This window comes from Pseudomonas sp. NPDC087639 (assembly GCF_044743385.1).
Classification (GTDB): Bacteria; Pseudomonadota; Gammaproteobacteria; order Pseudomonadales; family Pseudomonadaceae; genus Aquipseudomonas.
This window is the reverse complement of the sequence record NZ_JBIUWI010000052.1, coordinates 1-41950: the sequence shown is the minus strand read 5'-3', so window position 1 is coordinate 41950 and position 41950 is coordinate 1. Positions and strand designations below refer to the sequence as shown.

The window sequence follows — 41950 nt, the reverse complement described above, 5'->3', positions numbered from 1 at the left end:
TGTTTTTCCGCTTCTGGGATGGGCGGCATATCTACCCGATTCTGCATGGACTGGGGGACAAGGCAGGGGAAGTGATGCCGATGTTTGAGCGGTATCTGATTAATGGCAAGGGCCTTGAGGTTGGGCCGAGGGCGCAGCCGAAGGTGAAGGATTGGCCGTGGTGGGAGGTGCCGAAGCCGTTGCTGGATAGCTTGGCCAAGGAAAATGCTACGACGCTGATCGGCAACCTGATGCAGTGGCTGGAAGAAGAGCGTCCGGACATCTACAACGCCTGGCCCGAAAACAACCTGAAACTGAAAGTCAGCCGTTTCGTGCGCCGCCCGAATGCACCGAAAAACCTTAAAGAAGCACTGTTAAATCACCTGATTCTGGAGCAAGGCTGATGGATCGCGTTGCCTTTGTTGACAACCAACTGAGCACCTTCAAGGACAGTCTGAAGCTGTATCAGGAACAAACCAAAACCTGGTACGCGAGAGCCGCCGACAAGGCTAGTCGAGCCGCTGACCTGCCCTCCCTGCTGGGCATGGAGCGAGTGATCAAGGTTGGCGACACCAGCAAAGCGGTGAGCATGACCGACGGCAACTTCACTTCCAACGTGGCCCAATGCCCGTTGAAAGGCCCGTTGCTGATCGAAAGCAAATTCGAATCGGTTTACGACATTCCAGTAGGCAATATCGAAGTCGAGATTGTTGCTGTGGAAGGTGGTGCAGTCAGCAAGGTCAAACTCGACGCACAGGGCAAGGCTGCCTGGACGGGAGGCATTCCCGGAAAGTTCTACAAGATCCGCGTTCACAATGAAGTGACTCCGACGCAGATCGACGCCCTCTTCAGCTCCTACAGTGGCGTGACCGCAGATTTGGAGGGCTTCCTGCGCAAGGAGTGGGCCGGTTTCAAGCCGCAATGGTCGAACGTTTCCACCTCGGGCACCGCGATGGCGATTGGCACTGGCATTCTTGAAGGTGGCTGGGAGGCCATCAAGGGTGTGTGGGATGGCATCAATCAAGTGCTCGATATCCTGCAAGATCCAAAGAAGTTTGCGAAGGACCTCGGGGCTGGCGCAGATGAACTGATCAAAGTTGCCAAAAGCTCGCCGGACGTCATGAAAAAGGCCATGTTGCTGGCCAGTGACGAAGCCGCGTTGTTTTTGCTGGTACGTAGCGCCGTGATCTGGCTCGCAGGCTTGCCGCCAATGAAGATGGCTGGCGACATCGCGAAAACGACCACGGCCATGGTTGTCGGTATCGCCATCGACATCGTGATTGGCGTGGTACTGACCATCGCGGCTGAAGGCACCGGGGTTATCTACCTCGCCGCCCGCCTGAAGAAGTACGGTGAGCTTGTACTCAACGCCGTCATTGGTTTTGTGAAGTCGCTGTTCAAGATCATCAATGGCTTTATGGAGTACGTCGCGAAGTACACCGCTGTTGCGGCGAGGGGTGTGACGGCGAAGGTCAGGAACGGGATTTCTGAGTTGCGGTTTGACGGAAAGAAAAACGCAAAACTCGCTGACGGCAAAATAGCTGACGATGCTTCAAAGCAGGCGAAGAATCCCGCTGACAAGAGCGCAGAGCCTGCCTCCGATACCTGCACTAACGGATGCCCGGTTTCGATGGTTACCGGTGAAGAGTTGCTGACGCTGACCGATGGTCAACTGGATGGTCTGCTGCCGTTTGAGTGGACCCGCCTATACAGAACCAGCGCCTTGGAAATCGACTGTGGCCTGGGTTATGGCTGGAGCCATGCGCTGGCCCATCGCCTCGAAATCAACGGCGACGAAGTCGTTTGGACCGACCACGAAAACCGCTCCACCCCCTTCCCGCTGCCAAGCGAACAACGTCCGGCAATCACCAACAGTCTTTCAAAGGCAGCCATTTTTCTCGGTGATGATCCCTCCGAACTGGTCCTGGCCCAAGCAGGAAAACGACCCTCGTTCTACCATTTCCGCTTCAACAGCAAAGGCGCAACTCTGATCGCCATCAGCGACAGCTATGGCAATCGACTGCACGTCACACGGGACATTCACGGCCGTATCAAACGTCTCGACAACGGTGCCGGCCGTGCTCTGCTTCTGCGCTACGGCCGCAAACACATCATCGCGGTCGACTATCAGCAGTTTCTGCCTGCGGACAATCTTGAAGACACCTGGAACACTGTGCAGACGCTGGTTACCTACAGCTATGACGCCCAGCATCGTCTGATCGAGGCGAAGAATGCCGCCGGTGAAGCCGAACACTATCGCTACAACGAGCAGCACGTCATTCTCGAGCGGCAACTGGCGGGTGGTGCGGCGTTCTACTGGGAGTGGGAAAACGAAGGAAAGCTGTCTCGCTGCACCCGTCACTGGGCCAACTTCTCGCAGATGGAAGCGCAATACGCCTGGGATGACAAAGGCAGCGTGACTGTCACCAACGCCGATGGCAGCGAAGAGGTCTACACCCACGACGACAAGGCACGACTGGTCAGTAAGATCGATCCGGACGGCGCCGAACACCTCAAAGCCTACAACGACAAAGGCCAATTGATCGCAGAAAAGGATCCGTTGGGCGCCGTCACCGAATACCGCTACGACGACAACGGCTTGATGACCGCCGTCATCCCGCCGGAAGACGAAGCCACCACGTATGAATACATCAACGGTTTCGTCAGCGATGTGCATCGCGGCAAGGCCAGTTGGAAATATCAACGCAACCGTCAGGGTGATATCACCCAGCAAATTGATCCGGACGGCAATGCCACGCTCTACAGCTATGACCGCCAAGGGCGTCTGCTGGAAATTCGACACCCGGACGGCAGCCGCCATCAGCTCGGCTGGAACAACCTCGGCCAGTTGCTGGAAGAACGCCTGCCCGATGGCGGCCAACGCAAGTATCGTTACGATGCTTTGGGTCGGCAGATCACCCGGCAAGAAGAATCCGGCGCCATCACGCAGTACCAATGGGATGCCGCCAATCGCCTTGCGCAAGTCACACTGCCGGGCGGCGCAACCCGTGCGTTTACCTATAACGCTTACGGCAATGTCACTGCCGAGCGCGATGAACTCGGCCGCATCACGCGATATGAGTATGCGGACAACCTGCATCTGGTCAGTCGTCGCATCAACCCCGATGGCAGCCAATTGCGCTATCGCTACGACAACTCGCGTCTGCTGCTCACTGAAATCGAAAACGAGCGCGGCGAACACTACCACCTCGATTACTACGCCAATGGCCTGATTCAGCAGGAAACCGGCTTCGACGGTCGCCGCACTGCTTACGAGTACGATCTCAACGGCCAGTTGCTGAAGAAAACCGAATTTGGTGATGACGGCAGTGAACTCGTTACCGAGTATCAACGCGACGCCGCTGGCCGACTGATGGTGAAAACCCTCGCCGATGGTGAGCAGATCCATTACAGCTACGACGCACTCGGTCGTCTGGTCAACGTCGACGACGGCCACTGGCCGCTCGCCTACAAATACGACCTGCAAGATCGCCTCATCGAAGAACACCAAGGCTGGGGCACCCTGCGCTACGAGTACGACAGCGTCGGCCAGCTAAGCCATTGCCGCCTCCCGGATGGCAGTAAACTCGACTACCGCCATTTGTCCGGCGGACGACTGAGCAGCATCGACCTCAACGGCTCACGCCTGACAAGCCACCAGTTCAGTGCCGGTCACGAACAACAGCGCCAGCAAGGCCTGCTGCTCAGCCAATATCAGTACGACGAACAAGGCCGACTGCAAGCGCACAGCGCAGGCCAGCGAGACAAAAATCTGTTCCAGCGTCGTTACAATTACGACGCCAACGGCAACCTCTCCGGCATAGACGACAGCCGCAAGGGCAACCGCAGCTATCACTACGATCCACTGGATCGCCTGATCAGCGTACGCGGCGCCACCCCGGAAAGCTTCGCCCACGACCCGGCAGGTAACCTGCTTGGCCAAAGCAACGAAGGCACAGCGAACCTCGCAAATGTCAAAGGCAACCGCCTGCTCATGCAGGGCGACCGCCACTACGACTACGACGCCTACGGCAACCTGATCCGCGAACGTCGCGGTTCTGCACAGAAACTCGTCACCGAATACACCTACGACTGCCAACACCGCCTAATCGGTGTCAGTCTGCCCGGCGGCAGCACCGCCAGCTACAAGTACGACGCCTTCGGCCGTCGGATCGAAAAAACCATAGACGGCCATACCACCGAATTTCTGTGGCAAGGCGAACGATTGATCGCGGAAAGCGCCGACAATCGCTATCGCAGCTACATTTACGAGCCCAGCAGCTTCCGCCCGCTTGCGATGCTCGATGGCGAAGGCCCACGCAAGGCCACGCCGTTTTACTACCAACTCGACCACTTGGGCACGCCGCAGGAACTCACCGACTACAGCGGTGAGATCATGTGGTCGGCGAAGTACCGAGCGTACGGTAATCTCGCCGCGTTGGATGTTGCCGAGATCGACAACCCGCTGCGCTTCCAAGGTCAGTATTTCGATGCCGAGACAGGGTTACATTACAACCGGCACCGCTACTACAATCCCGCCACTGGACGATTCTTGACGCCGGATCCGATTAAGCTTGCGGGTGGGTTGAATAACTACCAGTACGTGCCTAATCCTACGGGGTGGGTGGATCCCCTGGGATTGAATAGTGAGTGTCCAAAGAAAAAAACAAAATCCACGGGTAATGTTGGCAACCCTACAGAAAAGGCAAAAGTCAATGAAGGCGCACCTACAGCACCTGCTCCCGCCCCCAGGGGAGAAAGCACAACTCGCGTCCGGCACTACACCAACAGAAAGGGCTCAACTGGCATAGAAAGTGATGGTGTAATTCAAGCTCAGGATAACAATCGTGTCTATGTGGAACCTGCCAATAAAAAACCATTGAGCCAACTCGACGCAGAAGATAGATATCAAATTGGAAGAGGACGCGGCAGAGACTACATTGAAACAGACGTACCAGACTCTCAACTTGAATGGGTGAAAAACCCTAGGTACGGCACAATGGAGCTTACGATCAAAGGAAACGTAACGCTTGAAAACCCAACATTCAACCGGAGGAAATAATGTTAGAAAAAAATCAAAAAATAGTACTTAACGGAGAAGATGCCCTCGACATTCTGGCAGACATCGAGTTCATTCTAATCTCACTTCACAAAATGGGCAGCTATTACTCGGACAAACCCGTGGAAGAGTATCAAAAAGCAACTACCGATTTCATTGATAATGAAAAGGTTACTCAACGTCTTGCCAAGGTAAGAAAAATCATCAGCAAGAATTTTGATTCAACACTTGGCGATGATGACATGGATGATATAGAGCGCCACATGGAGGGAATTGAATTCTGGAAACCCTGAAATATCTCCCACTCTAAGAACAACAGGAAACAGAACACCTTTTGGCATTGCAGATATAATCACACATGAAGAATGATCAAAAAGGGGACAGATTTATTTTCTACAAACTGAAAATAAATCTGCCACCTTTTCTTTCTCATATTGGTTACCAAACGCCTGGTAAACGGGTTGTAGGAGGGGCTGTTAGAGGACATATTTTGTTAGAATCCGTGCCCGTATCACGCGCGAGAATTGGAGACCCTCAATGAACTACCTAGAAAAAGAAATCGATTCAACATTAGCAGAGCAGTCCTTAGCGCATGAAAAACTACGCGACGATGAACTATCTAAATTGATCACCAAGCTAACAACATTATTTTTTTCTCCTGAAACAAAGGGTCTCGACCCTTACCATTTGAGGAAAACTCAAAAAAAACACGATCCAGAATTTTGGAAAAAAGTCGACACGCTCGAAAACTTTGAAAACCCGTTCCTAATAGTTCAAGACAGTAAGATTCACGCTTGGAAACTAGAAGCCTCTGCGGATCTTAAAACGCTATTTTCCGAAACAACGGGGTTCCCATTCTGGATAGCCGACGAAAATTTCAACGTCCTAATCTATATGGATGATCATGACTGCGTTCATACCAGTGATATCACCCAATAAACACAACGAAATTTAGGTAACCGGCAGACACCGGGAGGGGACCACGTTTTCAGCGCTTCAAACGTGGTTTGCAGCCTAAATAATGCTCAGATGACGGACTGCCCTACATCACTAGCGATCACCACGAAACTGTTACCCCTATTGGAAAGTGGAAGTAAATTAAAAAGATAATTGAAATTGATGGATTAACCATCTCATCCGAGCAAGCATTCCATAGGCGAATAGCATCTGCTTTTTCCGTCACCCAATACTACGGTCACAATCTCAATGCTCTTTGGGACCTGCTCAGCACCGACGTAGAACGCCCAATCGAATTAATTTGGACAAACTCAAAACATTCAGAAGAACGAATGGGCGATTCATATAGAAAAATATTAATCATTCTTGACCGAGTAAAAAATCAAGATGAAAGCTTTGGATTGGATGAGAAATTCAGCTACCAACTGAAATAGCAAAAAACCAACCATAAGAAATTGGCAGATTTTCTCTATTTAGATGGACAAAAGTAATATTTCGGAGGAGTTCAGTACCTTCTTGACTCGATATGTGGTGTAAGGCGGATTCCGTAGAAAAAGTAGCTTCCGCAAACATCGTGGCAAGGCGCGCTGGAAAAATATGAGCGCAACCGTCAGGGCGACATCACCCAACAAACCGACCCGGACGGCACCGAAACCTACTACAGCTATGACCGTCAGGGCCGACTGCTGGAAATCCGTCACCCCGACGGCAGCCGCCACCAACTGGGTTGGAACAACCTTGGTCAATTGCTCGAAGAACGTCTGCCGGACGGTGGTCAGCGCAAATACCGCTACGATGCACTCGGCCGGCAAATCACCCGGCAGGACGAATTCGGCGCCATCACTCATTACCAATGGGACGCTGCTGATCGTCTGACCCAAGTCACCCTGCCCGGCGGCGCCACCCGTGCTTTCACCTATAACCCGTATGGCCGGGTCACCGCCGAACGCGACGAACTCGGACGCATCACTCGCTACGAGTACGCCGACAACCTGCACCTGGTCAGCCGCCGCATCAATCCGGACGGCAGCCAACTGCGCTACCGCTACGAGAACTCACAACTCAACCTCACCGAGATTGAGAACGAGCGCGGCGAGCGCTATCAGCTCGACTACTACTCGAACGGACTGATCCAGCAGGAAACCGGTTTCGACGGTCGCCGCACCGCCTACGAGTACGACCTCAACGGTCAACTGCTGAAGAAAACCGAGTTCGGCGACGACGGCAGCGAACTGATCAGCGAGTACCAGCGCGATGCCTCTGGTCGCCTGCTGGTGAAGACCCTGCCCGACGGCGAGGAAATCCACTACAGCTACGACGCCCTAGGTCGCCTGGTCAACGTCGACGACGGTCACTGGCCGCTTGCTTACGAATATGACGTGCAGGACCGGTTGATCACCGAGCACCAAGGCTGGGGTACGACGCGTTATGAATACGATAGCGTCGGCCAATTGAGCCACTGCCGCCTACCGGATGGCAGTACGCTCGATTACCGTCACGTGTCAGGCGGACGTCTGAGTAGCATCGACCTTAACGGTTCACGCCTGACCTCTCACCAGTTCAGCGCCGGTCGCGAACAGCAACGCCAGCAAGGCCTGCTGCTCAGCCAATATCAGTACGACGAACAGGGCCGACTGCAAGCGCACAGCGCAGGCCAGCGGGACAAAAACCTGTTCCATCGCCGCTACAACTACGATGCCAACGGCAACCTGGCCGGCATTGACGACAGTCGTAAAGGCAACCGCAGCTATCACTACGATCCATTGGATCGGCTGATCAGCGTTCGCGGCGCCACACCAGAAAGCTTCGCCCACGACCCAGCGGGCAACCTACTCGGCCAGAACAACGAAGGCACAGCCAACCTCGCCAACGTCAAAGGCAACCGCCTGCTGATGCAGGGTGACCGCCATTACGACTATGACGCTTTTGGCAACCTGATCCGTGAACGTCGCGGCGCCGGCCAAAAACTCGTCACCGAATACCGCTACGACTGCCAGCACCGCCTCATCGGCGTCAGCCTGCCCGGCGGCAGTACCGCCAGCTACAAGTACGACGCCTTCGGCCGCCGAATCGAAAAAACCGTAGACGGCCATACCACCGAATTTCTGTGGCAAGGCGAACGATTGATCGCGGAAAGCGCAGACAATCGCTATCGCAGCTACATCTACGAGCCCGGCAGCTTCCGCCCGCTTGCGATGCTCGATGGCGAAGGCCCGCGCAAGGCCACGCCGTTTTACTACCAACTCGACCACCTCGGCACGCCGCAGGAACTCACTGATTACAGCGGCGAGATCATGTGGTCGGCGAAATATCGGGCCTACGGAAACCTTGCGGCACTAGACGTCAGCGAAATCGACAATCCGCTGCGCTTCCAGGGCCAGTATTTCGATGCCGAGACGGGGTTACATTACAACCGGCACCGCTACTACAATCCGGGCACTGGACGGTTTTTGACGCCTGATCCGATTAAGCTTGCGGGTGGATTGAACAACTACCAGTACGTGCCTAACCCTACGGGGTGGGTGGATCCGTTGGGGTTGAGCACTAAGTGTCCCGGAAAATCGAAAACCGGAATCAGAAAAAAGGCAGATGACACAAGCGACTCAAAAGTAGAAACAGGTGAGGTTGAGCCGCCAATAGGCCATGACACCACTCTGACGAGAAGGACAGCATTCAGGCAGGCTAAAAAGGTCGGAGGAGTTCCACTATCGCAGCAGCCATCAAGGTCATATAAAGAAGTACTTACTGACCAGCCCGGCCGCGTTATGAGTCGCGTGTATGAATTCCGCCTGAACAACGGTCAAATTGTCACGATTAGAGAACATTCACTGGGACATGTAAAAGGAAATGAAGGACCTCATTTTAATACCGAGGTAACGAAAACTACCGGCACGAAGGCATCCCTGAAAGAGGGTGAAAATTCACATACATACTTCAAAAAAGAATAACCATGAGCATATTTTACATCTGCGACTCAGGCATCAAGCTTTGCGAGCAACCCGAGCACATATATTCTCCTGATTTTGTGAGCTTCACACTTATTTCGGCGTCTTTGCAGGAGATATGGTCGACTTGGGAAAAAATTAGTCATTCACTGGAATTGGAATGGCCTATAACTATAAAGTGGCGAACTGTTGGCTACTCACTGGAAGATCAAAAGATCCAAGAGATTCGTCTACGCAAGGAGATTGAAGGTACTCTAGGCGACAATGGAATCATCAAGAAAAATATAAAAACAAAAATATACTCTTACTTAGACCCCATCACTACTAACAAAAACAAATTAAAACCAGACGAACTAACACAACACAGAAACACCTTCCTAATTCTAAAAAAGAGCAACACTGACTTAAACACCCTATGGGATCAGTTGAGTGAAGGTGACAAGGCAGTCACTTCAAAAAGCATTCTGAACTTTATCACAACTGATAGAGAAGTAACCATTGTTCGTTTTTTAGAAAGCGATACCCACTCAACCTTGCAACTTATAACACCAGCAGAAAACCTAAACAAAACCACATCGCTACTTGAAACGCTAAAAGTTAAAAAAATTAGATACACCGAACTTCCTGAAACAATAAATAACTTTTAATAAAACTCAAGGTTTATCAGCACCAACGCAATGCCGCTGACCGACTTATTGAGAAAACCCTCGCCGACGGCGAAGAGATCCACTACAGCTACGACGCACTGGGACGCCTGGTTAACGTGGACGACGGCAATTGGCTTCTTGCCTACGAGTACGACGTTCAGGATCGGCTGATCAAGGAGCACCAAAGCTGGGGCACGACGCGTTATGAGTACGACAGCGTCGGCCAATTGAGCCACTGCCACCTGCCGGATGGCAGTACGCTCACTGGATCCTGATCAGCGTACGAGGCGCCACACCGGAAAGTTTCGCCCACGACCCGGCGGGCAACCTACTCGGCCAGAACAACGAAGGCACAGCCAACCTCGCGAACGTCAAAGGCAACCGCCTGCTGATGCAGGGTGACCGCCATTACGACTATGACGCTTATGGCAACCTGATCCGTGAACGTCGCGGCGCCGGCCAAAAACTCGTCACCGAATACCGCTACGACTGCCAGCACCGCCTCATCGGCGTCAGCCTGCCTGGCGGCAGTACCGCCAGCTACAAGTACGACGCCTTCGGCCGCCGAATCGAGAAAACCGTTGACGGCCACACCACCGAGTTTCTGTGGCAAGGCGAACGATTGATCGCGGAAAGCGCCGACAATCGCTATCGCAGCTACATCTACGAGCCCGGCAGCTTCCGCCCGCTTGCGATGCTCGATGGCGAAGGCCCGCGCAAGGCCACGCCGTTTTACTACCAACTCGACCACCTCGGCACGCTGCAGGAACTCACTGATTACAGCGGCGAGATCATGTGGTCGGCCAAATACCGCGCCTACGGCAACCTTGCTGCACTGGACGTCAGCGAAATCGACAATCCGCTGCGCTTCCAGGGTCAGTATTTCGATGCCGAGACGGGGTTACATTACAACCGGCACCGCTACTACAATCCAGGCACTGGGCGTTTTTTGACGCCGGATCCGATCAAGCTTGCGGGTGGGTTGAATAACTACCAGTACGTGCCTAACCCTACAGGGTGGGTGGATCCGTTGGGTTTGAATAATTGCCCGGGATCGACGAATTACAAGGGCGTGCCTATTAGTAATAATGCGAAAAGCCACCTTGAAAAGGCGGATGGTTACAGTCCGAAGAGCGGGATAAAAGGAGCTCACAATCGAGAAGATTTCATTCAAGCCGCCACGGACAACAAACTCCATATAATTTCAGAAACTCAACATCCGAAGACTCCTGGACTATCTGAAATCACATATGGCCGCGATTCGTTAGATCGAACGGGGCAGGCAGTGGGAGTTAAAGAGTTTGGAAGCCCGAAAACAGTCTATGATCCAAACGTAATCCCAAGTGAGAAGATGTTCAATGCTGGTAGAGAAGCGGCTGCCTCCGGATATCATCAAGCGCGAGCAAGTGGTAACCGAGCATACAGCGCTTCGCACGAGGGAATAACATTCAGAATCTACCTAGATGAAACATTAACAACTGTCACTAACTTCCACCCCACAATGAAGTAAGCCATGAGCATCCAAAAACTGAGCAACAAACAAAGCAGCATAATTAACAACTGCCTTCTAGACCTCTTGGAGTCATCGTCATTAAAAAATACTAGTTTTCTGCCGAATGCTCTAAACAGCCTCCTCAAATCACAAGGTTTCGGTATCGAAATGTCTGGAATTTACATTAGCACAGACGATGACCAAGAAAATATTCCAGAATACCTAAAAGACGGTATCGCATTTGAATTCATGGGTGATCACGTCGTGCTTCCATTTAAAGATGCAACCACCATAATTATTGATTGGTGTAAAAATAACATACAAGCAAGACAACTTAAATTGGATGCCACACTAGAAAACCTGAAGGAAAAATTCAACTAAACTTCGAAAATTCCGCTACGCCGCATAAATAACAAATTCAAAGTTAACAAAAAATTAGACGTATATCCTTTGCCCCCCGAAATCTTGACATTCTCAGCTAAAAATTACTCCGCGGAGGAGATCAAAAAGCAGGTGAAGCATATAGGACATCAGGCTCAGCAACGCTTAAATCGACTACAAAGGGGACGGAACACAAAGGGGACAGATCTATTTTCCATACTTGAGTAAAAAGGCATTGAAAATAAATCTGTCCCCTTTGAGCCCTATAAACATAAACCCGCTTCAAGTTAGACTACACATACCAGAAAACTGGTGTGGTGAGCAGGCTCAACTGAGGCTACGTCTATGCGTACAACCTGACATTGCTAACTCGCCATTGAAAGCCAACGACGAATATCTATTCTATGCTATATCGCTTCGATCTTCCGGTAACAAAGAGCCCATCAAAGGCAACTCTTCAATAAAACTACGATCGCCGCTAAAGTGGGCGGAGATCAAGCCGGAGAACCTGCATGTCTGAAGACAAATACAATAGACTACCGCACGCCGGAGATTTTGAAAGAAAAGGCGGTGTCGATTTCATTTATCTATCACCGCGACCTATCCCTACCGGACTACCTCCGTTCAGCACTCGCCAGCTTCATCGAGAAGCCAATAACACATATCTGGACTTCGCAATAGGGCGAGGCAACTTCGAATTTATGTCAAGGGTTGGAATCGGAGTAGTGATATATTTCATCACCTTCCTGTTTCTTGCAACTGGATACTTATCTTGGCTTAGAAGGCATTTTGAACCTTTCCTTTCAAGCTGGTGGGAGTTCTTCACAAGCCCAGTAGTTTGGACGATTGTTTTATCTCTTGCCGCATTATACAGCATAGTTTTCTACCTATCAGTTCGCCAAATCATCGTCCACCCCCCATCCGCTTTAACCGTGAGCGCAGGGAAGTAGCCTTTGTGCCGAGCAGAGGCAGTGCGCCAAGATATGTGTCATGGGAGAACACCATCGCATGCGTTACCTCCGGGCAGTTAATCACTCAATATGCGGTGATGCCAGAACTCAAGCTTATGATCGGCCTGCTCGACGACAACACGGGCGACATACTTTGGTCATCAGTCTCTAGCGGCAACTTGAGTTCGGCTATCTCTGAATGGGAAGCCATACGTGCATATATGGAGGAAGGCCCATCTGTTTTACCAATACAACAATCGGATGAACTCGAAGAAGGTAGCGTTGCATTTTTTCACTTGTGTCGCCGAACTTACCGAAAAGAACACTCTTATATACGCTACCTGTGGGGCTTTGTAACAATCCAGCTTTTCAGTGGATGGACGTTGCCTTGCTATATTTCTGCCTGGGTTAATAAACGGCCAAAAGCGGGTTTTCCGAAAGAGGTTCTAGATTGGTCAAAGCCTTTACCAGTTACCGAGCATAGAAAGCCCAGTCAAGAGTTGATTGAGGAAAGCCTAGAAATTCGCAAGTGCCTTGCAAAAGGCCAGAACTTCCTAGACTATTTTAAAGTTAAATTTCCCCAGCCAGAACAATCATAAAACACTGTCTAGTGCTGAAATAGGTTTACACCTGTTTCACCCCAACGCCCGATGCATCGCATCGGGCGTTTTGTATTTCAACGATAGGTGCGGACGCTCGCGGTTGTAGATCGATACCGACTCGCTCACCATCTTCTTCGCCTGCGTTAAATCCTGTGGGCGCTGGAGCAAAAGCTCTGTCTTCAATATTCCATTGACCCGCTCTGCCAAGGCATTTTGGTAGCAGTCATAGCCGTCCGTCATCGAACACCTGATGCCGTGTTTCGCGTGCAGTTCTTGGTACATTCCCGAGCAATACTGGCTGCCTCTGTCCGAGTGATGAACCAGGGGGCTGCACGGTTTGACGGTGTTTCACCGCCCGGCGCAGCGCCTGGGCGACCGACTCGGTGTGCAGGCTTTCATAGACGTGATAGCCCACGATTTTTCGCGAAAAAGCATCCGTCACAAGGCTCAGATAGGCCACGCCTTGCTGAGTGGGCAGATAGGTGATGTCAGCAACCCAGACCTGTTCCGGGCCGCTGGGAACAACCTGATCAGGCCCAGGTTTGAGCAGGTTCGGATGACGTCGAAAGCGATGATGGCTGTCGGTTGTCTTGTGATACGCACGTTTGCGGGCTACCAATAAACGCCGTTCCCGCAGAATCGAAAACAGGCGATCCCGCCCCACTTGCAGCTCAAGCAGCGGCTGAAATTGCAGCAGGTAATACAGTTTTCTAGTGCCCAACCGCGGCTGCCGCAGGCGCTTTTGCTGAACGAAATCGGCAACTTTCTGATCCAGAATCAGACGAGCAGCATCGGCTCGATTGCGTTTGTAGTGAGCCTGTCGGCTTATCCCCATGAACTGGCAAGCCCCGCTGACGCTCAGGTTTTGGATTCTTTTTTGCGCGAGGACTTGCCGGGACGCTTTTTTACAACAGAGAGACCGTAGTCATTTTTCAAGACATCCACGACCGCCTCGAAAAACTGCGCTTTCTGATTGGACAGCGCCAGCTGTTCTTCAAGCTCTTTGATGCGCTGCTCTGGCGTCAATAGTCGGTTTTTGTCGGGCATAGACCCCATCCTCGGCTAGCCAATGTATCTGCCTGGGCTCCAATCTTGACGACCGTGCTTGCGTAACCATGTCAGAACGGTCGTTTTTCCTTGAATTCCGTAGCGCTCCTGAGCCTCTTTATAACTCAGCTCGCCTTTTTCAACCTGATCGACGACCGACAATTTAAAGGTCAGCGTGTAGTCGCGCTGACTACGCCTTTTTGCTGATTCCATTACATCCTCCTGAAAAACAGTTCAGAAGGTGTAAACCTTATTCAGGACGGGACACCTGCAAAACAATCGGGGGGGGGTTAACCGACTGCCTGCCCCCCCCAAAAACCTTGCAGGCTCGAATAATTAAACTGCAGCCAACCGCACCTGCTTCTCCAACTCCACCTTCAACCCCGGCTCCAGCTTCAACTGCCGCGCCAACTCATCCAGATAGCTCTTCACCATGAAGTTCTCCTCGTCCACCAGCATCACACTGGCGATGTACATCTCTGCCGCCATTTCCGGGGTGCTTGCCGCGCGGGCAACGTCTGTTGGGTCAAGGGGTTTGTTGAGTTCGGCATGCAGCCAGTGCTGGAGCTCCTGATCGTTGTCGAGTTTGGTGAATTCGCCTTCGATCAGTTGGCGTTCGCGGTCGTCGATATGGCCGTCAGCTTTGGCGGCCGCAACGAGTGCCTTGAGGATCGCCTGGCTGTGTTGTTCGGCTTGCGCGGGTGGCAGGCGATCCAGGGTTTGCGGTTCACGTTGCGGAGCAATGCCTTTTTGGGCGTTGTAGTTGCCGTAGGCTTTATATGCGAGCACGCCGAGTGCGGCGAGGCCGCCGTAGAGGGCGACTTTGCCGCCGACGTTGCGCACTTTCTTATTGCCGAGCAGCAGACCCATGGCGCCCGCCGCCAGTGCGCCACCGCCGGCACCTGACAGCAGACCGCCGAGGCCACTGCCGCCGGAAGACCCACCAAGCAAGCCGCCCAGCCCGCCGCCAGCCGATTTGTTCTGCGACCCGCCAGCCTTGTTCTGCAACAGATCCTGGCCGGATTTGAGTAGTTGATCGAGCAATCCACGGGTGTTCATGTTCCGCCTCCAAACAGGGGTTATCCGGATCTATAAGGCCCTCAGCCTAGTTCGAAAGTGCCCCTGCCCTGCTCACGAGTGTGCTTCCAGATGTTGCTCGGCATCGGACTGCCCTTCGTGAAAATAGATATACACTCCAGCCAATCTATAAAAACTGCCCACTGGGTACCCTTCTCATGATGACCCTGCGTCAGATCCGTCACTTCATCGCCGTGGCCGAGACCGGCTCGATCTCCGCTGCTGCGCAAACGGCGTTCATTTCCCAATCGACCCTGACCCTGGCGATCCAGCAACTGGAAGAAGAAATCGGCGTCAGCCTGTTCAGCCGACACGCCAAGGGCATGACGCTGACGCATCAGGGTCATCAATTCCTACGCCAGGCGCACCTGATTCTGGCGACGGTGGATAACGCCAAACGGAGCCTGCAACAAAGCACCGATCAGGTTGCCGGGCAGTTGATCATCGGTGTGACCAGCCTTGTCGCTGGTTATTACCTCGCGGATTTGGTCACTCGGTTTCAGCGTGCTTATCCCAATGTCGAGATACGGGTGATGGAGGACGAGCGCCCCTACATCGAGCATCTGCTGGTCAGTGGTGAGATCGACGTAGGCGTGTTGATCCTCTCCAACCTCGAAGATCGCCACGCCTTGCAGACTGAGGTTCTGACCCATTCGCCACACCGTTTGTGGCTGCCAGCACAGCATCCGCTTTTGGAGCATGACAGCATCAACCTCGCCGATGTCGCCCGCGAACCGTTGATTCAACTCAACGTCGACGAGATGGATCGCAATGCTCAACGCCTGTGGCGCGGTGCGGGACTGCAACCGAAGATCACGCTGAGAACCGCTTCAACCGAAGCGGTGCGAAGCCTTGTAGCGGCGGGTCTGGGCGTGTCGATCCAGCCGGACATGACGTATCGCCCATGGTCGCTGGAAGGCGACATCATCGAAGCGCGGCCAATTGCTGACCTCAACCAGACCCTCGATGTCGGGCTAGCCTGGCGTCGTGGCACCGCGCGGCCGGCGCTGGTTGATCCATTTCTGACCGTGGCCCGCGAACAACCCCACGGCGGACGCAAGCCATCTATTTAATCGAATGCCACCTTCAGTATTTAGAATTTGTCGCCCCCGGAGCCGCGCACTAGTCTTGCTACATCTATAAGACGGTCGGCTCCCGGTGACACAGGGAGCACCAATGGCCATACAAGAAAAGAGAACTCGCAAAATGGCTGGCGCGCAGACCCCGATGTGTACCGCGTTGTTGATCGACGGTGAACTGGTCGCCGGCGAAGGCTTTGTCGAGCCGATCCTCAACCCGGCCACCGGTGAAGTGCTCACGCACATCGCCGAGGCCAGCACCGAGCAGGTCGAAGCTGCCATCCTCGCCGCCCACCGTGCCTTTGCCGAATGGTCGCGCACCACGCCGCAGCAACGCTCCAACCTGCTGCTGGAGATCGCCAACGCGGTCGAAAAACACGCCGACCACCTCGCCCGCCTCGAATCGCTGAACTGCGGCAAGCCGCTGCATTTGGCCCGTCAGGACGATTTGACTGCGACCGTCGACGTGTTCCGTTTCTTCGCCGGAGCCGTGCGCTGCCAGACCGGCCAGCTCAGCGGCGAATACCTGCCGGGTTACACCAGCATGGTGCGCCGCGATCCGATTGGCGTCGTGGCTTCGATTGCACCGTGGAACTACCCGATCATGATGGCCGCGTGGAAAATCGCCCCGGCCCTCGCCGCCGGCAACACACTGGTGTTCAAGCCCTCCGAGCACACGCCGCTGTCGATCCTCGCGCTGGCTCCTGCGCTCGCCGAAATCCTGCCGCGTGGGGTGATCAACATCATCTGCGGCGGTGGCGAAGGCGTAGGCAGCCATTTGGTCAGTCACCCGAAAATCCGCATGGTCTCGCTGACCGGCGATATCGTCACCGGGCAGAAAATCCTTCAGGCCGCGGCGAAAACCCTGAAACGCACACACCTTGAACTCGGCGGCAAGGCGCCGGTAATCGTCTGCAACGACGCGGACATTCAAGCCGTCGTTGAAGGCGTGCGCACTTACGGTTACTACAACGCTGGGCAGGATTGCACCGCTGCTTGCCGGATCTACGCCCAGGCCGGCATTCACGACAAATTGGTCGCTGAACTCGGTGCCGCTGTCAGCAGTCTGCGCTTCGCTGGCAAGCGCGATGCCGACAACGAAATCGGCCCGCTGATCAGCACCCGCCAGCGCGACCGCGTGGCCAGTTTCGTCGAACGCGCCCTCGGTCAGCCGCACATCGAGCGGGTGACCGGCGCGGCGGTGCATTCCGGCGCCGGTTTCTACTACCAACCAACGCTGCTAGCCGGTTGCAAGCAGAGCGATGAAATCGTCCAGCGCGAAGTGTTCGGCCCGGTGGTGACCGTGACCCGTTTCGATGAACTCGCCCAAGCCGTGGACTGGGCCAACGACTCCGAATACGGCCTCGCCTCGTCGGTGTGGACGCAGAATCTGGACAAGGCGATGCAAGTCGCCGCCCGCCTGCAATACGGCTGCACCTGGATCAACAGCCATTTCATGCTGGTCAGCGAAATGCCCCACGGCGGGCTGAAACGTTCAGGTTATGGCAAAGACTTATCCAGCGATTCGCTTCAGGACTACAGCGTGGTGCGGCACATCATGGCCCGCCACGGCCAGCATCTCTGACTACGCTAATAACAAGCCGCCAACGGCATGCTTCACCGCGTTCACAACTGCCCCGACCATAATTTAAAGAAGAGGGTTCAACCATGTTCGTGCACAAGACCGCACTGTTCAGTGCAATCACCACGGCCTTGCTGGCCAGCGCCAGCCTGCAAGCGGCAGAACCGCTGAAGGCTGTCGGCGCTGGTGAAGGTCAGCTGGATATCGTCGCCTGGCCGGGCTACATCGAACGTGGCGAGAGCGACAAGGCCTACGACTGGGTGAGCGGTTTCGAGAAAGAAACCGGCTGCAAGGTCAACGTGAAAACCGCCGCGACCTCTGACGAAATGGTCAGCCTGATGGCCAAGGGCGGTTACGACCTGGTCACCGCGTCGGGCGATGCGTCGCTGCGGTTGATTGTCGGCAAGCGTGTGCAACCGATCAACACCGCGTTGATCCCGAACTGGAAAACCCTCGACCCACGCCTGAAAGATGCGCCGTGGTACGTGGTCAACAATCAGACTTACGGCACCCCGTACCAGTGGGGGCCGAACGTGCTGATGTACAACACCAACGTATTCAAGACCGCACCGACCAGTTGGAATGTGCTGTTCGACGCGCAGAACCTGCCGGACGGCAAAGCGAACAAGGGCCGTGTGCAGGCGTATGACGGACCAATCTACATCGCCGATGCGGCGCTGTATCTCAAGTCCGCCAAGCCTGAATTAGGTATCAGCGATCCGTATCAACTCACCGAAGCACAGTACAAAGCCGTGCTCGATCTGTTGCGCGCGCAGCAGCCGCTGATCCACCGCTACTGGCACGACACCACGGTGCAGATGAGCGACTTCAAAAACGAAGGCGTGGTCGCCTCCAGCGCCTGGCCATATCAGGTCAACGGCCTGATCAACGAGAAGCAGCCAATCGCGTCGACCATCCCGAAAGAAGGCGCTACCGGCTGGGCCGACACCACCATGCTGCACGCCGAGGCCAAGCACCCGAACTGCGCGTACAAGTGGATGGATTGGTCGCTGCAACCGAAAGTCCAGGGTGACGTGGCGGCGTGGTTCGGCTCGTTACCGGCCGTGCCGGCGGCTTGCCAAGGCAGTGAGTTGCTCGGCGCCGAGGGTTGCAAGACCAACGGTTTCGACCAGTTCGACAAGATCGCCTTCTGGAAAACTCCACAGGCTGAGGGCGGCAAGTTTGTGCCGTACAGCCGCTGGACGCAGGACTACATAGCGATCATGGGCGGTAGGTAAGCCCCTTCAAGATCAAAAGATCGCAGCCTTCGGCAGCTCCTACACCGACCGCGAGCACCGAAAATTCAGCGTCCGGCACACATCCTGTAGGAGCTGCCGAAGGCTGCGATCTTTTCGACGCAACACCTGATCATTCTTTGAAAGCCTGCTTTACCGGAGCACCGCACCATGACGCTTGCAGTCCAGTTCACCAACGTTTCCCGGCAGTTTGGCGAAGTGAAAGCCGTTGACCGGGTTTCCATCGATATCCAGGACGGCGAGTTCTTTTCCATGCTCGGCCCTTCCGGCTCGGGCAAAACCACGTGCCTGCGCCTGATCGCCGGATTCGAACAACCGAGCGCCGGCTCGATCCGCATCCACGGCGCCGAAGCGGCCGGTTTGCCGCCGTATCAACGTGACGTAAACACTGTGTTTCAGGATTACGCGCTGTTCCCGCACATGAACGTGCTCGACAACGTCGCCTACGGCTTGAAAGTCAAAGGTGTGGGCAAAAGCGAACGCCACAAACGCGCAGAAGAGGCCTTGGACATGGTCGCCCTCGGCGGCTACGGCGCACGTAAACCGGTGCAATTGTCCGGCGGCCAGCGCCAGCGTGTCGCCCTCGCTCGCGCCTTGGTCAATCGACCCCGCGTGCTGCTGCTCGATGAGCCTTTGGGCGCCCTCGATTTAAAGCTGCGCGAGCAAATGCAAAGCGAGCTGAAGAAACTGCAACGCCAGCTCGGTATCACTTTCATCTTCGTCACCCACGATCAAACCGAAGCGCTGTCGATGTCCGACCGCGTCGCCGTGTTCAACAAGGGCCGCATCGAGCAGGTCGATACCCCGCGCAATCTGTACATGAAACCCACCACCACATTCGTCGCCGAATTCGTCGGCACCTCGAACGTGATTCGTGGCGAACTGGCACGCCAGCTCAGTGGTCATCCGCAGCCGTTTTCAATCCGTCCGGAGCACGTGCGCTTTGCTGAAGGCCCATTGGCCAGCCATGAAATCGAAGTCAGCGGTCTGCTCCACGACATCCAGTATCAGGGCAGCGCCACGCGCTATGAACTGACGCTGGAAAACGGCCAGACCCTGAGCATCAGCCACGCCAACAACCAGTGGCTCGACAGCAGCGCACAGCATCAGACCGGCCAGCGCCTGAGCGCACGCTGGGCGCGGGAGGCGATGATCCCGCTGCACGACACCGTGACGAGCGGGGTCTGAGATGAGCACGCTCGCGATGACTCAATCGCCGCCGCTGCGCAGGTTTTCCAACCTGCTCTACCGCAAGCCGAATTTGTATTTGTCGATGCTGCTGGTGCCGCCACTGCTGTGGTTCGGCGCGATCTATCTTGGCTCGCTGCTGGTGCTGTTGTGGCAAGGTTTCTACACCTTCGACGACTTCACTATGGCGGTCACCCCTGACCTGACCCTGGCGAATTTTGCCGCGCTGTTTCAGCCATCGAACTTCGACATCATTCTGCGCACGCTGAGCATGGCCATCGTCGTGTCGATTGCCAGCGCCATTGTGGCGTTCCCGATTGCCTACTACATGGCGCGCTACACCACGGGCAAGACCAAGGCGTTTTTCTACATCGCGGTGATGATGCCAATGTGGGCCAGTTACATCGTCAAGGCTTACGCATGGACGTTGCTCCTGGCCAAGGGCGGCGTGGCGCAGTGGTTCGTTCAGCACCTGGGGCTGGAGCCGGTGTTGCAGTTCATTCTGGGGATTCCCGGCGTCGGTGGCAGCACCTTGTCGACCTCGCATCTCGGGCGTTTCATGGTGTTCGTCTACATCTGGCTGCCGTTCATGATCCTGCCGATCCAGGCTTCGCTGGAACGTCTGCCGCCGTCGCTGTTGCAAGCCTCCGCCGACCTTGGCGCCAAGCCGCGTCAGACATTTATGCAGGTGATTTTGCCGCTGTCGATTCCGGGGGTTGCCGCCGGATCGATCTTCACGTTTTCGCTGACATTGGGCGACTTCATCGTGCCGCAACTGGTCGGCCCACCGGGCTACTTTGTAGGGAGCATGGTTTATGCGCAGCAAGGTGCGATTGGCAACATGCCGATGGCCGCCGCGTTTACGCTGGTGCCGATTGTGTTGATCGCCATCTACCTGTCCATCGTCAAACGACTGGGGGCCTTCGATGCACTCTGACTCTTCATCACAAGGACATGCGTCTATAGGTCTGCGCATCGCAGCCTGGGGCGGGTTGGTGTTTCTGCACTTCCCGATCCTGATCATCTTCCTCTACGCCTTCAACACCGAAGAGGCCGCGTTCAGCTTTCCGCCGAAGGGCTTTACGTTGCACTGGTTCAGCGTGGCGTTTTCGCGGCCGGACGTTCTGGAATCGATCAAGCTGTCGCTGCAAATCGCGGCCATTGCCACATTGATCGCGATGGTGCTCGGCACGCTCGCCTCGGCGGCTTTGTACCGCCGGGATTTCTTCGGCAAACAGGGCATTTCGTTGATGCTGATCCTGCCGATCGCGCTGCCGGGGATCATCACCGGTATCGCGTTGCTGGCGACGTTCAAGACGCTGGGGATCGAGCCGGGAATGTTCACCATCATCGTCGGCCACGCGACCTTCTGCGTGGTGATCGTCTACAACAACGTCATCGCCCGCCTGCGTCGCACTTCGCACAGTCTGATCGAGGCTTCGATGGACCTGGGCGCCGATGGCTGGCAGACCTTCCGCTACATCATGCTGCCCAGTCTCGGCTCGGCGTTGCTGGCCGGCGGCATGCTCGCGTTTGCGCTGTCGTTCGACGAAATCATCGTCACCACATTTACCGCAGGCCATGAACGCACGTTGCCGCTGTGGCTGCTCAACCAGCTCAGTCGCCCACGGGATGTGCCGGTGACCAACGTCGTCGCCATGCTGGTGATGATGGTGACCATGCTGCCGATCCTTGGCGCGTACTACCTGACTCGGGGTGGTGAAAGCGTCGCCGGCAGTGGCGGAAAATAATTGAAATCCCCCTGTAGGAGCTGCCGAAGGCTGCGATCTGTTGATGTTGCTTTTGAAAATCAAGATCAAAAGATCGCAGCCTGCGGCAGCTCCTACACAGGATCCGGTTTCCACAGATAAAACAATGGATTCGAAGAGGACAAAAGCATGCAAACCAAACTCTTGATCAACGGCCAATTGGTCAACGGCGAAGGCCCCGCCCAACCGGTGCTCAACCCGGCGCTCGGCGAAGTGCTGGTGGAAATCAACGAAGCCAGCGAAGCCCAGGTCGATGCCGCCGTGCGAGCAGCCGATAGCGCCTTCGCCGAGTGGTCGCAAACCGCGCCGAAAGACCGCTCCCTGCTGCTGCTAAAACTCGCCGACGCTATCGAAGCCCACGGCGAAGAATTGGCCAAACTCGAGTCCGATAACTGCGGCAAACCCTACAGCGCCGCGCTCAACGACGAGATCCCGGCGATTGCCGACGTGTTCCGTTTCTTCGCCGGCGCCAGCCGTTGCATGAGCGGTTCGGCCGGCGGCGAATACCTGCCCGGCCACACCTCGATGATCCGCCGCGACCCGGTCGGTGTGATCGCCTCCATCGCGCCGTGGAACTACCCACTGATGATGGTCGCCTGGAAAATCGCCCCGGCACTGGCCGCCGGTAATACCGTGGTGCTCAAGCCGTCGGAACAAACCCCGCTGACTGCGTTGCGTCTGGCCGAACTGGCGTCGGAAATCTTCCCGGCCGGCGTACTCAATCTGGTGTTTGGTCGTGGGCCGACCGTTGGCAGCCCGTTGGTGACTCATCCGAAAGTGCGCATGGTCTCGCTGACCGGCTCAATCGCGACCGGTTCGAACATCATTTCCAGCACCGCCGACAGCGTCAAACGCATGCACATGGAACTGGGCGGCAAGGCGCCGGTGATCATCTTTGACGATGCTGATATTGATGCAGCGGTTGAAGGCATTCGTACATTCGGCTTCTACAACGCCGGGCAGGACTGCACGGCAGCGTGCAGGATCTACGCGCAGCAAGGCATTTACGAAAAATTCGTCGAGAAGCTTGGCGCGGCGGTCAGCAGCATCAAGTACGGCTTGCAGGATGATCCTTCTACCGAACTGGGGCCGCTGATTACTGCGCAGCATCGTGATCGTGTCGCATCGTTCGTCGAACGTGCCGTTGCGCAACCGCACATTCGCTTGATCACGGGTGGCAAGGCTGTGGACGGCAATGGTTTCTTCTTTGAACCGACGGTGTTGGCTGACGCGCAACAGGACGACGAGATTGTCCGCCGCGAAGTGTTCGGGCCGGTGGTGTCGGTGACCAAGTTCACCGATGAAGCGCAGGCGCTGGAGTGGGCCAACGATTCGGACTACGGCCTGGCGTCCTCCGTTTGGACAGCTGACGTAGGACGCGCGCATCGGATGTCGGCACGGTTGCAATACGGCTGCACCTGGGTGAACACGCACTTCATGCTGGTCAGCGAAATGCCGCATGGCGGTCAGAAACTGTCCGGTTACGGCAAGGACATGTCCATGTATGGGCTGGAGGACTACACCACGGTTCGGCATGTGATGTTCAAGCATTAACAGGCTGCGATCTTTTCCACGACACACGGACGATGTTGGCGACTCACCACCAGGCTTCAACGAAACCAAAACAATAACTACCGAACCGGGCGGCGCTCCCAAAGCCCCGCCACGGCCTCGGCCATCCGAAATCTGCCGATTTCACGGAGCAAACACACATGAGTGCATCACCCGATCTCTCAGCCGCCGTCGCCGACAGCGATGCCGAACAACTGCGCAAACTGGGCTACACCTCCAACTTCAATCGCAGCATGAGCCTGTGGGAAAACTTCGCCCTGGGCTTCACCTATCTGTCACCGGTCGTAGGGGTTTATACCCTGTTCGGCCTGTGCCTCGCCGCTGGCGGCCCGCCGATGTTCTGGGCCTATTTGCTGGTTGGTTGCGGCCAGTTGCTGGTGTGCCTGATCTTCGGCGAAGTGGTTTCGCAGTTCCCGATTTCTGGCGGCGTTTACCCATGGGCGCGCCGACTGGTCGGCAAGAAATGGGCGTGGATGGTCGGCTGGATCTACTCCATCGCCCTGTGCGTCACCATCGCGGCCGTCGCAGTCGGCGCTGGCCCGTACCTGGCCGCGATGCTGGGATTTGAGCCGAGCAACAACACCAACATCGTCATCGCCCTGGTGCTGACCTTGTTCGCCACGCTGGTCAACCTCAGCGGCACCAAAGTGCTGGCGCGCATCGCCATGTTCGGCTTCCTTTGCGAACTGGTCGGCGCAGTGATCGTCGGCGTGTACCTGCTGATCTTCGAACGTCACCAGCCGCTGAGCGTGCTGTTCAACACCTTCGACATCAGCGTCGACGGCTCCTACCTGCCGGCATTCCTCACCGCCTCGCTGGCGGGGATGTTCCTCTACTACGGCTTCGAGGCCTGCGGCGACGTCGCCGAAGAAACCCCGAACCCGAGCGCAAAAATCCCGGTAGCCATGCGCATGACCATCTACATCGGCGGCATCGCGGCGATGTTCGCCTGCCTGGCGCTGATCCTCGCCGTACCGGACATGCAAGCGGTGATCAACGGCACCGACAAAGACCCGGTCACCACCATCCTCAACAACGCCTTCGGCCCGGTGGGCTCGAAAGTGGTGATGGGCGTGGTGATGATTTCCTTCATCTCCTGCGTCATCAGCCTACAGGCCGCAGCGAGTCGTCTGCTCTACTCCTACGCCCGCGATGAAATGGTCATCGGCAGCCAGCTGCTGAAAAAGATTTCTCCTACGACTCAGGTGCCGGTTGCCGCGCTGTTCGTGTCCGGCGTCCTGCCGGCGCTGATCATCGCCCTCGGATTTTTCCTGCAAGACGCCGTCGCGACCATCGTCAGTTTCGCCGCGATCGGCATCTACCTCGCGTTCCAGATGATCGTGCTGGCCGCGCTGTACGCCCGCAGCAAAGGCTGGAAACCCAGCGGCAAATTCACCCTCGGCGCGTGGGGCTGGCCGGTGAACATCGGCGCGCTGGTGTATGGCGTTGGCGCGATCATCAACATGGCCTGGCCGCGTACGCCGGATGCGGCGTGGTACGTGAACTATGCGATGGTGTTGAGCACCGCGATCGTGATTGGGTTGGGCTTGTTGTACATGTGGATTGCCAAGCCGTATGACCATGGGAAGGCGCCGGCTGGGGATGCGTGGCAAAACTAGTTTTTCTAAACTGCGCTAATGAAATGCAAAAATGTGAGATTTTAGGGAAAACTTGGCAACATGACCTGATATAGTTTCCACAATCAAATAACGGCAAAAAAACCCATATAGAGAAGGCCTACTATCTAGGCCTTTTCTAAAAAGCAGGGGTCAGGAAATCAATTTTATCATGAGCTCGGTATGATGCTTCATCGAGTATTTTTTCAGAAGAGCCAAACTAGTAGAGCTACCAGAGTCATATATATCTATAAAATCTTGACATCCCAAAGAAAACTCCAACAATCTTTTATTGGACTTGATAAACGCCACTGTCTCTCGCAATGCTTCTTTTATCAAAGTATCCCTCTTATCTTCATAATCCCTTTTTTCTGACAAAAAATGCTTTGTATAGATCTCCCGCTGCCGATCAATTGTTAAATGTATGGCCACTGTGTACAGTTTTCCACCACCACCATCCGAGAAATTATTTCCTACAATACTAAAATCACCGAAGCCTACATACCCAAGATCAGAGTAATCCGTATACAAGCTCTCAAATTTTTCCTCAGCAGGATAGTCCGCATTTCTGGCCTTCTTTAAAAAACCGTCCTGAACTAGAACCAAGTTATCAACTTGGAACTTACTCAACTCACTCTGCGGAACTGCTTTACTCTTAACAACCACATTGTACTCAAAGCCCTTAACTGCGGAGAATTTCAAAATCTCCACCAAATCATCAGAAACCTCTCGATGCACTAAAGTCAGCCTATGGCCAGGATGACGTGCAGAAAAAAGCATTACATCAGATTTCTTAGTACTCTTTAAAACTATATAAGCAATTCCAATTTTAGAATTTAGCGCTTTATTACTATCTATCAACGACTCGATATACCTCTGTTCACCCTTCCTTGCGCCGACACTTGGGTTTTCAATAAGTATGTATCTGGCACCGACCTTACTCAAAGCCTTAGCAAAGAGTTTCAGGTCACGATCAGTCTTGCTGATAGGCTCAATTATAGGCAAAACCATGCCCGAGCCGTGCCACTTAGAAACAATCTCCCTTAAAGCCAGCAACTCGTACTGCTTACTTCTAAGATACGGAAAATACATACTTCATCCTTGTCGTTTATCATTAACTCTCAGAACATTACTTCAGCAAACCTCATAAGTTTAGGCTTACTAACACTTGAAGACATAACTGCTGCGAGCAGAGGCGACGGAACTTTACTCAAAAACGCTTTATCATAATATTTAGAGCGCCGAAGACGTAACTGCGTGACCATATAATCATGCGCTTCAACTGCTGGAATTCTCCTAAACAACTCAGCACACGCTTCTGCAATATCAATTGGAGCTACAGCTGGAAGAGCGCCAAATTTTTTAGAAATAATATTGCAATACTCATCCTTCCTCAAAATAGAGAAAATATAATCTTGACATACGTTCCCTTTATTGCTTTTCGCTTCGCGCAACTCGGACAACTTAAATCTTTTTGACAAACTCAATATACCAACATCAGGAGCGACATACTTAACAACTGATGAAACCTTATCAGGAGAGACCACGACATAAATCTTATCAAAAACACGACGATATGTTTCCAACTGCGATTCGAGCCTAAAAAACGAATCAAACTCAGTTTTTATCTCATAAACAGATGAGGTCCCATTGACTATTACAGTATCAGCCACACTAGACCTAATCTTGAGCTCATTTATAAATGTCGCTCCCACATACTTATGCCGCCCCTTAACAATCTTCTGAGCCAAGGCATTCTTAAAAACATATTCATTTCTATACTCTGACTTCATGACCTCAAAAAAAATACTGTATAGATCAGATATTCTCTCAAACCCAAGACCGTTTTTTCTCGAGACATCCACAATATCCGCCAGAAGTTCACTCGCTGCTCCACGCTCAAAAATGTCCTGCATTGTAGAGCGCGCAAAGGCTTTCTTAGCGAGTTCCAAACCACTATTAACATGCATAAAAAATCGACCCAAAAAACCTTAACACTACAGAGCCATAAACAAACTTCCACATATGCCAATCCCTTTGCAAACAGGTAGTTTTCTTATCTGCATATTGCATCATGCTGCACGTTCGGGAAAGTGCTTTTACCTCCCTCCAACATCTTTGCGACGAGAAGCAAATACTTCAGCGACTTTACGAACCCTAAACTGAACCCTTACCCTCCTAAAGGGGCGATTTCTAAGTCGTCGCGATGTCTGCAGCTGCCAATCGAATGACGCATCGTCACCCTGACGATACTGCTGTCAAAGAACATCGACTCTGTCACCACTTGAAACCAAAACTGACGAGATCGACCCACATATCCTTTTTGGCTGTAGCTGCTTTCCATCGGCTTCATCCGCCGACAATACGAAAATCTGGCGCTACGTGCACAATTTATATCTTCGGATTGGCTAAAATTTCAACCTACAAAGGTTAGATCCCGAGTGACTTTTAAGCATAACTGCGGCTCAGGTGCGGGCTTGCTAAGTACAGAGTAAAACAGGCATTTTCCTACAGACGCAGCCTTCCTGAAAAAACCCCGTTTCCTACGCCGTGCGTCGCAAGAGTAGACTTGTCGCCGCAAGCGCCTGACCGATAGGCTTTATCCCGTCGCTGTTCATTCAGCGACCCGGGGTCGAAGCCGGAAACTGTCAACGCGGTGCTTGCATGCCCTCCATTGAACTGTGGCTGTCACAGCTTCAGTTTTGCTTTATGGCGGGCCGTGTGGCGCGGGCCTTCTGGCTTTTCCGTGTTTGACTGGAAGTATCCCGACTTCGAACGCCACACGGTTCGCCACCCAACTTGTCGAAGAGTTGATGGCGACTTTCCTACTCAAATCGGAAGTCACTACATGTCTGCGCAAATCCAAAATTCATCGTCGACCCACTTCACCCCCACCGTCTTCACCCGCCACAACCGCTTCCTCCACGCGTTCATGCAAGACCACGAAGCCTGGTTCTGCGTCCAGGATCTTGGTCGTCTAATGGGCTATCCGCTGAACGAACGCCTCACCCTGAAACTCGATCCCGATCAGCGTCGCAACGTCCTCATGCGCAAGGATGGCGAAATCGTCGATTGCGCAATGGTCAGCGAGTCCGGTCTGTACGCCCTGCTCGTCCACCACTTCGTCCCGGAAAACCGCAATCTGCGCCAATGGCTGAGCCATGAAGTGATTCCGATGTTGCGCGAAACCGGCGCGATATCTGTGGAGAACTGCCCGAGCCTGAGTTCGGTGAACTGGGCAGGCGTCACCGTACCGCTGTTGCACTGGCAGCAGCAGGCGTGGGTCAAATGGCGTGACGTGCCGGAGTTGCTGCACGGCCAGCGGCCTTATCCGGTGCTGGGAAGCTGTAACTGAGCCAATAAAAAGGGCGGACTTCTCAGTCCGCCCCTACGTCAGTTCAACTCAAAACCGCGAAACACTCCTCATCGCATCCACCAGATACCGCATCGCGATGCGGTCGCTCTCCGAAAGCTCCCGATAACGCTCAACCAGTTTCAGCTCATCGGAGCTAAGCCTACGCCTTCTGCGCCCGCTGCCGAGACAGGGAAAGATGCCCAACATGTCGGTGATACCTTGTATTTTTGCCATGGACGATGTCCTTCTCTAATACGTCAAAGAACTGCTTAACCACCACATCGCCCTGCCCCTTTCAGCAGCGTCGTGTGCCCAGCCGGTCTGAAGGTTCGCGACCGGTCATGTCCATAGAATAGAAATTTAAACGGCGCTGAAAAGGGGTATTTAGAGTAATTAGTCGAAAAAAGCAGATATGCCGTGTAAATCAGAAAGCACTGTCGGAAAAAATACTGACATGTCTTGTTTCATTGCCACACTGAGCCTTGTAATCAATCATTTCTGCACGACAATCGAACGGTTTAAGCTAGCCGGCATCTGTTTATAGTCCGTTGCGTTTGGCCAAGGCATGTCCGAACCGTTATTTCTGATCCAGCACGTGCCAGGAAGGGCGCGGGATTGCACACGACAGGTTGTATTTATGCACCGCAGGAATTTGCTCAAAGCGTCCATGGCCATTGCGGCTTACACCGGTCTTTCGGCTACCGGCCTGCTGGCCAGCCGCGCCTGGGCTGCCAATGGTGGCGCCGCCGATGGCGAGGCTCAGGCCTTCGACTTCGAAGCGCTGAAGCGTCAGGCCAAGCAACTGGCCGGCAGCGCGTATCAGGACACCAAACAGGTGCTGCCGCCGACGCTGGCGACCATGACCCCGCAAAATTTCAACGCGATCCGCTACGACGGCGAACATTCGTTGTGGAAAGAGAACAAGGGTCAGTTGGACGTGCAGTTCTTCCACGTCGGTATGGGTTTCCGCCAGCCGGTGCGCATGTACAGCGTCGACGCCAAGACCCGCACCGCCCGCGAGGTGCATTTCCGCCCGGCGCTGTTCAACTATGAAAACACTTCGGTCGACACCCAGCAGCTCAAGGGCGACTTGGGTTTTGCCGGGTTCAAGCTGTTCAAGGCACCGGAACTGGATCGCCACGACGTGTTGTCGTTCCTCGGCGCCAGCTATTTCCGTGCGGTAGATGCGACTGGCCAATATGGCCTCTCGGCGCGCGGTCTGGCGATCGATACTTACGCGAAGAAACGCGAAGAATTCCCTGACTTCACCAAGTTCTGGTTCGAGACGCCGGACAAGAACGCCACGCGTTTTGTGGTGTACGCCCTGCTCGATTCGCCGAGTGCCACTGGCGCGTATCGCTTCGACATCGATTGCCAGGCCGAGCGCGTGGTGATGGAGGTCGACGCACACATCAACGCGCGCACGGCCATCGAACAACTGGGCATCTCGCCGATGACCAGCATGTTCAGCTGCGGCACCCACGAGCGCCGCATGTGCGACACCATTCACCCGCAGATACACGACTCGGATCGTCTGGCGATGTGGCGCGGCAATGGCGAGTGGATCTGCCGTCCGTTGAACAACCCGGCCACCCTGCAATTCAACGCGTTTGCCGACACCGATCCGAAGGGCTTCGGTCTGGTGCAGACCGATCATGAATTCGCCAACTATCAGGACACTGTCGACTGGTACAGCAAACGCCCAAGCCTGTGGGTAGAACCTACAACCGCGTGGGGCGAAGGCTCTATCGATCTGTTGGAAATTCCTACAACCGGTGAAACCCTCGATAACATCGTAGCGTTCTGGACACCGAAAAAACCGGTCGCGGCCGGGGATTCGCTGAACTACGGCTACAAGTTGTACTGGAGCGCCCTGCCGCCGGTGGGAACGCCGCTGGCACGGGTGCATGCAACACGCTCCGGTATGGGCGGCTTCACCGAAGGCTGGGCGCCGGGCGAACATTATCCGCCGGTATGGGCACGCCGTTTTGCCGTGGACTTCAACGGTGGCGGCCTCGATCGCCTGCCGCAGGGCACCGGGATCGAACCGGTGGTGACGTGCTCGAACGGCAAGGTGCAGGACTTCAGCGTGCTGGTGCTGGATGACATCAAGGGTTATCGGATCCTGTTTGACTGGTACCCGACCAATGACAGCGTTGAACCGGTGGAGCTGCGTTTGTTCATCCGCACCAATGACCGCACGCTGAGTGAAACCTGGTTGTACCAGTACTTCCCGCCGGCGCCGGACAAGCGCAAATACCCTTGAGGGTTCTCTAGCGTTTGGGCGGGCCTCTTCGCGAGCAGGCTCGCTCCCACAGTTGATCTCGGCCGACCACAAAAGTCATGACCGGCATTGAACCAATGTGGGAGCGAGCCTGCTCGCGAAGGCGGGCCAGGCAAAACAATATTCAGCAGACAAAAAAACCAAGTCCCGGCCATCACTGACCGGGGCTTTTTGCATTTCAGCAGTTCACTCAATCACGCAGATCAGACTCATGAATCGGCTGGTCTCGATGGGTCGCGCGCTGATACTGCGCCGGCCACACGGCTTGGCGTCCGCCCAGATCATCGTCGGCGTGCAACGGCCAGTACGGATCACGCAGCAGTTCACGGGCGAGGAAGATGATGTCGGCCTGACAGGTTCGCAAAATGTGCTCGGCCTGCGCCGGCTCGGTAATCATTCCCACAGTGCCGGTGGCGATGCCTGACTCCTTGCGTACGCGTTCAGCGAAGCGCGTCTGATAGCCCGGCCCAACGGGAATCTCCGCGTTGGCCGCCGTGCCGCCAGAGGAAACGTCGATCAAGTCCGCGCCAAGTGTATGCAGGCGTCGCGCCAGCTCTACGGTTTCATCCGGGTTCCAGCCGTCCTCGACCCAGTCAGTGGCCGACACGCGGACAAACACCGGCAACTCTTCCGGCCAGACCGCGCGCACCGCTTCGGTCACTTGCAACACCAGCCGAATCCGGTTTTCAAATGAACCGCCGTATTGATCCCGCCGTTGATTACTCAATGGCGAAAGAAACTGGTGCAGCAGATAACCATGAGCTGCGTGGACTTCAACTACACTGAACCCCGCCGTCAATGCGCGCTTGGCGGCATCGACAAAGGCCTGTATCACGTCGGCGATCTGCCCATCATCAAGCTGTTTGGGTTGTGTGTGTTGCGGGTCGAAGGCAATCGGGGAAGGCCCGACCGGGGTCCAGCCGCCATCGTCCGGTTTGACGCTGCCATGCTTGCCGATCCAGGGCCGATGGGTGCTGGCCTTGCGCCCGGCGTGGGCCAGTTGAATGCCGGCCACCGCGCCATTGGCGGTGATGAAACGGGTGATGCGCTGCAGCGGTTCAATCTGTTCGTCGTTCCACAAACCAAGGTCTTCGGCGGTGATCCGCCCGTCGGCTGTGACCGCCGTGGCTTCGGTGAAGACCAGGCCGGCGCCGCCCACCGCGCGGCTGCCGAGATGCACCAGATGCCAGTCGTTGGCCAGGCCATCGACGCTGGAGTACTGGCACATGGGCGACACGGCGATGCGATTGGGCAGGGTCAGTTGGCGCAGGGTAAAGGGTTCAAGCAGCAGACTCATGGGGCACCTCTCAAATCAGTGGGCAGGCTCCAGGGTTCTGTTTGAAAAGTCGACGAGTGACAGGAAAAGGTACAGCACCCGCCCCCGCGGGCAAAAAATTCGACAAAACGTCACAAGGCCAATCAAGCAGTGCTTAGAGCCTAGTCGACAACCGGGGGGGCGGGAGGGTTCAGAGTGATTCTGTGTATGAAAGACCGCTTTCGCGAGCAGGCTCGCTCCCACAGTTGGAATGCATCTCCCTGTGGGAGCGAGCCTGCTCGCGAATGGGGTCAACGCGGTTCGATGTGGGCAATCATCAGTTGCACGGTCTCGTTGCCCCGAAACTCGTTGACGTCGAGTTTGTAGGCCAGTTCAACCCACTTGATGGTCGGGTTCGGCCAGATATCGCGGTCGATGCCGAACGCGATGCCGTCGAGTTTCACCGAACCGCACTCGCTTTTCAGCACCACTTTCAAATGACGCTCGCCAACCACGCGCTGCTCGACCAACTGGAACACGCCGTGGAACAGCGGTTCCGGAAAGTGCTGCCCCCACGGTCCGGCGTGGCGCAGGGCGCGGGCCAGTTCGAGGTGAAACTCTTCAACCGCCAGCGTACCGTCCGAGAGCAAACGCCCGGTGAGGTCTTCTTCGCGAAGTTGCCTACGCACTTCGGCGTCAAATGCCTCGGCGAATAACGGAAAATTCTCTTGCGGCAAGGTCAGGCCGGCCGCCATCGCGTGGCCACCGTACTTGGCGATCAGGTTCGGATGTTGCGCCGCAACCACGCTCAAGGCATCACGAATATGGAAGCCCTGCACCGATCGCCCCGAGCCTTTGAGCAACCCATCGCCAGCATCGGCGAAGGCAATGGTCGGACGGAAATAACGCTCTTTCATGCGCGAGGCGAGGATCCCGATGACGCCCTGGTGCCACTCCGGATCGAACAGGCACAAACCGTACGGCATCGACTCGACGGGCAAATCCTTGAGCTGGGCCAGCGCTTCACGCTGCATGCCCTGCTCGATGGATTTGCGATCCTGGTTCATGCCGTCCAGTTGCGCGGCCATTTCCTGGGCCATATTGGCGTCGGCGGTGAGCAGGCATTCGATACCCAGACTCATGTCATCCAGACGTCCGGCGGCATTGAGCCGCGGGCCGACGATAAAGCCGAGATCCGTGGAGGTTATCCGCGCCGCGTCACGCTTTGCCACTTCAAGAATCGCCTTGATCCCCGGCCGCGCGCGCCCGGCACGAATCCGCTCAAGACCTTGGTGCACCAGAATGCGATTGTTGGCGTCGAGCGGCACCACGTCAGCCACGCTGCCCAATGCCACCAGATCAAGCAGCTCGCCGATGTTCGGCTGCGGTTTGTTTTCGTACCAACCGAGGCTGCGCAGGCGCGCACGCAACGCCATCAACACATAGAAAATAACCCCGACCCCGGCCAGCGCCTTGCTCGGAAACTCGCAGCCCGGTTGGTTCGGATTGACCAGCGCATCGGCCGCCGGCAGTTCGTCGCCAGGCAAGTGGTGATCGGTGATCAGTACTTTGAGCCCATGGCGCTTCGCGGCGGCAACGCCTTCGACGCTGGAGATGCCGTTGTCGACGGTGATCAGCAACTGCGGCTCGCGGGTCATGGCGACTTCGACGATTTCCGGGGTCAGACCGTAGCCGTACTCAAAGCGGTTCGGTACCAGATAGTCGACGTGCTCCGCACCCAACAGACGCAGACCGAGCATGCCGACCGTACTGGCGGTGGCGCCGTCCGCGTCAAAGTCACCGACGATGAGGATGCGCTGACGTTGCTCCAGCGCCGTCACCAGCAGATCTACTGCCGCATCAATGCCCTTGAGTTGCTGGAACGGAATCAAGCGCGCCAGGCTCTTGTCCAGCTCCGCCTCGGACTGCACGCCCCGCGCCGCGTACAAACGGGTCAGCAGCGGTGGCAGATCACCGAGAAATGGCAGAGTGGCAGGCAGTTGGCGAGGTTCGATACGCATGGGGTGACGGAGGCTTCTCTTGAATACGTGGGATTAATTCGGTGAAAGCGCAGGATCAGCCGCGCTCACCTTGCAGCCATTGCAACTGGACTTCGTGCTGACCACGGTCGTCGGTGACGAAGATCGTCCCTTCGCTGATCATCACGTCCCACTTGATGACGCGAGGCATGTCCTTGGCCAGGGTTTCCAACACTTCTTGCGGGACCGCAGCGATGTTGACGTTTTTCAGGTTCTTGATCGCCGGGATGACCTTGGTTTCCCAGACGCGCAGGCTGCCGTAGGCCAGCAGGCTGGTACGTTCGGTGCGGCGTGAGCACCAGGTCAGACGATCGGCGTCTGGCTGGCCGACTTCGATCCAGTGCAGGACACGGTCATCCAGGCTTTTTTCCCACAGCGCCGGCTCATCCACGTCCGACAGACCACGGCCAAACGACAACTGCTCGTTGTACCAGAGGGCGTAGGCCAACAGCCGCACGGTCATGCGCTCTTCGGTCTCCGAAGGGTGACGGGCGATGGTCTGCTTGACGCTCTCGTAGACGCTGCGGTCGAGGTCGGTGAGGTTCAGTTCGAATTTATACGTAGTGGACGGCTGGGCCATGAACGGGCTTCTTGATACGAGGAAAGTCGGCAAGTCTAACCGATGCGGTAGGCAATCATCGAATTGATGGCGATCAACTTTGCGCGCCTGACAGCCGGCTATGTTAAAACGCTGTATCCGCATAACCTTGTCCTACAGGATTCAGTATGCCGTTCGCCAACAAGCCGCTCAGCGGTGTGAAAGTCATTGAATTGGGTACGTTGATTGCCGGGCCGTTTGCCTCGCGCATTTGCGGCGAGTTCGGCGCCGAAGTGATCAAGATCGAATCGCCGGACGGCGGTGATCCCTTGCGCAAGTGGCGTAAGTTGTACGAAGGCACTTCGCTGTGGTGGTTCGTTCAGGCGCGCAACAAGAAATCGCTAACGCTGAACCTCAAACACCCCGAGGGTTTGGCAATCCTGAAAAAACTGCTCGCTGAAGCCGATATCCTCATCGAGAATTTCCGACCCGGCGTATTGGAGAAGCTCGGCCTGAGCTGGGAGACCCTGCACGCCTTGAACCCGAAACTGGTGATGGTGCGCCTCTCTGGTTTCGGTCAGACCGGGCCGATGAAGGACCAACCAGGGTTCGGCGCAGTCGGCGAATCCATGGGCGGCCTGCGCTACATCACCGGTTTCGAGGATCGACCGCCGGTGCGCACCGGAATTTCCATCGGCGATTCGATTGCCGCGCTGTGGGGCGTGATTGGCGCGTTGATGGCGCTGCGTCATCGCGAGGTCAACGGCGGCTTGGGCCAAGTGGTCGATGTGGCGTTGTATGAAGCCATCTTCGCCATGATGGAAAGCATGGTGCCGGAGTTCGACGTGTTCGGTTTTATTCGCGAGCGCACCGGCAACATCATGCCCGGCATCACGCCCTCTTCGATCCACACCAGCGCCGACGGCAAGCATGTGCAGATCGGCGCCAATGGCGATGCGATTTTCAAACGTTTCATGCAGGTGATGGGCCGCGACGATCTGGCCAACGACCCGACGCTGGCCAGCAACGACGGGCGCGACAGCCGCCGTGACGAGTTGTATGGCGTAATTGATCGCTGGGTCAATTCGCTGCCGCTGCAAACCGTGCTCGACCTGCTCAATCAGGCCGACGTGCCGGTCAGCCGGATCTTCAGCGCCGAGGACATGCTCACCGATCCGCAATACCTGGCCCGGGAAATGTTCCTGCACGCCAAGTTGCCAGACGGCAAGCCCTTCAAGATGCCGGGCATCGTGCCGAAACTCTCTGAGACACCGGGCTCGTCCGAATGGGTCGGGCCGCAGCTCGGTGAACACAATGCGCAGGTACTCCACGATCTTGGCTACGACGAACAGCAGATCACTCGACTGCGCGAAGACGGAGCCATTTGAACTGAAAAACCGACAGACATCAGCCGCCAACCGCGCCCATCACTGGTGGACGTGGCGCCTGTTCGGCTTGCTGTTTCTGCTGGGTTTGCCGGCTTGGGCGCAGGCGAAACCGACGCTGATCTGGTTACTGCGCGACATGCCGCCGCTGACGATTTTCGAAGGTCCAAAAAAGGGCCAGGGCGTCATCGATCACCTGATGCCGATGCTGATCGCCGGCATGCCGCAATACGAACACACACTGATGCGGGTTAATCGCGCCCGCGGCATGCAGATGCTTCACGAAGCCTCGTTCACCTGCGACCCATCGTTAATCTGGAGCAAAGAGCGCACGCAATGGATCGCTTTTTCCATTCCTGCGTTTCGCGCTGTCAGCAACGGGCTGGTGGTGCGTCAGAAAGATCGCGACGTATTGGCGCGGTTTCTGGTGGACGGTGAAGTCGATCTGGCGGCGCTTTTGGCCGATGGCAAGGAAAAGGTCGGCGTCGTCGCGGAGCGCAGTTACGGTGAGCTCGTCGACAACCTGCTGCGCCAGGCACCAAAAGACGCACTCACACCGCATTACGGCAACGACGCTCTTAACAGCCTGCTGATGATGCAGCGTCTCGGACGGTTACAGGTAGTTCTGGGTTATTGGCCGGAAATCCGCTACCAGGCTCATCTGGCAAAAATTGCCGAAGACGAGCTGCTGTTTTATCCGATTCGGGGCAACGCTAAATACCTGTCGGGTTACATCGGATGTTCCGACACCCCACAAGGTCGCCAGGCGATCACCGAGATCAACCAACTGCTGCGTACCCTGCCCCACGATCAGTTGAACCAGCGCTATGCCGACTGGCTCGATCCCGACAGGCGTGAGGGTTACCTCGAACAGGCCCGGACGTTCTTCGAACAGCAGGCGGCGCAGTGAGCAAATTGCAGACAAAAGAAACCCCGAGAAGTGGGGAGACGACTCGGGGTTAAACGTGGCCTGTAAAAAAGACCAGTAGCAGCAAGCGACAAGCACCGGAGCACAATGCTTGATCCTGCTGTTACGGGGTCTGACTGACGGGGATGCAGGAAGGTTCCCACAAAAAACATTTCATTTTTCAAAGCGCCGGACGCTTGTCCAGGGCTGCATTGCGCAATGCTGCGATCACGCAGGGCTCCAGGCGCCCTTCGGCAATCAGGATGTCACGGTGCAAACCATCAACGACATCGGTCAGTTGACGCTTGTCGGTCAACTGCGCCTGATTGAATTGGCGTTCAACCACAATGGCGCCGCTGCTGTTCTTCAAGGTCACCAGGCATTCACCCTGGGCACCACTTGAGGACAACGAAACCTGATACGGGCTCAGAGCCTCACCGAGCAATAGACTGATACTTTCCATCTCGATCTCCACTCAATAGTCCGAAAACATTGTGTCTGGGGCGTGTCCACTGTAAATGACCACCGGCCCGAGAAGAAAGTTCTGCATTTCGGTTGCAAGCACCGCAGCGCCACCGGTCTGTCAGAGCATGCACGGCGAAGATGACAGAAAAATAACCACGCCCCTCAAACGCCGACAGGCTGCGTATGGGCGATCAGGTAGCTGTCCAGCAAACCTCTCATCAGCACCGCCGAGACCGGTGTTTGCAGACGCCCCAGCAGTCGCAACCGATGCTCGCGCAGCAATGAGTCCAGATCGTTCAGCAGACTCGGCGCGACCGCGCCCAAAAGGATCAGCGCACGCGCTTCTTGCTGCTCCGCCAGATGCTGGATCAGCGCCAGGCCATCGCCCCCTTTGAGTTGCGGATCGCAAATAGCGATGTCGACAGCGCCGCGATGCCCCAGTGAACACAGGGCCGATGCCAGCGACGGCGCCGTCAGTACGTCGTAGATGCCAATGGCATTGAGCATTTGATGCAATGCCATCAACTGGAACGGATTGGGTTCAAGAATCAGGACTTTAAGCGAGCGCATGGGCGACCTCTGAAGCGACAATCGCGGACTCTCACCGCAGTTGTCGTTCACTCTAGGGCAGCCGTCTTAAGCCTCCCATCAGAAAAGTAGTCACGTCGTATAGGACATTTCCCAACTTCAATGCGGACATCTGCACCCGCTCTCCGTCCGGCGCTGAGTGATGTCCGTCCAGCCGCCCAGCAGACCACGCAATTGGCCGTCGGCACTGTAAAAAGGCACCGTCCACTGATAGACCTCGCGCGGGCCGTTGTTGAACTGCAATTGCCGCTTGCTGAAACGCGACTTGCGCGTGCGCAGTTGCATCATGAACTCGTCGTGCAACATCAACGCCGTCGCTTCGGGTAACGCACCGACCTCGATCAACTGCCGCCCCTGCACCTGATCCAGTCGAACCGAAAGCGCCTCTTCATAGCTGCGGTTGCACATAATCAGACGCCCGTGCAGATCGCGGACGAACACCGGATCGGGCATGGAATCGATCAGTGCGTGCTGAAACGCCAGTTGATCGCCAAGATCCTTTTCCGCCTCGCGCCGCAACTTGATCACCGCCGTCAGTCGCCGATTCCATATCAGCGACAACAAACCGAACACGCCGAGCCCGCCCATCATCCAGCAGCCCCATTCGATCATGCGCTGCCACATGGACGGCACAGGCGCCGGTGAAATGCCTTCAAGCCATTTCAGGCGAATGGCCCGCAACTCGGCGGCCGGAAACGCCTCCAGCGCCTTGTTGAGAATGCTCAGCAGCTCCGGCATGCCTTTGCGCACGGCCAGGTTATCGGCTTCCCACTTGCCTTCTACCAGGCCGCCCACCTTGAGTAACCCCAAAGGATAAAGCTGTGCACCAATCTCGTTTTCAATGGTCGCGTAGGCTTCGCCGCTCTCGACCAGAGCCCGGGCCTCGGCATAGGTCTTGACCGAACGTATCTCGATCGCCGGGAAGTCACGCCGAATCACATCCTCCAGCGCATGGCGGGCCGGCAGCACAACCACGCGCTTGGCCAATTGCTCGAAAGACTCCACCTGCGGCGATCCGGCGCGACCGACAAACACCCATCCGGCGCCACCGAATGCGTGGCTGAAATCCAGAAAAACCTTGCGCTCATCACTCACGGCCAGGGTAGTACTGATGTCCGCCGCCCCGCTCTCAAGGCGCTCCAGCATATGATCGGTGGAAAAAGATTCCTGATGCACAAATTGCAACCCGGTCATCGCAGTGAGGCGCTTGAGCACATCGTTGTTCAAACCGCTCCACTGCCCATGTTCGTCCTTGAACAGATACAACGGGTACTGCACCGACGCCACCGTCACCTTGGGGTTATCGCGAATCCATTGGCGCTCGTGCGCGTTCAGTTCCACGGACTGGACATTGAGCGCCACCCCTTCCTCATGCAGCGCCAGTTGCGCCGCCACACTGCCGCGCATCCATGCCAGCAACCCGAACACAAACAACCAGCCCAGTGCCGGTTTCAAACCTCTATAAAACAGCATTGCCACTTCCTTCGTGATCGACTCACCCGTCCTTCATGGGTGAAAACCCCAGCAGTGTGGCAGCAGAAACAAAAAAGCCCGTCAGGAGACGGGCTTCAAAATGTGACAGCTTTTAGCGGCTTAAAGCGGCTTGCCGCGGTTGCCATGCTGACTGACAAAGGCTTGTACGGCTTTCAGCTCATTTGGCAGAACGGTGCAGCGCTCGTTTCGCTCAAACAAATCAGAAAGATGTGCAGGTAGTGCGAGAGCTTTTCCTACACCGGCCTTTTCCACTGCATCCGGGAATTTCACCGGGTGTGCAGTGCCCAGAATCACCATCGGGATGTCCAGGCTGCGACGGCATTCGCGCGCGGCTCTGACGCCGATAGCCGTGTGCGGGTCGAGTACTTCACCGGTCTGTGCAAAGACGTCGGCGATGGTTTCACAGGTTTGCGCGTCATCCACGGCCAGCGAGTCGAACAGTTTGCGCGCTTCGGTCCAGCGTTCTTGCTCGACGCTGAAGCCGCCGCCCTGTTTGAACGAATCCATCAGACCGGCAATCGCTGCACCGTTGCGACCGTGCAGGTCGAACAACAGGCGCTCGAAGTTCGACGAGACCATGATGTCCATCGACGGCGACAGCGTGGCGTGCAGGGTTTCCTTGACGTACTGGTTGCCGCTCATGAAGCGGTGCAGGATGTCGTTGCGGTTGGTGGCGACGATCAGCTGATTGATCGGCAGGCCCATGTTGCGCGCCAGGTAACCGGCGAAGATGTCACCGAAGTTGCCGGTAGGCACCGAGAACGACACCGAACGCGCCGGACCGCCCAACTGCAGGGCTGCGTGGAAGTAGTAAACGATCTGGGCCATGATCCGCGCCCAGTTGATCGAGTTCACCGCCACCAGACGCGTGCCTTTGAGGAAGCTCTGGTCGGCGAAGCTGTTCTTGACCATTTCCTGGCAGTCATCGAAGTCGCCTTCGATGGCGATGTTATGGATGTTCTCGCCGAAAATCGTGGTCATCTGGCGACGCTGCACTTCGGACACACGGTTGTGCGGGTGCAAGATGAAGATGTCGACGTTTTCGCAATGTTTACAGCCTTCGATGGCGGCCGAACCGGTATCACCGGAGGTGGCACCGACAATCACCACGCGCTCGCCGCGCTTTTCCAGCACGTAGTCGAGCAGACGACCGAGCAGTTGCAGGGCGAAGTCCTTGAACGCCAGGGTCGGGCCGTGGAACAGTTCCAGCACCCATTCGTTGCCGTTCAGTTGACGCAGCGGCGCCACGGCGCTGTGCGAGAACACACCGTAGGTTTCTTCAAGGATCTTCTTGAAATCGGCATCGGGAATGCTGCCGGTTACAAACGGGCGCATCACTCGGAAGGCCAACTCGTGATACGGCAGGCCGGCCCAGGAAGCGATTTCCTCCTGAGTGAACCGTGGCAGCACTTCCGGGACGTACAGACCGCCGTCGGAGGCAAGACCGGCCAGCAGGACATCTTCGAAATTCAGGGCCGGTGCCTGGCCGCGGGTACTGATGTAACGCATGACTGACTCCAATGGAGAGTGTTCGCAAAGCCGGGCCCGCGCACGGGCCCGGTGAACAATAGCGGCTTAGTTCAGGTGCTCGACGCGGATCCGTACAACCGGACCGTTCACGCCGGCCAGAGCTTCGAGGGCGGCGATTGCATCGTTGATGCGCTGTTCCACTACACGGTGGGTCAGCAGGATCATCGGCACCAGACCGTCGTGTTCCTCGACTTCCTTCTGCATGATCGACTCGATGTTGATGCCGCGCTCCGAAAGGATGCTCGCCACCTGAGCCAGTACGCCCGGATGGTCCTTGGCCTGGATGCGCAGGTAGTAAGCGCTTTCGCAGGCTTCGATCGGCAGGATCGGATGGGCCGACAGCGAGTCCGGCTGGAAAGCCAGATGCGGTACGCGGTTTTCCGGATCGGAGGTCATGGCGCGAACCACGTCCACCAGATCGGCGATCACCGACGAAGCTGTCGGCTCCATACCGGCACCGGCGCCGTAGAACAGGGTCGAACCGGCAGCGTCACCGTTGACCATCACCGCGTTCATCACACCGTTGACGTTGGCGATCAAACGATCGGCCGGAATCAGCGTCGGGTGTACGCGCAACTCGATGCCGGCATCAGTGATGCGCGCCACACCGAGGTGCTTGATGCGATAACCGAGCGCTTCGGCGTAGTTGACGTCAGCTGTAGTCAGCTTGGTGATGCCTTCGGTGTAAGCCTTGTCGAATTGCAGCGGAATGCCGAACGCGATCGAAGCCAGAATCGTCAGCTTGTGCGCCGCATCGATGCCTTCGACGTCGAAGGTCGGATCGGCTTCGGCGTAACCCAGAGCCTGAGCCTCGGCCAACACGTCTTCGAAGGTGCGACCCTTCTCGCGCATTTCGGTGAGGATGAAGTTGCCGGTGCCGTTGATGATCCCGGCGACCCAGTTGATGCGGTT

At 55.9% G+C, this 41950-nt stretch carries 32 protein-coding genes and 4 pseudogenes; 23 read left to right on the top strand and 13 right to left on the bottom strand.

Annotated features, from left to right (window positions below; all coding sequences use genetic code 11):
• From ACIOVB_RS20220 to ACIOVB_RS20170, 11 genes and pseudogenes are all read left to right on the top strand, one after another.
• Positions 1–383 (top strand): annotated as a pseudogene (locus tag ACIOVB_RS20220) (hypothetical protein); the annotation flags it as partial.
• Entirely contained in the window at positions 383–5041 is a 4659-nt protein-coding gene (locus tag ACIOVB_RS20215; RefSeq protein ID WP_401270738.1) for an RHS repeat-associated core domain-containing protein, read from the top strand. The pseudogene ACIOVB_RS20220 and the gene ACIOVB_RS20215, both read left to right, overlap by 1 nt.
• Positions 5041–5331, top strand: coding sequence for a hypothetical protein (locus ACIOVB_RS20210; RefSeq protein WP_401270736.1), 291 nt, complete (start codon positions 5041–5043; stop codon positions 5329–5331). The genes ACIOVB_RS20215 and ACIOVB_RS20210 overlap by 1 nt, the downstream gene beginning before the upstream one ends.
• Positions 5332–5396: 65 nt before the next feature.
• On the top strand, positions 5397–5579 hold the full coding sequence (locus tag ACIOVB_RS20205; RefSeq protein ID WP_401270733.1) for a polymorphic toxin type 47 domain-containing protein: 183 nt from the start codon (positions 5397–5399) through the stop codon (positions 5577–5579).
• Positions 5576–5977 carry a hypothetical protein gene (locus ACIOVB_RS20200; RefSeq protein WP_401270731.1) on the top strand — a complete coding sequence of 134 codons (402 nt, stop codon included), beginning with the start codon at positions 5576–5578 and terminating at the stop codon, positions 5975–5977. The genes ACIOVB_RS20205 and ACIOVB_RS20200 overlap by 4 nt, the downstream gene beginning before the upstream one ends.
• 158 nt (positions 5978–6135) lie before the next feature.
• Entirely contained in the window at positions 6136–6429 is a 294-nt protein-coding gene (locus ACIOVB_RS20195) for a barstar family protein (protein ID WP_401270742.1), read from the top strand.
• Between the two features lie 136 nt (positions 6430–6565).
• Positions 6566–8943: pseudogene (locus ACIOVB_RS20190) on the top strand (RHS repeat-associated core domain-containing protein); the annotation flags it as partial.
• A gap of 2 nt (positions 8944–8945) precedes the next feature.
• A complete protein-coding gene (locus ACIOVB_RS20185) occupies positions 8946–9587 on the top strand; it encodes a hypothetical protein (RefSeq protein ID WP_401270729.1) in 642 nt (213 codons plus the stop codon).
• Between the two features lie 11 nt (positions 9588–9598).
• Positions 9599–11097, top strand: a pseudogene (locus tag ACIOVB_RS20180) (RHS repeat-associated core domain-containing protein); the annotation flags it as partial.
• Between the two features lie 3 nt (positions 11098–11100).
• Complete coding sequence (locus ACIOVB_RS20175) at positions 11101–11460, top strand: hypothetical protein (protein WP_401270727.1); 360 nt, start codon at positions 11101–11103, stop codon at positions 11458–11460.
• A gap of 1066 nt (positions 11461–12526) precedes the next feature.
• Positions 12527–13009 (top strand): hypothetical protein, encoded by a 483-nt coding sequence (locus tag ACIOVB_RS20170; protein ID WP_401270724.1) that lies wholly within the window; start codon positions 12527–12529, stop codon positions 13007–13009.
• 36 nt (positions 13010–13045) lie between these two features.
• Here ACIOVB_RS20170 and ACIOVB_RS20165 read toward each other — a convergent pair.
• A pseudogene (locus ACIOVB_RS20165) lies at positions 13046–14272 on the bottom strand (IS3 family transposase).
• Positions 14273–14395: 123 nt separating this feature from the next.
• A complete protein-coding gene (locus ACIOVB_RS20160) occupies positions 14396–15118 on the bottom strand; it encodes a tellurite resistance TerB family protein (RefSeq protein ID WP_401270722.1) in 723 nt (240 codons plus the stop codon).
• A 176-nt stretch (positions 15119–15294) separates the two neighbouring features.
• Here ACIOVB_RS20160 and ACIOVB_RS20155 point away from each other — a divergent pair, with 176 nt between their 5' ends.
• The 8 genes from ACIOVB_RS20155 (at position 15295) to ACIOVB_RS20120 (ending at position 25201) form a co-directional block, all read left to right on the top strand.
• Positions 15295–16209 carry a LysR family transcriptional regulator gene (locus ACIOVB_RS20155; RefSeq protein WP_123534402.1) on the top strand — a complete coding sequence of 305 codons (915 nt, stop codon included), beginning with the start codon at positions 15295–15297 and terminating at the stop codon, positions 16207–16209.
• Between the two features lie 133 nt (positions 16210–16342).
• Entirely contained in the window at positions 16343–17800 is a 1458-nt protein-coding gene (locus tag ACIOVB_RS20150; protein WP_401270739.1) for a gamma-aminobutyraldehyde dehydrogenase, read from the top strand.
• A gap of 83 nt (positions 17801–17883) precedes the next feature.
• A complete protein-coding gene (gene ydcS, locus ACIOVB_RS20145) occupies positions 17884–19035 on the top strand; it encodes a putative ABC transporter substrate-binding protein YdcS (protein WP_401270719.1) in 1152 nt (383 codons plus the stop codon).
• Between the two features lie 168 nt (positions 19036–19203).
• Positions 19204–20241 carry an ABC transporter ATP-binding protein gene (locus tag ACIOVB_RS20140; RefSeq protein ID WP_401270717.1) on the top strand — a complete coding sequence of 346 codons (1038 nt, stop codon included), beginning with the start codon at positions 19204–19206 and terminating at the stop codon, positions 20239–20241.
• A 1-nt stretch (position 20242) separates the two neighbouring features.
• Positions 20243–21178 (top strand): ABC transporter permease, encoded by a 936-nt coding sequence (locus ACIOVB_RS20135; RefSeq protein ID WP_401270714.1) that lies wholly within the window; start codon positions 20243–20245, stop codon positions 21176–21178.
• On the top strand, positions 21168–21992 hold the full coding sequence (locus ACIOVB_RS20130) for an ABC transporter permease (protein WP_401270712.1): 825 nt from the start codon (positions 21168–21170) through the stop codon (positions 21990–21992). The genes ACIOVB_RS20135 and ACIOVB_RS20130 overlap by 11 nt, the downstream gene beginning before the upstream one ends.
• Before the next feature lie 147 nt (positions 21993–22139).
• Entirely contained in the window at positions 22140–23564 is a 1425-nt protein-coding gene (locus ACIOVB_RS20125) for a gamma-aminobutyraldehyde dehydrogenase (protein ID WP_401270709.1), read from the top strand.
• A 158-nt stretch (positions 23565–23722) separates the two neighbouring features.
• The gene (locus ACIOVB_RS20120; RefSeq protein ID WP_401270706.1) at positions 23723–25201 is read left to right on the top strand and encodes an APC family permease; all 1479 of its coding nucleotides are present in this window, start codon (positions 23723–23725) and stop codon (positions 25199–25201) included.
• Between the two features lie 150 nt (positions 25202–25351).
• On the opposite strand, the gene ACIOVB_RS20115 is transcribed toward ACIOVB_RS20120, so the two are convergent.
• On the bottom strand, positions 25352–26290 hold the full coding sequence (locus ACIOVB_RS20115; protein WP_401270703.1) for a sce7725 family protein: 939 nt from the start codon (positions 26288–26290) through the stop codon (positions 25352–25354).
• 29 nt (positions 26291–26319) lie between these two features.
• Entirely contained in the window at positions 26320–27168 is an 849-nt protein-coding gene (locus ACIOVB_RS20110) for a sce7726 family protein (protein ID WP_401270700.1), read from the bottom strand.
• Positions 27169–28046: 878 nt separating this feature from the next.
• Between ACIOVB_RS20110 and ACIOVB_RS20105 the strand changes: the two genes are divergently transcribed.
• Positions 28047–28553: a Bro-N domain-containing protein gene (locus tag ACIOVB_RS20105; RefSeq protein ID WP_401270697.1), complete on the top strand. Its 507-nt coding sequence runs from the start codon at positions 28047–28049 to the stop codon at positions 28551–28553.
• 48 nt (positions 28554–28601) lie between these two features.
• Here ACIOVB_RS20105 and ACIOVB_RS20100 read toward each other — a convergent pair whose 3' ends face one another.
• Entirely contained in the window at positions 28602–28787 is a 186-nt protein-coding gene (locus ACIOVB_RS20100) for a hypothetical protein (protein WP_102357616.1), read from the bottom strand.
• A gap of 403 nt (positions 28788–29190) precedes the next feature.
• Between ACIOVB_RS20100 and ACIOVB_RS20095 the strand changes: the two genes are divergently transcribed.
• Positions 29191–30819, top strand: coding sequence for a glucan biosynthesis protein D (locus ACIOVB_RS20095; RefSeq protein WP_401270694.1), 1629 nt, complete (start codon positions 29191–29193; stop codon positions 30817–30819).
• Between the two features lie 208 nt (positions 30820–31027).
• Here the strand turns inward: ACIOVB_RS20095 and ACIOVB_RS20090 are convergent, their stop codons facing one another.
• The 3 genes from ACIOVB_RS20090 to ACIOVB_RS20080 all read right to left on the bottom strand — a co-directional run bounded on the left by ACIOVB_RS20090 (position 31028) and on the right by ACIOVB_RS20080 (position 34711).
• The gene (locus ACIOVB_RS20090; protein ID WP_401270691.1) at positions 31028–32134 is read right to left on the bottom strand and encodes an NADH:flavin oxidoreductase/NADH oxidase; all 1107 of its coding nucleotides are present in this window, start codon (positions 32132–32134) and stop codon (positions 31028–31030) included.
• A gap of 269 nt (positions 32135–32403) precedes the next feature.
• Positions 32404–34113 (bottom strand): single-stranded-DNA-specific exonuclease RecJ, encoded by a 1710-nt coding sequence (recJ, locus tag ACIOVB_RS20085; RefSeq protein ID WP_401270689.1) that lies wholly within the window; start codon positions 34111–34113, stop codon positions 32404–32406.
• Between the two features lie 55 nt (positions 34114–34168).
• Positions 34169–34711, bottom strand: coding sequence for a YaeQ family protein (locus ACIOVB_RS20080; protein ID WP_007908961.1), 543 nt, complete (start codon positions 34709–34711; stop codon positions 34169–34171).
• Positions 34712–34857: 146 nt separating this feature from the next.
• Between ACIOVB_RS20080 and ACIOVB_RS20075 the strand changes: the two genes are divergently transcribed.
• Together ACIOVB_RS20075 and ACIOVB_RS20070 are read left to right on the top strand one after the other, a co-directional pair.
• The gene (locus ACIOVB_RS20075) at positions 34858–36057 is read left to right on the top strand and encodes a CaiB/BaiF CoA transferase family protein (RefSeq protein WP_401270686.1); all 1200 of its coding nucleotides are present in this window, start codon (positions 34858–34860) and stop codon (positions 36055–36057) included.
• Positions 36005–36964, top strand: a complete 960-nt coding sequence (locus ACIOVB_RS20070) for a TIGR02285 family protein (RefSeq protein WP_401270684.1) — start codon at positions 36005–36007, stop codon at positions 36962–36964. Before ACIOVB_RS20075 ends, ACIOVB_RS20070 begins: the two co-directional genes overlap by 53 nt.
• A gap of 178 nt (positions 36965–37142) precedes the next feature.
• Here the strand turns inward: ACIOVB_RS20070 and ACIOVB_RS20065 are convergent, their stop codons facing one another.
• From ACIOVB_RS20065 to ACIOVB_RS20045, 5 genes are all read right to left on the bottom strand, one after another.
• Positions 37143–37424 (bottom strand): DUF3509 domain-containing protein, encoded by a 282-nt coding sequence (locus ACIOVB_RS20065; RefSeq protein ID WP_401270681.1) that lies wholly within the window; start codon positions 37422–37424, stop codon positions 37143–37145.
• Positions 37425–37588: 164 nt separating this feature from the next.
• Entirely contained in the window at positions 37589–37996 is a 408-nt protein-coding gene (locus tag ACIOVB_RS20060) for a response regulator (RefSeq protein ID WP_187680000.1), read from the bottom strand.
• A gap of 117 nt (positions 37997–38113) precedes the next feature.
• A complete protein-coding gene (locus ACIOVB_RS20055) occupies positions 38114–39487 on the bottom strand; it encodes a transporter substrate-binding domain-containing protein (protein ID WP_401270679.1) in 1374 nt (457 codons plus the stop codon).
• Positions 39488–39607: 120 nt separating this feature from the next.
• Positions 39608–41017, bottom strand: a complete 1410-nt coding sequence (gene thrC, locus ACIOVB_RS20050) for a threonine synthase (protein ID WP_401270676.1) — start codon at positions 41015–41017, stop codon at positions 39608–39610.
• Between the two features lie 66 nt (positions 41018–41083).
• A partial coding sequence (locus ACIOVB_RS20045; protein WP_401270673.1) for a homoserine dehydrogenase occupies positions 41084–41950 on the bottom strand: 867 nt, incomplete at its 5' end.

Excerpts from the sequence above, each read along its gene's own strand:
- ACIOVB_RS20215 (WP_401270738.1), top strand. The coding sequence starts at position 383 with ATGGATCGCGTTGCCTTTGTTGACAACCAACTGAGCACCTTCAAGGAC.
- ACIOVB_RS20210 (WP_401270736.1), top strand. The coding sequence starts at position 5,041 with ATGTTAGAAAAAAATCAAAAAATAGTACTTAACGGAGAAGATGCCCTC.
- ACIOVB_RS20205 (WP_401270733.1), top strand. The coding sequence starts at position 5,397 with ATGAAGAATGATCAAAAAGGGGACAGATTTATTTTCTACAAACTGAAA.
- ACIOVB_RS20200 (WP_401270731.1), top strand. The coding sequence starts at position 5,576 with ATGAACTACCTAGAAAAAGAAATCGATTCAACATTAGCAGAGCAGTCC.
- ACIOVB_RS20185 (WP_401270729.1), top strand. The coding sequence starts at position 8,946 with ATGAGCATATTTTACATCTGCGACTCAGGCATCAAGCTTTGCGAGCAA.
- ACIOVB_RS20175 (WP_401270727.1), top strand. The coding sequence starts at position 11,101 with ATGAGCATCCAAAAACTGAGCAACAAACAAAGCAGCATAATTAACAAC.
- ACIOVB_RS20170 (WP_401270724.1), top strand. The coding sequence starts at position 12,527 with ATGATCGGCCTGCTCGACGACAACACGGGCGACATACTTTGGTCATCA.
- ACIOVB_RS20160 (WP_401270722.1), bottom strand. The coding sequence starts at position 15,118 with ATGAACACCCGTGGATTGCTCGATCAACTACTCAAATCCGGCCAGGAT.
- ACIOVB_RS20155 (WP_123534402.1), top strand. The coding sequence starts at position 15,295 with ATGATGACCCTGCGTCAGATCCGTCACTTCATCGCCGTGGCCGAGACC.
- ACIOVB_RS20150 (WP_401270739.1), top strand. The coding sequence starts at position 16,343 with ATGGCTGGCGCGCAGACCCCGATGTGTACCGCGTTGTTGATCGACGGT.
- ydcS (WP_401270719.1), top strand. The coding sequence starts at position 17,884 with ATGTTCGTGCACAAGACCGCACTGTTCAGTGCAATCACCACGGCCTTG.
- ACIOVB_RS20140 (WP_401270717.1), top strand. The coding sequence starts at position 19,204 with ATGACGCTTGCAGTCCAGTTCACCAACGTTTCCCGGCAGTTTGGCGAA.
- ACIOVB_RS20135 (WP_401270714.1), top strand. The coding sequence starts at position 20,243 with ATGAGCACGCTCGCGATGACTCAATCGCCGCCGCTGCGCAGGTTTTCC.
- ACIOVB_RS20130 (WP_401270712.1), top strand. The coding sequence starts at position 21,168 with ATGCACTCTGACTCTTCATCACAAGGACATGCGTCTATAGGTCTGCGC.
- ACIOVB_RS20125 (WP_401270709.1), top strand. The coding sequence starts at position 22,140 with ATGCAAACCAAACTCTTGATCAACGGCCAATTGGTCAACGGCGAAGGC.
- ACIOVB_RS20120 (WP_401270706.1), top strand. The coding sequence starts at position 23,723 with ATGAGTGCATCACCCGATCTCTCAGCCGCCGTCGCCGACAGCGATGCC.
- ACIOVB_RS20115 (WP_401270703.1), bottom strand. The coding sequence starts at position 26,290 with ATGTATTTTCCGTATCTTAGAAGTAAGCAGTACGAGTTGCTGGCTTTA.
- ACIOVB_RS20110 (WP_401270700.1), bottom strand. The coding sequence starts at position 27,168 with ATGCATGTTAATAGTGGTTTGGAACTCGCTAAGAAAGCCTTTGCGCGC.
- ACIOVB_RS20105 (WP_401270697.1), top strand. The coding sequence starts at position 28,047 with ATGTCTGCGCAAATCCAAAATTCATCGTCGACCCACTTCACCCCCACC.
- ACIOVB_RS20100 (WP_102357616.1), bottom strand. The coding sequence starts at position 28,787 with ATGGCAAAAATACAAGGTATCACCGACATGTTGGGCATCTTTCCCTGT.
- ACIOVB_RS20095 (WP_401270694.1), top strand. The coding sequence starts at position 29,191 with ATGCACCGCAGGAATTTGCTCAAAGCGTCCATGGCCATTGCGGCTTAC.
- ACIOVB_RS20090 (WP_401270691.1), bottom strand. The coding sequence starts at position 32,134 with ATGAGTCTGCTGCTTGAACCCTTTACCCTGCGCCAACTGACCCTGCCC.
- recJ (WP_401270689.1), bottom strand. The coding sequence starts at position 34,113 with ATGCGTATCGAACCTCGCCAACTGCCTGCCACTCTGCCATTTCTCGGT.
- ACIOVB_RS20080 (WP_007908961.1), bottom strand. The coding sequence starts at position 34,711 with ATGGCCCAGCCGTCCACTACGTATAAATTCGAACTGAACCTCACCGAC.
- ACIOVB_RS20075 (WP_401270686.1), top strand. The coding sequence starts at position 34,858 with ATGCCGTTCGCCAACAAGCCGCTCAGCGGTGTGAAAGTCATTGAATTG.
- ACIOVB_RS20065 (WP_401270681.1), bottom strand. The coding sequence starts at position 37,424 with ATGGAAAGTATCAGTCTATTGCTCGGTGAGGCTCTGAGCCCGTATCAG.
- ACIOVB_RS20060 (WP_187680000.1), bottom strand. The coding sequence starts at position 37,996 with ATGCGCTCGCTTAAAGTCCTGATTCTTGAACCCAATCCGTTCCAGTTG.
- ACIOVB_RS20055 (WP_401270679.1), bottom strand. The coding sequence starts at position 39,487 with ATGCTGTTTTATAGAGGTTTGAAACCGGCACTGGGCTGGTTGTTTGTG.
- thrC (WP_401270676.1), bottom strand. The coding sequence starts at position 41,017 with ATGCGTTACATCAGTACCCGCGGCCAGGCACCGGCCCTGAATTTCGAA.